This window comes from Methylobacterium oxalidis (assembly GCF_007992195.1).
Lineage (GTDB): Bacteria > Pseudomonadota > Alphaproteobacteria > Rhizobiales > Beijerinckiaceae > Methylobacterium > Methylobacterium oxalidis.
In genome coordinates, this window is record NZ_BJZU01000099.1 from 1 (window position 1) to 45180 (window position 45180).

Annotated in this window: 48 protein-coding genes and 1 tRNA gene; 31 read left to right on the forward strand and 18 right to left on the reverse strand. The window is 68.7% G+C overall.

Annotated features, from left to right (window positions below; translation table 11 throughout):
* Positions 1-34 precede the first annotated feature (34 nt).
* Both MOX02_RS21265 and MOX02_RS21270 read right to left on the reverse strand, forming a co-directional pair.
* Complete coding sequence (locus MOX02_RS21265; protein WP_147027802.1) at positions 35-1009, reverse strand: copper chaperone PCu(A)C domain-containing protein; 975 nt, start codon at positions 1007-1009, stop codon at positions 35-37.
* A gap of 44 nt (positions 1010-1053) precedes the next feature.
* Positions 1054-1428, reverse strand: a complete 375-nt coding sequence (locus tag MOX02_RS21270; RefSeq protein WP_147027803.1) for a hypothetical protein — start codon at positions 1426-1428, stop codon at positions 1054-1056.
* Positions 1429-1673: 245 nt separating this feature from the next.
* Between MOX02_RS21270 and MOX02_RS21275 the strand changes: the two genes are divergently transcribed.
* The 8 genes from MOX02_RS21275 (at position 1674) to thiL (ending at position 9050) form a co-directional block, all read left to right on the forward strand.
* Positions 1674-2975, forward strand: a complete 1302-nt coding sequence (locus tag MOX02_RS21275) for a L,D-transpeptidase family protein (RefSeq protein ID WP_147027804.1) — start codon at positions 1674-1676, stop codon at positions 2973-2975.
* Positions 2976-3229: 254 nt separating this feature from the next.
* Positions 3230-4534, forward strand: a complete 1305-nt coding sequence (glyA, locus tag MOX02_RS21280; protein ID WP_147027805.1) for a serine hydroxymethyltransferase — start codon at positions 3230-3232, stop codon at positions 4532-4534.
* Positions 4535-4651: 117 nt separating this feature from the next.
* A complete protein-coding gene (gene nrdR / locus MOX02_RS21285) occupies positions 4652-5164 on the forward strand; it encodes a transcriptional regulator NrdR (RefSeq protein WP_147027806.1) in 513 nt (170 codons plus the stop codon).
* A 20-nt stretch (positions 5165-5184) separates the two neighbouring features.
* Positions 5185-6315 (forward strand): bifunctional diaminohydroxyphosphoribosylaminopyrimidine deaminase/5-amino-6-(5-phosphoribosylamino)uracil reductase RibD, encoded by a 1131-nt coding sequence (gene ribD, locus MOX02_RS21290; protein ID WP_147027848.1) that lies wholly within the window; start codon positions 5185-5187, stop codon positions 6313-6315.
* Positions 6276-6917: a riboflavin synthase gene (locus MOX02_RS21295; protein ID WP_147027807.1), complete on the forward strand. Its 642-nt coding sequence runs from the start codon at positions 6276-6278 to the stop codon at positions 6915-6917. Before ribD ends, MOX02_RS21295 begins: the two co-directional genes overlap by 40 nt.
* Before the next feature lie 134 nt (positions 6918-7051).
* Complete coding sequence (ribH, locus tag MOX02_RS21300) at positions 7052-7570, forward strand: 6,7-dimethyl-8-ribityllumazine synthase (protein ID WP_147027808.1); 519 nt, start codon at positions 7052-7054, stop codon at positions 7568-7570.
* A gap of 14 nt (positions 7571-7584) precedes the next feature.
* On the forward strand, positions 7585-8052 hold the full coding sequence (gene nusB / locus MOX02_RS21305) for a transcription antitermination factor NusB (protein WP_147027849.1): 468 nt from the start codon (positions 7585-7587) through the stop codon (positions 8050-8052).
* Complete coding sequence (gene thiL / locus MOX02_RS21310; RefSeq protein WP_147027809.1) at positions 8049-9050, forward strand: thiamine-phosphate kinase; 1002 nt, start codon at positions 8049-8051, stop codon at positions 9048-9050. Before nusB ends, thiL begins: the two co-directional genes overlap by 4 nt.
* Before the next feature lie 16 nt (positions 9051-9066).
* Here thiL and MOX02_RS21315 read toward each other — a convergent pair whose 3' ends face one another.
* A complete protein-coding gene (locus MOX02_RS21315; protein ID WP_147027810.1) occupies positions 9067-9366 on the reverse strand; it encodes a hypothetical protein in 300 nt (99 codons plus the stop codon).
* Between the two features lie 339 nt (positions 9367-9705).
* On the opposite strand from MOX02_RS21315, the gene MOX02_RS21320 reads away from it, so the two are divergent.
* From MOX02_RS21320 to MOX02_RS21335, 4 genes are all read left to right on the forward strand, one after another.
* Entirely contained in the window at positions 9706-11853 is a 2148-nt protein-coding gene (locus tag MOX02_RS21320; RefSeq protein WP_147027811.1) for a sodium-translocating pyrophosphatase, read from the forward strand.
* A 208-nt stretch (positions 11854-12061) separates the two neighbouring features.
* Positions 12062-13153, forward strand: coding sequence for an alkene reductase (locus MOX02_RS21325; RefSeq protein WP_147027812.1), 1092 nt, complete (start codon positions 12062-12064; stop codon positions 13151-13153).
* Between the two features lie 171 nt (positions 13154-13324).
* Entirely contained in the window at positions 13325-15223 is a 1899-nt protein-coding gene (locus tag MOX02_RS21330) for a PAS domain S-box protein (protein ID WP_147027813.1), read from the forward strand.
* A gap of 34 nt (positions 15224-15257) precedes the next feature.
* Positions 15258-15923 (forward strand): HAD hydrolase-like protein, encoded by a 666-nt coding sequence (locus MOX02_RS21335; protein ID WP_147027850.1) that lies wholly within the window; start codon positions 15258-15260, stop codon positions 15921-15923.
* Positions 15924-15927: 4 nt separating this feature from the next.
* Here the strand turns inward: MOX02_RS21335 and MOX02_RS21340 are convergent, their stop codons facing one another.
* Both MOX02_RS21340 and MOX02_RS21345 read right to left on the reverse strand, forming a co-directional pair.
* Positions 15928-17232: a solute carrier family 23 protein gene (locus tag MOX02_RS21340; protein ID WP_147027814.1), complete on the reverse strand. Its 1305-nt coding sequence runs from the start codon at positions 17230-17232 to the stop codon at positions 15928-15930.
* A gap of 47 nt (positions 17233-17279) precedes the next feature.
* Positions 17280-17774 (reverse strand): outer membrane protein assembly factor BamE, encoded by a 495-nt coding sequence (locus MOX02_RS21345; protein WP_147027815.1) that lies wholly within the window; start codon positions 17772-17774, stop codon positions 17280-17282.
* Between the two features lie 171 nt (positions 17775-17945).
* Between MOX02_RS21345 and MOX02_RS21350 the strand changes: the two genes are divergently transcribed.
* The 6 genes from MOX02_RS21350 to MOX02_RS21375 all read left to right on the forward strand — a co-directional run bounded on the left by MOX02_RS21350 (position 17946) and on the right by MOX02_RS21375 (position 22232).
* The gene (locus MOX02_RS21350; RefSeq protein WP_147027816.1) at positions 17946-18494 is read left to right on the forward strand and encodes a ubiquinol-cytochrome C chaperone family protein; all 549 of its coding nucleotides are present in this window, start codon (positions 17946-17948) and stop codon (positions 18492-18494) included.
* Positions 18491-19021 (forward strand): YceD family protein, encoded by a 531-nt coding sequence (locus MOX02_RS21355; RefSeq protein ID WP_238178921.1) that lies wholly within the window; start codon positions 18491-18493, stop codon positions 19019-19021. Before MOX02_RS21350 ends, MOX02_RS21355 begins: the two co-directional genes overlap by 4 nt.
* Positions 19022-19162: 141 nt before the next feature.
* Positions 19163-20197, forward strand: coding sequence for a phosphate acyltransferase PlsX (gene plsX / locus MOX02_RS21360; protein ID WP_147027817.1), 1035 nt, complete (start codon positions 19163-19165; stop codon positions 20195-20197).
* Positions 20198-20219: 22 nt separating this feature from the next.
* The gene (locus MOX02_RS21365; RefSeq protein ID WP_147027818.1) at positions 20220-21197 is read left to right on the forward strand and encodes a beta-ketoacyl-ACP synthase III; all 978 of its coding nucleotides are present in this window, start codon (positions 20220-20222) and stop codon (positions 21195-21197) included.
* Positions 21198-21342: 145 nt separating this feature from the next.
* Entirely contained in the window at positions 21343-21663 is a 321-nt protein-coding gene (locus MOX02_RS21370; RefSeq protein ID WP_147027819.1) for an integration host factor subunit alpha, read from the forward strand.
* Between the two features lie 74 nt (positions 21664-21737).
* The gene (locus MOX02_RS21375; protein ID WP_147027820.1) at positions 21738-22232 is read left to right on the forward strand and encodes a MerR family transcriptional regulator; all 495 of its coding nucleotides are present in this window, start codon (positions 21738-21740) and stop codon (positions 22230-22232) included.
* 22 nt (positions 22233-22254) lie between these two features.
* Here MOX02_RS21375 and MOX02_RS21380 read toward each other — a convergent pair whose 3' ends face one another.
* The 6 genes from MOX02_RS21380 to MOX02_RS21405 form a co-directional block, all read right to left on the reverse strand.
* On the reverse strand, positions 22255-23121 hold the full coding sequence (locus MOX02_RS21380; RefSeq protein ID WP_147027821.1) for an MBL fold metallo-hydrolase: 867 nt from the start codon (positions 23119-23121) through the stop codon (positions 22255-22257).
* A 69-nt stretch (positions 23122-23190) separates the two neighbouring features.
* Entirely contained in the window at positions 23191-24201 is a 1011-nt protein-coding gene (locus tag MOX02_RS21385) for an SDR family oxidoreductase (protein WP_147027822.1), read from the reverse strand.
* Positions 24202-24328: 127 nt separating this feature from the next.
* Positions 24329-27541, reverse strand: a complete 3213-nt coding sequence (locus MOX02_RS21390; protein WP_147027823.1) for an efflux RND transporter permease subunit — start codon at positions 27539-27541, stop codon at positions 24329-24331.
* Positions 27542-27666: 125 nt separating this feature from the next.
* Positions 27667-28815 (reverse strand): efflux RND transporter periplasmic adaptor subunit, encoded by a 1149-nt coding sequence (locus MOX02_RS21395; RefSeq protein WP_147027852.1) that lies wholly within the window; start codon positions 28813-28815, stop codon positions 27667-27669.
* Positions 28816-28940: 125 nt separating this feature from the next.
* On the reverse strand, positions 28941-29261 hold the full coding sequence (locus MOX02_RS21400; protein ID WP_147027824.1) for a rhodanese-like domain-containing protein: 321 nt from the start codon (positions 29259-29261) through the stop codon (positions 28941-28943).
* 186 nt (positions 29262-29447) lie between these two features.
* Complete coding sequence (locus MOX02_RS21405) at positions 29448-30734, reverse strand: glycosyltransferase family 4 protein (protein ID WP_147027825.1); 1287 nt, start codon at positions 30732-30734, stop codon at positions 29448-29450.
* A gap of 146 nt (positions 30735-30880) precedes the next feature.
* On the opposite strand from MOX02_RS21405, the gene MOX02_RS21410 reads away from it, so the two are divergent.
* The 6 genes from MOX02_RS21410 (at position 30881) to MOX02_RS21435 (ending at position 36180) form a co-directional block, all read left to right on the forward strand.
* Positions 30881-30958: transfer RNA gene (locus tag MOX02_RS21410), tRNA-Pro, on the forward strand.
* A gap of 622 nt (positions 30959-31580) precedes the next feature.
* Positions 31581-31808 carry a chemotaxis protein CheB gene (locus MOX02_RS32280; RefSeq protein WP_238178919.1) on the forward strand — a complete coding sequence of 76 codons (228 nt, stop codon included), beginning with the start codon at positions 31581-31583 and terminating at the stop codon, positions 31806-31808.
* A 388-nt stretch (positions 31809-32196) separates the two neighbouring features.
* Positions 32197-32658, forward strand: coding sequence for a hypothetical protein (locus tag MOX02_RS21420; protein ID WP_147027827.1), 462 nt, complete (start codon positions 32197-32199; stop codon positions 32656-32658).
* Between the two features lie 54 nt (positions 32659-32712).
* Positions 32713-33801: an HlyD family secretion protein gene (locus tag MOX02_RS21425; RefSeq protein ID WP_147027828.1), complete on the forward strand. Its 1089-nt coding sequence runs from the start codon at positions 32713-32715 to the stop codon at positions 33799-33801.
* Complete coding sequence (locus MOX02_RS21430) at positions 33791-34855, forward strand: DUF2955 domain-containing protein (protein WP_147027829.1); 1065 nt, start codon at positions 33791-33793, stop codon at positions 34853-34855. Before MOX02_RS21425 ends, MOX02_RS21430 begins: the two co-directional genes overlap by 11 nt.
* Positions 34852-36180 carry a TAXI family TRAP transporter solute-binding subunit gene (locus MOX02_RS21435; protein WP_147027830.1) on the forward strand — a complete coding sequence of 443 codons (1329 nt, stop codon included), beginning with the start codon at positions 34852-34854 and terminating at the stop codon, positions 36178-36180. The genes MOX02_RS21430 and MOX02_RS21435 overlap by 4 nt, the downstream gene beginning before the upstream one ends.
* A gap of 414 nt (positions 36181-36594) precedes the next feature.
* Here MOX02_RS21435 and MOX02_RS21440 read toward each other — a convergent pair whose 3' ends face one another.
* The 4 genes from MOX02_RS21440 to MOX02_RS21475 all read right to left on the reverse strand — a co-directional run bounded on the left by MOX02_RS21440 (position 36595) and on the right by MOX02_RS21475 (position 40600).
* Positions 36595-36885 (reverse strand): hypothetical protein, encoded by a 291-nt coding sequence (locus MOX02_RS21440; RefSeq protein WP_147027831.1) that lies wholly within the window; start codon positions 36883-36885, stop codon positions 36595-36597.
* A gap of 326 nt (positions 36886-37211) precedes the next feature.
* Complete coding sequence (locus tag MOX02_RS21445) at positions 37212-37406, reverse strand: hypothetical protein (RefSeq protein ID WP_147027832.1); 195 nt, start codon at positions 37404-37406, stop codon at positions 37212-37214.
* Between the two features lie 515 nt (positions 37407-37921).
* A complete protein-coding gene (locus tag MOX02_RS21450; protein ID WP_147027833.1) occupies positions 37922-38491 on the reverse strand; it encodes a plasmid pRiA4b ORF-3 family protein in 570 nt (189 codons plus the stop codon).
* Positions 38492-40399: 1908 nt separating this feature from the next.
* Complete coding sequence (locus MOX02_RS21475; protein ID WP_147027837.1) at positions 40400-40600, reverse strand: hypothetical protein; 201 nt, start codon at positions 40598-40600, stop codon at positions 40400-40402.
* A gap of 29 nt (positions 40601-40629) precedes the next feature.
* Here MOX02_RS21475 and MOX02_RS21480 point away from each other — a divergent pair, with 29 nt between their 5' ends.
* Positions 40630-40827 carry a hypothetical protein gene (locus MOX02_RS21480; protein WP_147027838.1) on the forward strand — a complete coding sequence of 66 codons (198 nt, stop codon included), beginning with the start codon at positions 40630-40632 and terminating at the stop codon, positions 40825-40827.
* A gap of 118 nt (positions 40828-40945) precedes the next feature.
* Here the strand turns inward: MOX02_RS21480 and MOX02_RS31430 are convergent, their stop codons facing one another.
* Positions 40946-41455, reverse strand: coding sequence for a hypothetical protein (locus MOX02_RS31430; RefSeq protein ID WP_170267949.1), 510 nt, complete (start codon positions 41453-41455; stop codon positions 40946-40948).
* A gap of 348 nt (positions 41456-41803) precedes the next feature.
* Between MOX02_RS31430 and MOX02_RS21490 the strand changes: the two genes are divergently transcribed.
* Entirely contained in the window at positions 41804-42157 is a 354-nt protein-coding gene (locus MOX02_RS21490) for a hypothetical protein (RefSeq protein ID WP_147027840.1), read from the forward strand.
* Between the two features lie 109 nt (positions 42158-42266).
* On the opposite strand, the gene MOX02_RS21495 is transcribed toward MOX02_RS21490, so the two are convergent.
* Positions 42267-42494, reverse strand: coding sequence for a hypothetical protein (locus tag MOX02_RS21495; protein ID WP_147027841.1), 228 nt, complete (start codon positions 42492-42494; stop codon positions 42267-42269).
* A gap of 116 nt (positions 42495-42610) precedes the next feature.
* On the opposite strand from MOX02_RS21495, the gene MOX02_RS21500 reads away from it, so the two are divergent.
* Both MOX02_RS21500 and MOX02_RS21505 read left to right on the forward strand, forming a co-directional pair.
* Positions 42611-42826 carry a hypothetical protein gene (locus MOX02_RS21500; protein WP_147027842.1) on the forward strand — a complete coding sequence of 72 codons (216 nt, stop codon included), beginning with the start codon at positions 42611-42613 and terminating at the stop codon, positions 42824-42826.
* Positions 42827-42845: 19 nt separating this feature from the next.
* Complete coding sequence (locus MOX02_RS21505) at positions 42846-43052, forward strand: hypothetical protein (RefSeq protein WP_147027843.1); 207 nt, start codon at positions 42846-42848, stop codon at positions 43050-43052.
* Between the two features lie 104 nt (positions 43053-43156).
* Here MOX02_RS21505 and MOX02_RS21510 read toward each other — a convergent pair whose 3' ends face one another.
* Complete coding sequence (locus MOX02_RS21510) at positions 43157-43684, reverse strand: hypothetical protein (RefSeq protein ID WP_147027844.1); 528 nt, start codon at positions 43682-43684, stop codon at positions 43157-43159.
* Positions 43685-43849: 165 nt separating this feature from the next.
* Between MOX02_RS21510 and MOX02_RS21515 the strand changes: the two genes are divergently transcribed.
* Genes MOX02_RS21515 through MOX02_RS21525 form a run of 3 tightly spaced genes read left to right on the forward strand, consistent with a single transcriptional unit; the run spans position 43850 to position 44660 of the window.
* On the forward strand, positions 43850-44125 hold the full coding sequence (locus MOX02_RS21515) for a DUF6522 family protein (protein WP_147027845.1): 276 nt from the start codon (positions 43850-43852) through the stop codon (positions 44123-44125).
* A 24-nt stretch (positions 44126-44149) separates the two neighbouring features.
* Complete coding sequence (locus MOX02_RS21520; RefSeq protein ID WP_147027846.1) at positions 44150-44374, forward strand: hypothetical protein; 225 nt, start codon at positions 44150-44152, stop codon at positions 44372-44374.
* 43 nt (positions 44375-44417) lie between these two features.
* Positions 44418-44660, forward strand: a complete 243-nt coding sequence (locus MOX02_RS21525) for a DUF6522 family protein (RefSeq protein WP_147027847.1) — start codon at positions 44418-44420, stop codon at positions 44658-44660.
* Positions 44661-45180: the final 520 nt, after the last annotated feature.

Sequence of the window (45180 nt, forward strand, 5' to 3'; positions counted from 1 at the left end):
CGGGAGAGGTGTGGCGTGGTGCCTGTCAGGGCAATCAGTGGTGATGATGACCGCCCGAGGGCGCGGCAGGCGCCTGCGCGCCGATCGGGGAGACCGCGAAGGTCACCGGCACCGAACCCGCCCGCTCGAACGTGAGGGTGCCGGGCACCGTGTCCCCGACCTTCGGCGCGCCCGTCAGGTCGAGGAACATCAGGTGCAGCCCGCCCGGCTTCAGCTCCACCGTCTCACCCGGCTTGATCGTCAGCCCTCCCTCGACGGGCGCCATCTTCATGACGCCGCCTTCCATCGACATGGAGTGGATTTCGCCCCGCCCGGAGAGCGCCATCGCCGCGCCGGTGAGCCGGTCCGGCTGCGAGCCCGTGTTGGTGATGCGCACGTAGCCGCCCGCCACCTTGGCGCCACCCGGCGTCGCGCGCATCCAGGGCGTCTCGATGGACAGGTCGCCCGCGCGGATCGCGCCGGAGGGCGTCGATGCCCGCTCGGCCGCGGCGGCGACGACGCGCACGGCGGGGGCCGGCGACGTGAGATCCCGCGCGCTTCCGCCCGCGGCCGGGATCTCGCTCCAGCGGTAGCCGCCCTTGGCGCAGTCCTGCTCCACGGGGAAGTAGATCGTCGCGCCGGGGCTGAACGCGTCCGAGATCCGGGCAAGGAAGGTGAACTCGTCGATCTGGTCGTCGGGCAGTTCGCCCCCGCTCCAGGTGATCGTCTTCACGCCCTCGCTGACCGTGCCATGGAAGGACGGATAGGGCTTGTCGTAGGGGCCGCGGACGGTGGCGAGCTGCCAGCCGGCTTTGGGCATCGGCTTTGCGCCGGTCACGCCCTCGGGGATCGTCACGCTCACCCGCGTGGTCGGCCGGCCGTCGCAGCCGTGCATGATCTGGACGACGCCGCGATAGGCGGCGTTGGGGCTCGCCTCCTTCCGCTCCAGCATGGCGTGGGCGAAGGCGGCGGTGGCGGAGGCGGAGACCAGCAGGGCGGCGAGAAGCTCGGCCCGGGGAATGCGGTTCATGATACGGGGTCCATCGCTGAAGGGGCCTGGGGGGACGATATCCTTCAGGCGAGGGGCGGCCCGCGCGGATGCGCGATGCGCTCCGGCGGCGCCCGGGGCAGGGCCTCGGCGACGGGCCTCCAGGCGATGCGGGCGCCGGTGCCGGACGGCCACGCCGCGGTGCTGAGTTCCTGGCGGGGCAACGCCGCGCCCCCGGCGGGGTGGGCCGCAGTGCAGCACTCCGCGTGGGCGTGAGGCGCGGGCGCGCGCCTGTCGTCGGGGGAAGGGGCGTCGGCTTGGTGCAGGCAGAGGACGCCGTCCGCACCGGCAGCCGCGGCCGGCAACGCCCCACCCAGGACGGCCTGGAGCACGAGCGCGTAGAGCGCGACCACCATCGTCGCCGCGCGCCAAGTTCTCCGTCTCGTGCCTGCGGACCGCATGGCGTCACCTCTAGGGGAACGGGCCACGGTGCGCCATTCCTGCCACGGCCCGAGCGCCGGCGCTGTTGCCGCAGGGCCGCACGGCGGCGGCATGTGCGCTCCGGCACGGCCGTGCCACATTCTGGCCCGGAGAGCATGGGTTCTTAACCGTACCTCGACACCTTGAGGGCACGCAGTTTCCGGCGCGTCGGCGTCCTCAGAGCCGGAAACGCCGTGCTCCATCCATGGACCAGAGCTCCCGATCGATGCTGACCCAGGCACACACCACCCGCTCGCTCGGCTTCGCCCTTCTCGCGGCGGTCGCCCTGACGCTTCCGGCCGCGGCCCGCGACGCCGGCGGCTTCGCCCAGGCCGAGTGGGCGCAGGACTACGCCTCCCCGGCGGCCATGCAGGTGCAGCGTTCCCTGACGCCGATCCTGTCGCCGCAGACGGTGGCCGCGACCGAGCAGATGGTCGAGCGCTACCGGGACATCGTCGCCCGCGGCGGCTGGCGTCCCGTCTCGGGCGCCGACCGCCTGCGCATCGGCGGCCGCGGCCCGGCGGTCGGCGCCGTCCGCCAGCGCCTCATCGTGACGGGCGACCTCGACCCGGTGGCCGGCACCTCGGGCGTCTATGATTCCTACGTCGCCGCCGCCGTGAAGCGCTTCCAGGCCCGCCACGGCCTCAGCCAGACCGGCCAGATGAGCCTCGCGACCCAGCAGGCCATGAACGTGCCGGCCGACGTGCGGCTTCGTCAGCTCGAGACCAACGTCGTGCGCCTGCGCTCCTACGCCGGCAACCTCGGCAACCGCTTCGTGATCACCAACATCCCGGCGGCCCTCGTCCAGACCGTCGAGAACGGTCAGGTTGTGACCTTGCACGCGGCAGGCGTCGGCAAGATCGACCGCCAGTCGCCGATCATGAACACCAAGGCGACGGAGATCAATTTCAACCCGACCTGGACGGTCCCGGCTTCCATCGTGAAGAAGGACCTGATCCCGAAGATGCAGAAGGATCCGAACTACCTCACGGACAACAAGATCCGCATCCTCGGCAACGGCCAGGAGATCTCGCCGAAGTCGGTGAACTGGTTCTCGGACGAGGGCACGCGCTACACCTACCGGCAGGATTCGGGCGCCGACTTCAACTCGATGGGCATCGTGCGCATCAACATCCCGAACCCGCACGGCGTGTTCATGCACGACACGAACACCAAGGGCGTGTTCGGCGACGACTTCCGGTTCATCTCCTCGGGCTGCGTGCGCGTGCAGAACGTGCGCGAGTACATCACCTGGCTGCTCAAGGACACGCCCGGCTGGGGCCGCAACGAGGTCGAGCAGGCGATCGAGAGCGGCAAGCGCATCGACGCGCGCCTCTCGCAGCCGGTGCCGGTCTACTGGACCTACATCACGGCCTGGTCGACCCCGGACGGCCTCGTCCAGTTCCGCGACGACATCTACAAGCGCGACGGCGTGAACGTGCCCTCGACCATCTCGGCGCCGACGCCGGTGGCGAGCGCCGAGCAGACCATGCCCGAGACCTTCGAGCCGGGCGACGAGGAGAACTGAGCCGCCTCGGTACGACCGGCCTCCGGCGCTCTCAGCGGGCCCGCATCCCCACCGGATGCGGGCCCGCGGCGTTTGGTCCGGCACCGACGGATGCCCTTCCGCCTTCGCACGCTAATTTTTTTGAAGGGGGCGGCAAATTCGCCTGTGCTTGGCCTGGCATTCCAGCCCGTGTAGATATCCAAGCTCGAACGCCCGCCCGTGCACGCCGACGGGTCAACCGGGTCGTCACCCGAGCATAAGACAAGAGGCCATCCATGAGCGCCGGTACCGTCGCCGACAAGCACTTCTCGAACACGTTCTTCTCCGCGTCCCTCGCCGAGGCGGATCCCGAGATCGCCCGCGCCGTCGAGCAGGAGCTCGGCCGCCAGCAGGACGAGATCGAGCTGATCGCCTCCGAGAACATCGTCTCCCGCGCGGTGCTCGAGGCGCAGGGTTCCGTCCTGACGAACAAGTACGCGGAGGGCTATCCGGGCCGCCGCTACTATGGCGGCTGCCAGTTCGTCGACATCGCCGAGGACCTCGCGATCGACCGCGCCAAGCGCCTGTTCAACTGCGGCTTCGCCAACGTGCAGCCGAATTCCGGCTCCCAGGCGAACCAGGGCGTGTTCATGGCCCTGATGCAGCCCGGCGACACCTTCATGGGCCTCGACCTCGCCGCCGGCGGCCACCTGACCCACGGCGCCCCCCCGAACGTCTCGGGCAAGTGGTTCAAGCCCGTCTCCTACTCGGTGCGCGAGAGCGACATGCGCATCGACATGGAGCAGGTCGAGCGCCTCGCCCACGAGCACAAGCCCAAGGTCATCATCGCCGGCGGCTCGGGCTACCCGCGCCACTGGGACTTCGCCAAGTTCCGTGAGATCGCGGACGCGGTGGGCGCCTACTTCTTCGTCGACATGGCCCACTTCGCGGGTCTCGTCGCGGCCGGCGTGCACCCGTCGCCGTTCCCGCACGCGCACGTCGCCACCACCACGACGCACAAGACCCTGCGCGGCCCGCGCGGCGGCATGATCCTGACGAACGACGAGGCGCTCGCCAAGAAGTTCAACTCGGCCATCTTCCCCGGCCTGCAGGGCGGCCCGCTCATGCACGTCATCGCCGGCAAGGCCGTCGCCTTCGGCGAGGCCCTGAAGCCCGAGTTCAAGATCTACGCCAAGCAGGTGATCGAGAACGCCAAGGCGCTCGCCGACACCATCATCTCGGGCGGCTACGCCATCACCTCGGGCGGCACCGACAACCACCTGATGCTGGTGGACCTGCGGCCGAAGGGCCTCACCGGCAAGGCCGCCGAGGCCGCCCTGTCGCGGGCCCACATCACCTGCAACAAGAACGGCGTGCCGTTCGACCCGCAGAAGCCGACCATCACCTCGGGCATTCGCCTGGGCACCCCGGCCGGGACCTCCCGCGGCTTCGGCGTCGCCGAGTTCAAGCAGATCGGCGGCCTGATCGTCGAGGTGCTCGACGGGCTCGCCGCGAAGGGCGAGGGCGGCGACGCTGAGGTCGAGGCCCGCGTGAAGGACAAGGTGCACGAGCTGACCCGCCGCTTCCCGATCTACGGCTGAGGCGATCGGACCGGCCGGAAGACGCTTCCGGCCGGGGCCGCACCACGGTAAGGAACGGCCGCGGATCCACGGGTCCGCGGCCGTTTCTCGTTCCATCTCGCGAGGTTTGAGCGCCCGATGCGCTGTCCCTACTGCGGCGGCTCCGACACCCAGGTGAAGGATTCGCGCCCGAGCGAGGACGGCGCCGCGATCCGCCGCCGCCGGGTCTGCCCCGATTGCGCCGGCCGCTTCACCACCTTCGAGCGCGTGCAGCTTCGCGAGCTCGTGGTGCTCAAGCGCTCGGGCAAGCGCGTTCCCTTCGACCGGGACAAGCTGCAGCGCTCGATCGACGTGGCACTGCGCAAGCGGCCCGTGGAGCCGGAGCGGATCGAGCGCCTCGTCAGCGGCATCACCCGCCAGCTCGAGAGCGGCGGCGAGGCCGAGATCACCAGCGAGGCGATCGGCGAGCTGGTGATGGAGGGGCTGAAGGGGCTCGACGACGTCGCCTACGTCCGCTTCGCCTCCGTCTACAAGAACTTCCGCGAGGCCAAGGACTTCGAGGACTTGCTCGGCACGCTGGGCGACGCCGCCGGCCCCGCGGCCGAGGCCGCGCCCGCCCGATCGCGACGGGGAGCGCGAGCGCGCCCGTGAGCGAGGCCGACCGCCGTTTCATGCGCCTCGCGCTCGCCCTCGGGCAGCGCAACCTCGGCCGGACATGGCCGAACCCGTCCGTGGGAGCGGTCGTCGTGGCGGGGCCGCCCGGTGCCGAGCGCATCGTCGGGCAGGCGGCGACGGCGCCGGGCGGCCGGCCGCACGCCGAGCCCCTGGCGCTCGCGATGGCCGGCGAGGCGGCGCGCGGCGCCACCCTCTACGTCACCCTGGAGCCCTGCTCGCACCACGGCCGCACGCCTCCCTGCACGGAGGCGATCGTCGCCGCGGGCATCGCCCGGGTCGTGACGGCGTTCGAGGATCCGGACCCCCGCGTCGCGGGCCGCGGCCACGCGCTCATCGCGTCGGCGGGCATCGCGCTCACCACCGGGTGCCTGCGCGAGCAGGCGTTCCGCGACCATGTCGGCCACGTCACGCGGGTGACGGAGGGACGGCCCGCCGTGAGCCTGAAGCTCGCGCGCACCCGCGACGGGTTCGCCGCGGCCTCCGGCAAGGAGCGGCTGCGGATCACGGGGCCGATCGCCGACGGCGCGGTGCATCTCTGGCGTGCCCACGCGGACGCCATCATGGTCGGCATCGGCACGGCGCGGGCCGACGACCCCTCGCTCACCGTCCGCCTGCCGGGTTTCTCGGACCGGTCGCCGCTGCGCGTCATCATCGATTCGCAGCTCCGCCTGCAGCCGGCGAGCGCCCTGGTGCGCGGCGCCCACGACGTGCCGACCCTCGTCGTCTCGACCCGCAGCGCCCCGGCGCACGCGCGGCGCACCCTCCAGACCCTCGGCGTCGAGGTCGTCTGCCTGCCCGCGGACGCCACCGGTCGCGTCGACCTGCGCGCCGCCCTCTCCGCCCTGGCCGAGCGCGGCATCACCCGGATCTGCAGCGAGGGCGGGCCTCTCCTCGCCGACACGCTCGCTGCGGCGGGCTGCGTCGATGCCTGCACGCTGATCAGCGGGCCGGTGGAGCTCGGCCCGGCCGGCGGCCTGCGCGCGGTCGGTCCCCATCTTGGCGCGCTGATCGCGAGCGGCCACCTACGTGAAACCGGGCGGCGCGAGCTCGGTCCCGACAGCGCCGTCATCTACGAGCGGAGCGTACCATGTTCACCGGCCTCGTCTCCGACGTCGGAACCGTCCTGAAGGTCTCCGGCGACGAGCGGCTGCGCCGCCTGGAGATCCGCTCGTCCTACGACCCGGCGACCATCGCCATCGGCGCCTCCATCGCCTGCGCGGGGCCCTGCCTGACGGCGGTGACCGTTGAATCGGTGGCGGGCGGCGCCGTCTTCGCGGTCGACGCGGCCGCCGAGACCCTCGCGCGCACCACGGTGGGCCTGTGGCGGGAGGGGACCCGGATCAACCTCGAACGCTCCCTGAAGATCGGCGACGAGCTCGGCGGTCACCTCGTGACCGGGCACGTCGACGGCCTCGCCGAGATCGTCGCCCGCGACCCCGTCACCGGAGGGGAGGGGGATTGGGGCGCGAGCGAGCGCTTCACGCTGCGCGCCCCCCACCACCTCGCGCGCTTCATCGCAGCGAAAGGGTCGGTCTGCCTCGACGGCACCTCGCTGACGGTGAACACCGTCGAGGGCGACCTCTTCTCCGTGCTGCTGATCCCGCACACGCTCGCCGTCACCACCTGGGGCGAGCGCCGCGCTGGCGACCGCCTGAACCTCGAGGTCGACCTGATCGCCCGCTACGCGGCCCGCCTGACCGAGAGCCGCGCGGAGGCGTCCGGCGCCTGAGGCGCAGGCCGGAGGCGGCGTCCCGCCGCTTGTGGAGGGGCCGCCTTCGGTCTATCGCTCGCCACCCGTCGCGGGTCCCGCCGGCCCGGCCCGTCCCGCGGCGCGCACCGGATGCTCCATCGACGAAGGCCCTGATGGTTTCGACGAACACACAGCGCCGCGAGGCGGGCCCCGTGCCCGCGCTGCGGGATGCCCGCGTCCTCGTGGTCGAGGCCCGCTTCTACGACCACATCGCCGACGAACTCCTCGCCGGCGCGCTCGGCGCCGTCGATGCGGCCGGCGCACGCGCGGTGACCGTCACGGTCCCGGGAGCCCTGGAGGTTCCCGGCACGGTCGCGATCCTCGTCGAGGCCGCCGAGCGTGCGGGCGAGCCCTACGACGCCGTCGTCGCCCTCGGCTGCGTGATCCGCGGCGAGACGGGCCATTACGACATCGTGGCCGGCGAGAGCGCGCGCGCCCTCATGGAGCTGTCGGTGGCGCTGCGCCTGCCCCTCGGCAACGGCATCCTGACGGTGGAGACGGAGGCGCAGGCGCTCGCCCGCGCCCGCGTCGGCGAGATGAACAAGGGCGGCGGCGCGGCGGAGGCGGCGCTCGCCGTGCTCGCCTTGAAGCGCGCGGCCGAGGCCGGCTCCGTCGGAGGGGCCGAGCGATGACAAACGAGCGCGAGATGAAGATCAGCGAGCGCAGCGGCGCCCGGCTCGCCGTGGTGCAGGCCCTCTACGACATGGAGATCTCGGGCAAGGGCGTGCTGGAGGCGCTCGCCGAGTTCGAGGTCCACTGGATCGGCCAGGAGGTCGATGGCATCGCCCACCCGCCGGCCGAGACCGCCTTCTTCCGCGACCTGCTGCGGGGCGTCGTGGAGGAGCAGCGGGCGATCGACCCGCAGATCGACCGGGCGCTCACGCAGGGCTGGCCCCTCAAGCGCGTCGAGGCGGTGCTGCGCGCGATCCTGCGGGCGGGCGCCTACGAGCTGATGTTCCGCCCCGACGTACCGGCCCGCGCCGCGATCTCGGAATACGTCGACGTTGCGCACAGCTTCTATGCCGGCGACGAGCCCGGCCTCGTCAACGCGGTGCTCGACAAGGTGGCGCGCGGCGCGCGGAGCGACGAGCTCGCCGGCGCGAAGCGCGGGTGAGCGGCGAGCGTCCCGAACGGCCAGGCGAGGACGCGCTCATCGCGCGCTACTTCGCGCCGCTCGCGGGAGAGGGCGCCGACGGACTGCGCGACGACGCCGCGAGCCTGACCCCGCGGCCGGGCCACGACCTCGTCCTCACCGCCGACGCCATCGTGGCCGGCATCCACTACTTTCCCGACGACCCGGCCGGCTCGATCGCCCGCAAGGCCCTCGGCGTGAACCTGTCGGACATCGCCGCCAAGGGGGCGGCGCCGCGGGCCTACCTGCTGACCCTCGGCCTGGCCGCAGACTGGACCGAGACGTGGCTCTCGGCGTTCAGCGCCGGGCTCGCCGAGGCGGCCGCCGCCTTCGGCTGCCCGCTGCTGGGCGGCGACACGGTCCGGACGGCGGGGGCGGCGTTCATCAACGTGACGGCGATCGGCGAAGTGCCGGCTGGCAGCATGGTCCGGCGCCGGACGGCGCGGGTCGGCGACCGGATCTGCGTCTCGGGCACGATCGGGGACGCGGCCCTCGGCCTTGCCCTGCGCCTCGCGCCCGAGGCGCCGTGGGCCGCCGCGCTCGACACCGAAACCCGGCAGCACCTGCGCGACCGCTACCTGCACCCGCGCCCGCGCCTCGCGCTGGCCCCGCTCCTGCGCCGCCACGCCAGCGCCGCCATGGACGTCTCGGACGGGCTCGCGGGCGATCTCGCCAAGATGACGGGCGGCGTCGGCCGCGCCGAGGTCGCGATCGCCGACGTTCCCCTGTCGGCGGCAGCCCGGCAGGTGATCGCGGATGAGCCCGCGCTCCTCGACACCGCGCTCACCGGCGGGGACGATTACGAGATCCTCTGCACGGTGCCGCCGGCGGAGGTGGAGGCGTTCGCCGCGGCGGCCGCGGCGGCCGGCGTGCCCGTGACCGCGATCGGGACGGTGCTCGGCGGGGACGGGGCGCCGCTCTTCGTGACGGAGGCCGGCGCTTCCCGCAGCTTCGCCGCGGGCTCCTACGCGCATTTCTGATCGGCGCCGGCGCCCCTCAGCCGGACGACCTCTGCGGCGGCAGCCCCTGAGGCTTGAGCCCGAGTTGCGCCCGCACGTCGTCCATCAGCTCGGCGGAGACGACCGGCATCCACAGGGCGAGGTCGGTCGGTGAGACGCGCTCCGTGGTCGATGCGGAGCGCGGATCGGGCGTCGCGAACGAGCGCTGAAGCAAGGCGAGCAGATCCTCGCGGATATCTTCGGGCTGGTCGCTGATGCGTTCGGCGAGAAGAAACTGCACCGCCTTCGTCAGGGTCTCGATCGTGGCGGCCAGCCGCGCGACCTGATCGCTGCTCATCCCTTCCCCCGGCGCCTGTGCAACCGTTGATTACCATCGTGCGGTCGCGCCGCAATCGGTATTCCGGACGGTGCCGGACGGGCGCGACCCGGCGGCCCGCCGGATCGCGGTGATCTGTCCGCTGGGGAGCCGAGGCATACTGGATACTGTATAATTATTGCAGTGCAACAATATACGGTGTTCGAAACGGTACGCGGTGTTTGCGCTGGGGCGCGAAGTTTGGCAATCAGAGCACGCGCTTCCGGGGAGGAGTGCGACCCGAGCGCCACGTCCCATGGCCGTCACGGCCGAGCTCGGCGAATAAGCCAACGCCAAGCACCATAACCCAAGGACGGATGAATGACCGCATTGCTGCTGATCATCCTGGGCGGGCTCTGCGCCGTCGCCTACGGAATCGTCACGATCAACGACGTGATGAAGCGAGACGCCGGGACACAGCGCATGCAGGAGATCGCGGGGGCGATCGCCGAGGGTGCGCAGGCCTACCTCCGGCGCCAGTACACCACCATCGGGATCGTCGGCATCATCCTGTTCGCGGCGCTCGCCTACTTCCTCGGGATCAAGGTGGCGATCGGCTTCCTCATCGGCGCCGTGCTCTCCGGCATGGCCGGCTTCATCGGCATGAACGTGTCAGTGCGGGCCAACGTGCGGACCGCGCAGGCCGCCTCCACCTCCCTCGGCGGCGGCCTTGAGGTCGCCTTCAAGTCGGGTGCCGTCACCGGCATGCTGGTGGCCGGCCTCGCCCTGCTCGGGGTGGCGATCTACTACGCCTATCTCACCCGCTTCGCCGGGCTCCAGCCCGCGAGCCGCGAGGTCATCGACGCGATGGTGGCGCTCGGCTTCGGCGCCTCGCTCATCTCGATCTTCGCGCGCCTCGGCGGCGGCATCTTCACGAAGGGAGCGGATGTCGGCGGCGACCTCGTCGGCAAGGTCGAGGCCGGTATCCCGGAGGATGATCCGCGCAACCCCGCCACCATCGCCGACAACGTCGGCGACAACGTCGGCGACTGCGCCGGCATGGCCGCCGACCTGTTCGAGACCTACGCGGTCACCGTGGTCGCCACCATGGTGCTGTCCGCGATCTTCTTCGCGGGGCAGACCGACGTCGGCGGGCGGAACGTGCTCGAGGCGATGATGATCTACCCGCTGGCCATCGGCTCGGCCTGCATCCTCACCTCCATCGCCGGCACCTTCGCGGTGCGCCTCGGGGCGAACCAGTCGATCATGGGTGCCCTCTACAAGGGCCTGATCGCGGCCGGCGTCCTCTCGGTCGGGGCCATCGCCGCCGTCAACTACGCACTCTTCGGCGGCTTCGCCACGGAGTTCCGGACCAATGGCGGCCAGAGCTTCACCTCGGGCGGCCTCCTCGGCTGCGCGGTGATCGGTCTCGCCATCACGGCGCTCATCGTCGTCATCACCGAGTACTACACCGGCACCAACTATCGCCCGGTCAAGTCGATCGCCGATTCGTCGGTCACGGGCCACGGCACCAACGTGATCCAGGGCCTCGCGATCTCGCTGGAATCGACGGCGCTGCCGGCCATCGTGATCGTCGCCGGCATCATCGCCACCTACGCGCTGGCGGGTCTGTTCGGCATCGCCGTCGCGGTGACGGCCATGCTGGCGCTCGCCGGCTTCATCGTGGCCCTCGACGCCTTCGGGCCGGTCACCGACAATGCCGGCGGCATCGCCGAGATGGCGGGCCTGCCCTCCGAGGTCCGCAAGTCCACGGACGCGCTCGACGCGGTCGGCAATACCACGAAGGCGGTCACCAAGGGTTACGCCATCGGCTCGGCCGGCCTCGGCGCCCTGGTCCTGTTCGCGGCCTACACCTCGGACCTGAATTACTTCATCGCCAACGCGAGCCCGACACAGTACCGCTTCTTCCAGGGCGTCACCGTCGATTTCTCACTCTCGAACCCGTACGTGGTCGTGGGCCTCCTCCTCGGCGGCCTCATCCCGTACCTGTTCGGCGGCATCGCCATGACGGCGGTCGGGCGCGCCGCGAGCGCCGTCGTCGAGGAGGTCCGCCGTCAGTTCCGCGAGAAGCCCGGCATCATGGAGGGGCGCGACCGGCCCGATTACGGCCGTGCCGTCGACATGCTGACCCGCGCCGCCATCAAGGAGATGGTGGTTCCCTCGCTCCTCCCGGTACTCTCGCCGATCGTGCTGTTCTTCGTGATCCAGGCGATCGCCGGCAAGAGCCAAGCCTTCGCCACGGTGGGCGCGATGCTGCTCGGCGTGATCATCACCGGCCTCTACGTGGCGATCTCGATGACCTCGGGCGGCGGCGCCTGGGACAACGCCAAGAAGTTCATCGAGGACGGGCACCACGGCGGCAAGGGGTCCGAGGCCCACAAGGCGGCGGTGACGGGCGACACGGTCGGCGATCCCTACAAGGACACCGCGGGCCCCGCCGTGAACCCGGCGATCAAGATCACCAACATCATCGCCCTGCTGCTGCTCGCCGTCCTCGCTCACAGCTGAGCGATCGCAGAGGTTCGAAGTCCGCGCCCGCACCCCGTGCGGGCGCGGGCTTGTCTCGGGCTGCAGCGATCCGCGTGTGCGCCCGCGCACCGTGGCCGCCCTGGCGCGCGGCGCCGAGGCGCCCACGTAAGGGCCCGTCGGGCGGCCACCGCCCGCGGATGATCGGCCCGCAGCACGTCGCGGGCCCAGCCCTTCCACGAGAGACCTGATGCCCTCACTGTTCGATCCGATCCGCCTCGGCGCCATCGAGGCGCCGAACCGCATCCTCATGGCTCCGCTGACCCGCGGCCGCGCCACCCGCGCGCACGTGCCGACGCCGATCATGGCCGAGTACTACGCGCAGCGCGCCGGTGCCGGTCTCATCATCTCGGAGGCGACCGGCATCAGCCAGGAGGGCCTCGGCTGGCCCTACGCCCCCGGTCTGTGGTCGGACGAGCAGGTCGAGGCGTGGAAGCCCGTCGTGAAGGCGGCGCACGCCGCCGGCGGGCGCATCGTCGCGCAGCTCTGGCACATGGGCCGGATCGTCCATCCGGACTTCCTCGGCGACGAGCAGCCGGTCTCGGCCTCGGCCACGACGGCGCCGGACGCGGCCCACACCTACGAGGGCAAGAAGCCCTACGCCGAGGCGCGCCCGCTGCGGCTCGACGAGATCCCGCGCCTCCTCGCGGATTACGAGAACGCCACCCGCAACGCTCTCAAGGCGGGCTTCGACGGCGTGCAGATCCATGCCGCGAACGGCTACCTGATCGACCAGTTCCTGCGCGACGGGTCGAACTTCCGCGACGACGCCTATGGCGGTTCCGTCGAGAACCGCATCCGCCTGCTCACGGAGGTGACCCAGGCCGTGGCGGGGGTCGCCGGCACGGACCGCACGGGCGTGCGCCTCTCGCCGAACGGCGCGATCCAGGGCGTCGACGATTCGAACCCGGAGGCGCTGTTCGGCGCGGCCGCCGCGGCGCTGGGGCAGATCGGCATCGCCTTCCTGGAGCTGCGCGAGCCGGGTCCGAACGGCACCTTCGGGACGGCGAACCGCCCGCCCGTGGCGCCCACGATCAAGCGCGCCTTCGGCGGCCCGCTCGTGCTCAACTCCGATTACGACGGGCGCGCGGCCCAGGCCGCCCTCGACGCGGGCGTCGCCGACGCGGTCGCCTTCGGCCGCACCTTCCTGGCCAATCCCGACCTGCCGCGCCGGATCGCCGAGGACGCCCCGCTGAACAAGGACGTCGCGAAGACCTGGTACTCGCAGGGTCCCGAGGGCTACATCGACTACCCCACCCTTTCGGACGCGAAGGCCGCCTGAGGCCACAGGGGCCCCGCTGGGCGCGGCCTCCGTCCGCGGGCAAGCGAAGCCGTGGATATCTCGGGACAGGGCCGCTCGACGGTCCTGTCCGTCACGTCGCCGGCGCGGTGCGTCCTTCCTTGGGAGCGGCTTCCACCCTATGTCTCCCTGCGTGGGAAAGGATTCGCGCACGTGACGTCCGAGCGACCGGACGATTCCGCCGGCTCGGCCTCGGTCGAGGCCGCGCGCCTCGCGGAACTGCGCGCGCTGCACATCCTCGACAGCGGGCAGGAGGCCGCCTACGACGACCTCATCCAGATCGCGGCGCGGATCTGCGACGCGCCGATGGCGCTCGTCAGCTTCGTCGACGAGGCGCGGCAATGGTTCAAGGCCGAGCTCGGCCTCGGCTGCTGCGAGACCAGCCTCGACCGCTCGATCTGCGCCCACGCGATCCGGGAGAAGGAGCTGCTGGTGGTGCCGGACCTGACGGCGGACCGGCGCACGCGCGAGAACCCGCTGGTCGTCGACGATCCGCACATCCGCTTCTACGCAGGCGCGGTGATCCGCGGCCCCTCGGGCCTGCCGCTCGGCAGCCTGTGCGTCATCGACCACGAGCCTCGCCCGCAGGGTCTCACGTCGGCGCAGGCCGAGACGCTCTGCGCCCTCGCGCGCCAGATCTCCGCGCTCCTCGCCTTCCGGCAGACGCTCGACACGGTGTCGGCCCGCGAGACGGAGCTCGAGGCCAGCGAGCGGCGATTCCGGGTGATGACTTCGGCGATGCCGCAGATGGTCTGGACCACGCTTCCGGACGGGTTCCACGACTATTACAACGACCGCTGGTACGAGTTCACCGGCGTGCCCTACGGTTCGACGGACGGCGCGGGCTGGAACGGCGTGTTCCACCCGGACGACCAGGAGAAGGCGTGGTCGCGCTGGCGCCACTCGCTGGCGACGGGCGAGCCCTACGAGATCGAGTACCGGCTCCGCCACCATTCCGGCGCCTACCGCTGGACCCTCGGCCGCGCCATGCCGATCCGCGACGCCGAGGGGCGCATCGAGCGATGGTTCGGCACCTGCACGGACATCGACGACCTGAAGCGCGTCGAGAGCGAGGCGCGCAAGCTCGCCGCCGTGGTCGAGACCTCCAAGGACTTCATCGGCGTCACGGACCGCGAAGGCCGGATCGTCCATCTCAACGAGGCCGCGCTGCAACTCGTCGGCCTCCCCGACCTCGACGCAGCCCGCCGGACCGAGATCCCCGACTACTTCATGCCGGCGAGCGCGCGCATCCTCGACGATGTGGTGCTGCCGGCGGTGCGCCGCTCGGGCTGGTGGGAGGGCGAGCTCGCCTTCCGGCATTTCGGGACGGGCGAGGCGATCGCCGTCCTCTACAACATCTTCCCGGTCCGCGATGCGGACGGAAACGAGGTCGGCTACGCGACGGTGACCCGCGACCTGCGCGAGCGCAAGCGCGCCGAGGAGGCCCGGGACCTGCTGATCCGCGAGCTCTCCCACCGCATCAAGAATATCTTCGCGGTGGTCGGCGGCATCGCGGCGCTGACAGCACGAAGCGATCCGCAGGCCAAGCCCTTCGTCGAGGCCTTCCGGGAGCGCCTCGGGGCCCTGGCGCAGGCCCACGAGTACGTGCGCCCGCACTCGCCGGAGAGCGCGCCGACCGTCGAGGGCCAGACGCTCCTCGGCCTCATGCGGTTGATCATGGCGGCCTACGAGCAGGAGGGCCGCGAGCGCGTGGTCATCAGCGGAGACGACGTGCCGGTCGGCGAGCGGTCCGCGACCGCGCTCGCGCTGATCATGCACGAGCAGGCGACAAACGCGGTGAAGTACGGCGGCCTCTCCACCGAGGCCGGAATGGTCTCGCTCACCGGCCGCATCGAGGGCGACACCTACCACCTGACCTGGGCGGAGGCCGGCGGCCCGGCAATCGCCCACTCGCCGACCCGGCGCGGGTTCGGCACGGTGCTCGCCGAGCGCAGCGTCGCGGGCCAGCTCGACGGCAGCCTGGAGCACGAATGGGCTCCCGACGGCCTGGTCATGCGCCTGCGCGTCCCCGTCGCGAACCTGCGCCACTGAGGCGCGGCGCGATTCCTCCCGACCCGGCACCGTGATGACCTTCGAGCGCCCGCCCGCGCCCTACCGCCTCGTCGTCCTCGATTTCGACGGAACGCTCGCCGACAGCTTTCCGTGGTTCTGCTCCGTCATCAACGGCGTCGCGGACCGCTACGGCTTCCGCCGCATCGACGAAGAGGAGGTCGAGTCCCTGCGCGCGCTCGGGGCCCGCGAGATCGTTAAGCGCCTCGGCGTGCCGCTGTGGAAGCTGCCGGCGATCTCCCGGCACATGCACGATCTGGCGAGCCGCGACATCGGCGCGATGCGCCTGTTCCCAGGCGTGCCCGAGGCGATGACCGCCCTGGCGCGCCGCGGCACCGGCCTCGCGGTGCTGAGCTCGAACACCGAGGCGAATGTCCGCAGCGTCCTCGGGCCGGACCTCGCCGGCCTCGTGGGCGCCTACGCCTGCGGCGCCTCGCTGTTCGGGAAGGCGCGCCGGCTCTCGGCGCTGATCCGCCGCTGCGGCGCGGCGCCGGCGGAGGTTCTGAGCGTCGGCGACGAGATCCGCGATGCCGAGGCTGCCCGCGCCGCCGGTTGCGCCTTCGGCGCGGTCGGCTGGGGCTACACGCGGGCGGACGCGCTCGCGAGGCTAGGCCCGGACCACCACTTCGCGGAGCCCGCCGAGATCGCCGGGCTTTTCGCGGATCTCGCCGGGTCGGCCTGAGGCGTCAGGCCGACTCGTCCCGCAGGATGTGATAGAGCAGGATGGCGGCGGCGGTGGCCGTGCCGATGCCGCCGAGCCGGAAGTCGCCGAGGCTCACCGTGAAGTCGCCCGCGCCCAGAACCAGGGCGGTGCCCACCGTGAGCAGTACACGCGGCTTCGAGAAATCGACCCGGTTCTCCACGAAGATCCGTCCCGCCGCGGCCGTGATGAGCCCGAACACCACCACCGACAGGCCGCCGATCACGGGGCCCGGTATCGTCTGGATCAGGGCGCCGAACTTCGGCGACAGCCCGAACAGGATCGCCATGAGCCCCGCCGCGGCGAAGACCAGGGTCGAGTAGATCCGCGTAACCGCCATCACGCCCATGTTCTCGGCGTAGGTCGTGACACCGGTGCCGCCGAAGGCGCCCGACAGCATCGTGGCGAGGCCGTCGCCGAGGAAGGCCCGGCCGATATAGGGATCGAGGTTGCGCCCGGTCATCGCGCCGATGGCCTTCACGTGGCCGAGGTTCTCCGCGACGAGGACCACGGCGACCGGCGCGATCAGCCAGATCGCGGCCGCCTCGAAGACGGGCGTCTCGAAGCGGGGCAGGCCGAACCAGGGCGCGTCCGTGACCCGCGCGAGGTCGAGGGGCTTCGCGAGCCCGAGACCGTTCGCCAGCAGCGCGTAGAGGAGCTCGGCCGCCAACGCCGCGACAAGCAGGGGGATCCGCCGGGCGCTCCCCGGCAGGTACGAGGCCGCGAGGACGACCGCCGCGATGGTGAAGAGGCCGACGCCGACATCGAGGCCGCTGCCCGAGATGCCCTTCACGCCGATCGGCGCGAGGTTGAGGCCGATCGCGCCGACGATCGCGCCCGTCACCGCAGCCGGCATCAGGCGACCGATCCAGGCGTGCCCCGCGACCATCACCGCCACGCCGATGAGCGCGTAGAGGGCGCCCGCCGCGACGATCCCGCCGAGCGCCACCGCGAGATTGGGGTTCGGGCCGCAGCCGCCGTAGCCGGTCGCGGCAATCACGACCGCGATGAAGGCGAAGCTCGACCCGAGGTAGCTCGGCACCCGGCCGCCGACCACGACGAAGAACAGGAGCGTCGCCACGCCGGAGAACAGGGCGACGAGGGCGGGGTCGAACCCCATCAGCGTCGGCGCTGGCACCGTGGCGCCGAACATCGCCACCACGTGCTGGAGGGCGAGCGCGAGCAGCTGGCCGAGGGGCGGGCGCTCGTCGGGCCCGATCAGGCCGCCCTGGCTCAGACGCCAGCGCGGGAAACCGAGCCGGCCCTCCCGCACGGGCTCCTCGGGGATCATCGGGGGCGCGCGGGCGGAGGCGGCGCCCGGAGGCGCCGCGGGTTCCGTCAGAGGCCCCGGTTTGCGCCGGGCACCGGGCTGCCGCCGCTGCCGCCGAAGGGCTCGTAGCGGGTCAGGCCGCGGAAGAGCTGGCTGAGGAAGGCGCGATCCTGGCCGCTCGTCGGCGTCGTGCGATCGATGAAGTCGAAGATGCGCCCGTCCTGCAGACCGTAGAGGGCGACGCGCTCCACCTTGAAGCCGGGCGTGAAGTAGACCGCGACGACGCGCTGGTCCTCGACCTGCTCACCGAGGAACATCACCGTCCGGCGGGTGTTCTGGGAGATGTAGTACCAGGACTTGTTGCCGACCGTGGAGACGGTGGACGGGGTGCCGAGGATCTGCAGGACCTGCTCGGGGCTGGAGCCGGGCTTGACCTGCGCCACCGCGTTCTGGTCGATCTGGTAGCCGTGCCGCAGGTCCTCACCGATGCAGCCGGACACGCCGGCGCCCAGCACGCCGACTACGGCGAGACGAGCGAGCGCAGAGACGAGACGGCGCGACATCGGCCCCCCTTGATTCTGTTGGCAAACCAGACACGAACGCGGGCCCGAGGCGCTGGCGCCCGATGGACGCTTGCGCCTTGGCCGTGGGTTGCCGTACCGCGGGGTTATGGTTTTGACAAGGCAAGCTCGGCCACACCTCACGGCCATCCTGCAACCCGACGGGTGCGCCCGATGATCGCCCGCTTCTTCCGCCGCGGGGACGAGCGCCGGGCGGCCATCCGCCAGCTCCACGCCCGCACCAACGAAGCGTCCCGGCAGGTCGGGCTCTACACCCGCCTCGGCGTTCCGGACACGGTCGAGGGCCGCTTCGAGTGCCTGAGCCTGCACGTCATCCTCGTCCTGCGGCGCCTCAACCGGCTGCCGGCCCCGGCCGCGGACGTGGCGCAGGACCTCGTGAACTCGGTCTTCCTGCAGCTCGACGCTTCGCTGCGGGAACTCGGCGTGGGTGATTTCGGCGTGCCCAAGCGCATGAAGAAGCTCGGCGCCGCCTTCTATGGGCGCGCGGCCGGCTACGACGCGGCGCTCGACGCCGGCGACCAGGCTGCGCTGCGGGCGGCGCTCGCCCGCAACGTGCTCGGACGCGACGAGCCGGACGCCGCCGCCGCCCTCGCGGCCTACGTCACGGCCGCGAGCGCGGCGCTGTCCGGAACCGACCTCGACACGTTCCTGACGGCGGGCCCCCCCTTTCCCGACCCGGAGGCGTTCGGAGGCGCAGCATGAGCCGCAGCGAGATGAACCGGCACGACGGCGGCCCGCTCAGCCGCTCCGTCAACGTCGAGCGCATGCCGCAGGGGCGCGGCGCCGTGACCGTCGAGGCGAGCCAGGCCGAGTGCGACGCCCTCGCCAAGGATTTCGGGATCCCCGGCATCCGCGATCTCGTCGGCCGCTTCGACCTCGAGGGCTCGCTCAACCGGCTGCGCGTCACCGGCACCGTGGAGGCGCTGGTGACGCAGGTCTGCACGGTCAGCCTCGACCCCTTCGAGGCGAAGGTCAGCGAGCCGGTGGAGGTGGAGTTCACCGACACGGACCAGTTCGTCGGCACCGACGCCGAGGACGTCGACATCCCCGATCCGATCGTGAACGGGCGCATCGATTTCGGCGCGCTCACCGCGGAGTTCCTGGCGCTCGGTCTCGACCCCTACCCGCGCAAGCCCGGCATCGCGTTCGAGGAGCGGCAGGAGGACGCGGACGAGAAGCCGTTCGCGGCCCTGGCGCGGCTGCGGGGGAGCGAGCCGGTGCCGGAATAGGGCGACGCAGCAGCCGGATCTCAGATTTCGTTTGCCCGTCCGGCACGGTTCGCTATTTTCCGCCGCGCCGGGCGGTCCCCTCGATCCGAGCGTGGCCCCGCGACCCGGCAGCCCTCCGCACGAGGCCGCGACACAAGACCAATGTCACAACGCGTGTGCATCTCGCTCGACGCCATGGGCGGCGATCACGGGCCGTCGACCGTCGTGCCGGGTGCGGCCATCGCCCGCGAGCGCCATCCGGAGACAACGTTCCTGATGTTCGGAGACGAGGCGGTGATCCGCCCCCTCGTCGACGCCGAGCCGCGCCTGAAGGGCGCTGTCGAGATCCGCCACACCACGGTCTCGGTGGCGATGGACGACAAGCCGAGCCAGGCGGTCCGCCAGGGCCGCGGCAAGTCCTCGATGTGGCAGGCGATCCAGGCCGTGCGCGACGGGCAGGCCGACGCCTGCGTCTCGGCCGGCAACACCGGCGCGCTGATGGCGATGTCGAAGATCTGCCTGAAGACCATGTCCGGCATCGAGCGTCCGGCCATCGCCTGCCTGTGGCCCACCGTGCGCGGCGAGAGCGTGGTGCTCGACGTCGGCGCCACGATCGGCACCGATGCCGAGCACCTCGTCGAGATGGCGGTGATGGGCTCGGCCATGGCCCGCATCGTGTTCGACCTCGAGACGCCGAGCGTCGGCCTCCTCAACGTCGGCACCGAGGAGATGAAGGGCAACGAGGCCGTCAAGGAGGCCGCGCGCCTCCTGCGCGAGATGGAACTGCCGAACTTCGCCTACCACGGCTTCGTCGAGGGCACGGATCTCGGCCGCGGCACCGTCGACGTGGTGGTCACAGAGGGCTTCACCGGCAACATCGCCCTGAAGACCGCCGAGGGCACCGCCAAGCAGATCGGCTCCTACCTGCGCTCGGCCATGAGCCGTACGCTGTCGGCCAAGATCGGATACCTGTTCGCGCGCAGCGCGTTCCGGGCACTCCGCGAGAAGATGAACCCGAGCCGCGCCAATGGCGGCGTCTTCCTCGGGCTCGAGGGCATCGTCATCAAGAGCCACGGCTCGGAGAACGCGCAGGGCTTCGCCGCGGCGATCGACCTTGCCCACGACATGGCCCGTCACGACCTGATGCGCACCATCCGCGAGATGCTCGACCAGACGCCCGCCGTGGTCTCGGCATGAGGCTGGCGGGGGAAGGATCACCATGGTAGCCCTGCGTTCCGTCGTCGTCGGCTGCGGCTCGGCGTTGCCCGCCCGGGTCGTGACGAACGACGACCTCGCCCAGCGCGTCGACACCTCCGACGAGTGGATCGTCCAGCGCACGGGCATCCGCCAGCGCCACCTCGCCGACGAGAGCGAGACCACCTCGGTCCTCGGCGTCCGGGCGGCGCAGGCCGCCCTCGGCGAGGCGGGCCTCGGCCCGGAGGACATCGACCTCGTCATCTGCGCGACCTCGACGCCCGACCACACCTTCCCCTCCACCGCCACGCAGATCCAGGCCGGCCTCGGCATCCACCAGGGTGCGGCCTTCGACCTGCAGGCGGTCTGCGCCGGCTTCGTCTACGGTGTGGCGACGGCGGACAAGTTCCTGACGACGGGCGCCGCCCGCCGCGCCCTCGTTGTGGGGGCCGAGACCTTCTCGCGCATCCTCGACTGGGAGGACCGCACCACCTGCGTGCTGTTCGGCGACGGCGCGGGCGCCATCGTCCTGGAGGCGCGCGAGGGCGCGGGCACGAAGTCGGATCGGGGCGTGCTCACCGCGAGCCTGCGCTCGGACGGGCGCCACCGCTCGAAGCTCTACGTCGACGGCGGCCCGGGCTCCACCGGCACCACGGGCTTCCTCCGCATGGAGGGACGCGACGTGTTCCGCTTCGCGGTGGGCTCCGTCACCGACGTGATCGAGGACGCCTTCCGTGCCTCCGGTACGACGGCGGAGGAGCTGAACTGGTTCGTGCCCCACCAGGCCAACCGCCGGATCATCGAGGCGTCCGCCGACAAGCTCGGCATCGCCCGCGAGAAGGTGGTCCTCACCGTCGACCGGCACGGCAACACCTCGGCAGCCTCGATCCCGCTCGCCCTCGACGCCGCCCGCAAGGACGGGCGCATCCGCGAGGGCGACCTCGTGATGATCGAGGCGATCGGCGGCGGATTCACCTGGGGCGCCGCGGTGATCCGCTGGTGAGGCGCCGCAATCCGGGGCGATCGCCCGGGTCGGAATTTCGCAAGGTCCGCGTCCCGGCCCGCGGTTGACCCCGCGTCTGAGCCGGATTAGCGTGCCGGATCATAGAGATACGCCGCGAACGACGAATCGTTGAGGGGGTTAACGCATGACGGGAAAGACGGTCACACGCGCCGATCTGAGCGAGGCCGTCTATCAGCAGGTTGGTCTCTCGCGCACGGAATCGTCCGCGCTGGTCGAGACGGTCCTGTCGGAGATCTGCACCTGCCTCGCCCAGGGCGAGACGGTGAAGCTGTCCTCGTTCGGATCCTTCGTGGTGCGCAGCAAGGGCAAGCGCGTCGGCCGCAACCCCAAGACCGGCGTCGAGGTGGCGATCGAGCCGCGCCAGGTCATGGTGTTCAAGCCTTCGAACGTCCTGAAGGCGCGGATCAACGGGGCGAACGGCGTCCACGCCGACAGCGACGATTGAGGCCGGCCGGACCGTCCGGCCAACGGGCGGCGCTACGCCCGCGGCCGGCCGAGTCCTGAGGGAAGGGGGCGACGATGCCGCTCGCAGCCGTGACGGGAGCCGCCGACGAGGCCGCCCGCGCCGAGAAGGCGCCGGACGCCTTCCGGACGATCAAGGAGGTCTCGGACGATCTCGACGTGCCGCAGCACGTCCTGCGCTTCTGGGAGACCCGCTTCGCCCAGATCCGGCCCGTGAAGCGCGCCGGCGGGCGTCGCTACTACCGCCCCGGCGACGTGGACCTCCTGCGCGGCGTGCGCCAGCTTCTCCACGGGCAGGGCTACACGATCCGCGGCGCGCAGCGCGTGCTGCGGGAGAACGGGGTGCGCTTCGTGCAGGCGGTCGGCCGCGGCGAGGCCGCGGCTGCCGCGCCCTCTCCGCAGGAGACCGAGGCCGGCGCGATCCTGCTGCCCGCGGATCCCGCGCGCGCCGCCGTCGCGGTCGGCGGCCAAGCCGCCCTGAGGGAGGCGCTGGCCGAGCTCCGGGCCTGCCGGGACGCGCTGGCCGCCCTGAGGCTGCCGCCCGAGTCCTAGGGCGGAGGACCCTGCCCGTCGCTCAGGCCCGCAGGCTGTCGAGCGGCACCGGGGCCGCGTGCGGGCGCGTGCCCAGCATCCGGTCGATCAGCGCCAGCACCTCGGCCCGGCCGCAATTCGCCGCCGGCTCGAAGGGCGTCCAGGTCTGCGCGAAGTCGAGTTGCGAGAAGACGTCCCGGTAGCGCCGCAGCTCGTTGATCGTCAGCGGCACGCCGCGCACGAACGCCTTGTGGGCGGAGATGGTGAGCGCCTTCCGGAAGTCGCCCGGGTCGAGCTCGAACTTCAGCGCGTCGCCGCAGAACAGGATCTTGCGCGCCCGGTCGAACAGGACGGCGTGGCCGTCGAAATGGCCGGCGGTGCGGTGCAGCTCCAGTCCGGGCAGGGGCTCCAGGAAGTCGTCGTAGGGCCACGAGACCTGCAGCGCCGGGCTCCAGATGAAGTCGGCGGCCGGCAGGCAGAGTTCCGGGTCGAACCGGTCCTGCAACTGCACGAGGGCGCCGTAGGAATGGGGGTGGGAGGCCGAGAGGACCTGCATGCCGCCGAGGCTCTCGATGTGGTCGAGCGCCGCCTCGCTGAAGACGGGGCAACCCTCGAAGCCCATGTTGCCGGTGTCCGTCCGGATCAGGTAGGCGCTCGGCCCGATGCCGGAGACGGGCTCGTTCCAGAACCGCCACACCCCCGGCTCCAGCTCCTGCCAGTGGCAGGGGAAGCGCTCCTGCGCCTGCCGCTCGGTCCAGAAGCGCCAGCCGTCCTGCGGCACGACATGGCGGGCGTCGAGGCACATCGGGCAGTGCGGGGGCGCCTCGAAATGGCGCTGCCAGAACCCGCAATTGTCGCAGGTGTAGGCGGGCAGCTTGAGGGCGCCCGCGAAGGGCAGGTATCCGGGCACGGGTCTCTCGCGGCTGTTGGCTTGGGGCTCACCTAGCAGGCGGGCGGCGCGATTGCACGGGCTCGCCCGCTAGCGTCTCCCGAGCAGCCGGCGCGGCGCCCGCGCGGCGGCCGCGAGGCCCGCGAAGCCGAGGGTGGCGACGCCCGCGAGGCCGAGGACGAGGAGGTCCCGCTCGCGACTCGTCCAGAACTCGGAGCGGGTCCGTTTCATGCGGTCGCCGAATCGGCCCTCGCTTCCGACTGCGCCGGGCACGGGCTCGAACAGGTTGCCGGCGCGGTCCGGCACCGGCTCCTCCTCGAGCTGGCTCTCCCAGGCATCGGCCGCCTTGCGGTCGGCGAAGCCCGGCGCCACGGCCTGCGCCACCGCCATCATCAGCGAGGAGCGGCCGACCCAGATCTCGCGCCGCGGGTGCTCCACCGCGTAGACGATCGCCTCGGCGCAGAGCCGCGGGTCGAAGACCGGGTCCGGCGCGTTCTGGCCGTGGCCGGTGCGGGTGCGGGCCCAGTTGAACTGCGGCGTGTTGACGGCGGGCAGGTAGACGACGGTGAGCGAGACGTCGACCCGGTCGTGGATCAGCTCGGCGCGCAGCGCGTCGGTGAAGCCCGAGACCGCGAACTTTGCCGCGCAGTAGGGTGCCTGCAGGGGCGCGGCGCGGATCCCGAGGCCGGAGGAGACCTGCACGATGGCCCCGCGGTTGCGCCGCTTCATGTGGCGGAGCGCCGCCAGCGTGCCGAAGACCTGGCTCAGGTAGGTGGTCTCGGTGACGCGCCGGTACTCCTCGGGGGCGATCTTGTCGGCCGGGCTGACGATGGTCGACATCGCGTTGTTCACCCAGGCCTGGATCGGCCCGAGCTCGCGCTCGATCCGTTCCGCCGCCGCGTCGACGGCTTGTGCGTCAGCGACTTCGGCCGAGATCGCGAGGACGGGACGCCCGTAGCCTGCGAGTGCCTCCCGCGCCGCGTCGAGGCGGCCCCGGTCTCGAGCGATCACGGCGACCGACCAGCCCCGTGCGGCGAAGAGATGGGCCGTGGCGAGCCCGATCCCCGCCGTCCCACCGGTCACGACTGCCACACGCGCCATCCGCACACCTCGCGATCGTCCCTGCTCGGCCGATCAATGCGGGTCGCCCGAAACGGTTGCGGCCCCGCCCCAGTGCCGAATCGACACGGGAGCGGGGCCGCGGGACGCCTCCGATGTGGGCCGGCCCTCAGGGATGGGCCGGCGTCGCGTGCGGGTCGTGCTTGTCCGGCGTCGTGTTCTGCGGGTCCTTCCCGCGCTTGCGCGCGATCCAGATCAGCACGTTGCGGATCACCACGTAGAAGACCGGCGTCAGGAACAGGCCGAAGAAGGTGGCGCCGATCATGCCGAAGAACACGGCGGTGCCGAGCGCCTGACGCATCTCGGCGCCGGGGCCCGTCGCGATGACGAGGGGCAGCACGCCGAGGATGAAGGCGAAGGCCGTCATCAGGATCGGGCGCAGGCGCAGGCGGCAGGCCTCCACGGCGGCGGCCACCGGCCCCTTGTGCTCGGTCTCCTCGATCTGGTGAGCGAACTCCACGATCAGGATCGCGTTCTTCGCCGCCAGACCGATGAGCACGATGAGCCCGATCTGCGTGAGGATGTTGTTGTCCTGCCCTCGCAACTGCACTCCGAACAGCGCGGCGAGCACGCCTGTCGGAACCACCAGGATGATCGCCAGCGGCAGCGCCCAGGATTCGTACTGCGCGGCCAGCACCAGGAAGACGAGGAGCACGCCGAGGGCGAAGACGTAGATCGCCGTGCCGCCCGCCGCCTTCTGCTGGTAGGCGATCTCGGTCCAGTCGTAGGCGTAGCCCTCGGGCAGCGCCTTCTTGGCCATATCCTCCATCGCGTCGAGGGCCTGGCCCGTCGAGATGCCGGGCTTGGCCGTGCCCTGGATCGGCACCGAGTAGAACAGGTTGAACCGCTGCACGATCTGCGGGCCGGTGATCTCGCGGATCTGGGCCAGTGTCCCCATCGGCACGAGCGCGCCGGTGGAGGAGCGGACCTTGAGCTGCGTGATGTCCTCCTGGCTGACGCGGAAGGGCGCGTCGGCCTGCACGCGGACCTGATAGATGCGGCCGAGCGTGTTGAAGTCGTTCACGTAGGCGCCGCCGAGGTTCGACTGCAGCGTCGAGAAGACGTTGGCGAGCGGCACGTTGAGCATCCGCGCCACCGTGCGGTCGATGTCGATGAAGAGCTGCGGCGTGTCGTTGCCGAAGGTCGTGAAGACCCGCTGCACCTCGTTGCTCTGGTTCGCCTGGCCGATCAGCTCGCCGGCGGCCGCCAGGAGCGGCCCGATCGACGAGGATTGCCGGCTCTCGATCTGCATCTTGAAGCCGCCGCCCGTGCCGAGGCCGCGCACCGGCGGGGGCGGGATCACGATGATGCGCGCCTCCTGGATGCCGGCTGTGGCCTTGAGCACGTCGCCCGTGACCACGGCGGCGCTGCGCCCCTGCGCCGCCCGCTCCTTGGCGTTCTTCAGCGTCAGGAACATCACCGCCGCGTTGGTGGTGTTCGTGAAGGTGGCGCCGTCGAAGCCCGCGATGATGACGGTGTTCGTCACCCCGTCGACGCCGCGCGCGATCTCGGCGGCCTTCGTCACCACGGCGGTCGTGCGGTCGAGGGAGGCGCCCGAGGGGAGCTGCACGACGCCGATCAGGTAGCCCTGGTCCTGGTCCGGGATGAAGCCGGTCGGCGTCGTCTGCGCGAGGTGGATCGTCCCCGCGATCGAGGCGGCGTAGACGAGGAGCATCGCGATCAGGCCGACCGCGTTCGCCGTGAGGAAGCGGATGGTCGCGGCGTAGCCGTGCGAGAGCTTGTCGAACGCCTTGTTGAAGCCGTTGGCCAGCCAGTTCACGAAGCGCGTCAGGAAGAACTTCGGCTGCGCGTGCGCGTGGTGGGGCTTCAGGAGCAGCTTGCAGAGCGCGGGCGAGAGCGTCAGCGAGTTGAAGGCAGAGATGATCGTCGAGGCCGCGATGGTGAGCGCGAACTGCTTGTAGAACTGGCCCGAGATGCCGGGGATGAACGCGGTCGGGATGAACACCGCCGCGAGCACCAGCGCGATGGCGACGACCGCGCCGCCGACCTCGTCCATGGTCTTGTGCGCCGCTTCGCCGGGGGAGAGCCCCTCGGCCATGTTGCGCTCGACGTTCTCCACCACGACGATCGCGTCGTCGACCACGATGCCGATGGCGAGGACGAGGCCGAACAGCGTCAGGTTGTTGAGCGAGAAGCCAAGTGCCGCCATCACCGCGAAGGTGCCGACGAGCGAGACGGGAATCGCGATGACCGGGATCAGCGCGGTGCGCCAGCTCTGCAGGAAGACGAGCACCACGATGACCACGAGGGCGACCGCCTCGAACAGGGTCTTGTAGACCTCGTGGATCGACTCCTCGATGAACTCGGTCGGGTTGTAGGCGATGCGGTACTCGACGTCCGGCGGGAAGTTCGCCTTCAGCCGCTCCATCGTCGCCTTCACCGAGGCGGCCGCGGCGAGCGCGTTGGTGCCGGGGCGCTGGAAGGCGCCGATGCCGACCGCGGGGGTCGCGTTGAGGAAGGAGTTCGTCGTGTAGTCCTTCTGGCCCATCTCGACGCGAGCGATGTCCTTCAGGCGCACGAGGCGCCCGTCGCTCGCCTTCACGATCACGCTGGCGAACTCGTCGGGCGTCTGGAAGCGCCCCTGCGACTGCACCACGAGCTGGAAGGCCGAGGAGGAGGGGGCCGGCGGCGCGCCGAGGGCGCCGGCCGCCACCTGCACGTTCTGCTCCTGCAGGGCGCCGATGACGTCGGTGGTCGAGAGTCCGTAGGCGGCGAGCTTGTTCGGGTCGAGCCAGATGCGCTCCGCGTACTCGTTGCCGCCGAAGATCGTGATGTCTCCCACGCCGTCGAGGCGGAGCATCTCGTCGCGGATGTTCAGGTAGATGTAGTTCGCGAGGTAGTTCTGGTCGTAGGTCTTGTTCGGCGAGAGCAGGTGCACGACCAGCATCAGGTCGGGCGAGGCCTTGCGTACCGTGACGCCGAGGTTGCGCACGTCCGGCGGCAGGCGGGGCTGGGCCACCGAGAGCCGGTTCTGCACGAGGACGTTCGCGATATCGAGGTTGGTGCCGACCTTGAACGTCACGGTCAGCTGCATGTTGCCGTCGTTCGTGGAGAGCGACGTCATGTAGAGCATGTTGTCGACGCCGTTGATCTCCTGCTCGATCGGCGTCGCGATGGTGGCTGCCACCGTCTCGGCGTTGGCGCCCGGATAGGAGGCGCGCACCGTCACCGTCGGCGGCACGATCTCGGGGTACTGCGAGACCGGCAGCGACTCGTAGGCGACGTAGCCGAGGATCAGGAAGATGATCGACGTGACCGACGCGAAGATCGGGCGATCGACGAAGAAATGGGCAAAACGCATCGGTCAAACCTCTCGCCGCGCGGCGCCTCGCGGCGGCCTGCGGCCTGCGTCGTCAGCGGCGCGACGCCCGGGGTGACGGCCCCGGGCGGCGATCGTCGGTCGTCGTTCGGACGCCCCTCGGCGCCTCAGCTGCGGGTCGGCGGCAGCGTCTTCATCTCGGGCGTCACCTTGGCGCCGGGGCGCACGCGGGTGAGGCCGTTGATCACGATGGTCTCGTCGCCCTTGAGCCCGTCGCGGATCACCCGGTAGCCGTCGACCTTCGGCCCGAGCTTGACCTCCTGGGCCGAGGCGGTGCCGTCGTCGGCGATCACGTAGACGATGCGCTTGTCCTGGTTCGCCGAGACCGCCTCGTCGGGCAGCATGATGCCCCGGAAGGGCTTCGTCGCCGGCAGCGAGACGATGCCGAACAGGCCCGGCTTGATGAAATTGTCCGGGTTCTCGACGGTGGCGCGCAGCAGCACCGTGCCGGTCTGGTTGTCGACGCGGTTGTCCACGAAGTCGAGCGTGCCCTTGCGGGTCGGCTTGTCCTCGCCGGTGAGCGCGATCAGGATCGGCACGCCCTGGCCCCGCTGCGAGGCGCCCATGCCGATGCCGAGGCTGCCCTGGTACTTCAGGAAGGAGCGCTCATCGACCGTGAAGCCGAAATAGATCGGGTCGAGCGAGACGATCGTCGTCAGCAGCGTCTGGTCCGTGATGACGATGTTGCCCTCGGTGACGAGGCGGCGGCTGATGCGCCCGCTGATCGGCGAGCGGACCTCGGTGAAGTCGTAGTTGAGCTGCGCCTGCCGGAGCGCGGCCTCGGCGTTGTCGACGTCGGCCTGCGCGGTCTGCGAGGCTTGGCGCCGCTGGTCGGTGACCTGCTCGGAGATGTTGCCCGAGCGGCTCAGCGTCTGGGCGCGCTCCAGGTCCGTCTGCGTGAAGTTCAGCCGGGCCTTGGCCGAGGTCAGCGTCGCCGTCGCTTGGTCGAGCGCCGCCTTGTAGGGGCGACGGTCGATCACGAAGAGCAGGTCGCCCTTCTTCACGTTGGCGCCGTCCTGGAAGGCGATCTTGTCGAGGTAGCCGGTGACCCGGGCGCGCACCTCCACGATCTCGACCGGGTCGAAGCGGCCCGTGTAGGAATCGCGCTCGACGATCTCGCGGACCACGGGCTTCGCCACGGTGACGGTGGGCGGCGGGCCGCCGGGCGCTTGGGCGCGGGCCGGCGCGGCGAGACTCGCGGACAGGAGCGATGCCCCCAGCCCGGCCGCCAGGAGGAGCTTCGAGAACCGGCGCATGTGCATGATGGGTTTCCCTACGCTCCGCGCCCTACTCGGCCAAGCGGCGCCGCGTCGTGCGCCACCGCACACGCCCTGCGTGCGGGTGGGATGAGATCGGCCGACCATGCCGCCCGTCGGTCCCGTCACTCGACGGGTTCACCGGCGCCGAGCCAGTCCTTGAAGCCGCCGCGGTAATGGGCCTCGATCGGCAGCCCCGCCTGCTGGGCCGCCGCAAGGGCGTGCACCGAGCGGACGCCCGAGGCGCAGGAGAAGACGGGCCTGCGCGCGTCGTTGGCGATGAGTTCGGCGAGCGCGCCCGTGTCGAAGCTCGACAGCGGGTGCAGCACCGCGCCCGGGATGTGTCCGCTCTCGAACTCGTGGGGCTCGCGCACGTCGATCAGCAGGAGGGCGTCGTCGGCCAATCCCTGCTTGATCGTGTCCCGGTCCAGATCGACGATCTTCATCCCATCCATCCCTGTCAGTCTGCGCGCGGCCGGCGCCGCGGTCCGAGGCATCCATAGCCGACGGGGCGGGTGGGATGCGATGGGGGCGGGGACGCGTGTCCGGCGCTTCGGCCCGGACGGAAGTACGGCGGGTACTTGGCTGACGTCTTTCCATATTCGTCAGCCGTCACCGGCGCAACTCGGGCCTCACCGGCGAAGAGTGCCGAGCGCCGCCTCGACCCGCTGGAAATGGCCCGTCCATGTGGGCGGAGCGTATCCGATCAGGCCGGCGGAGAGCTCGCTCCGCCGGCGCGAGCCCGGCTCGCTCAGCTCCGCGACCGCCCGCCGCCAGCCCGGCCCGTCGAGCGGGTCGAGGAAGGCGGCGAAGGGGCCGCCGACCTCCCGGTGGACCGGGATGTCCGAGGCGACCACTGGCAGCCCGCTCGCGGCCGCCTCGACGACGGGAAGGCCGTAGCCTTCCGTGAAGGAGGGCATGAGCAGCGCCGTCGCCGAGCGCATCAGGGCGCCCAGGCCGTGGGTCGACAGTCCGGAGACCTCGACCACGCTGTCGCGGATCGCGGCGCAGCGGTCGAGCAGGTCGACGATGTTCTCCGCCTCCCAGCCGCGGCGCCCGACGAGGACGAGGCGGGGCGCGCCCACGCCGAGTTCCTGCGAGAGGCTGCGCCAGAGATGGAGCAGGAGCAGATGGTTCTTGCGCGGCTCGATCGTGCCGCAGACGAGAAAGGTCGGCCGGTCGAGGTCGATCCGCGGCCCCTCGGGGCGGAAGGCCGGCTCGATGCCGAGATGCCCCACCGTGATGCCGGGCACCGGCAGCCCGCCGTCCGCGATGTGCCGGGCCACCTGCGCGCCGACATCGGCGGAGTTCACGACGATGTGGGCGGCGTGGCGCGCCACCGTCTCCATCCGCAGGCGGTGGCGCTCCGACTCGCGCGGCCGCCCGTACTCGGGGTGGGTGATCGGGATGAGGTCGTGCAGGAAGAAGACCGGGCGGATGTCGGGGCGGTCGTAGAGCCAGTCGAAGCGTTCCGGCCGATCGAGGCGCAGGTGCGAGGTGTGCAGATAGAGCGTCCCGTGGGGGAGCGCCTCGGGCCCTTCCGCCCGCAGCGTGCTCAGCGCCGTCTCGATCTGGATCCGGCGCCGCCGCAATCCGTCGCCGCTCGCCGCTGCCCGGTGCGGCGCCGTCGCCGCCGTGCACGCGCCGAGCCGCGCCGCGAGGCGGCGGTACACGGGGTCGTCCTCCGCCTCGATATCCTCGACCCAGCCGGCGACGACGGCGTCGACGATCCGCGCCGCGCGCCCGCGGTCGACGACCCGGGGCCCGAGAGCGGTGGTGACGAGGCCGAAGCGCGGGCCCGCACCCGCGAGCGCCCAGCGCGCATAGGCGAGATCGACCCGGTCGATGCCGCTCGGGCTCGCGTGCCGCAGCCGCGTGATCAGGCGGGTGAGATCGAAGGCGACCGGTCTGTCCGTCATGAGCGTCCGGCGAGGGTGAAAGGGCGTTGCGGGCCGCCCGGGTTACCTCTCCGGGACCGCCGCCGCCAGCACCCTGTGCGGCCGTGCGGATGGGGGTTGCGCCCGCGGAACCGGAAAGCTAAGACGCGCAGGCCCTCTCGGGGCGTCGGAGCGTAGCGCAGCCCGGTTAGCGCACTAGTCTGGGGGACTAGGGGTCGGAGGTTCGAATCCTCTCGCTCCGACCATTTCACTCCAAGCACATAGCATCGAAACGCAGTGCTTGTGGCTTACTGGCTTTCACCGCCAGCAACCCCATAATAATCCACAGCGTCGATTTTGCCTCGGTCATGCCAACTCGCAGGGCACGGCGGTCCGCGCGAGCAATCGCAGTTTGCATGCAGCCCGGCAGCCGTGAGCTTCTATGCGAGGTGGGCCCGCCTTCATCGCGACGATTGAGTTCGTTCTATCCGCGCCGAGTGGGCTCGAGACGAGTCGCTCGCACTCGTAAAGCGTTCGCGATCACGCTGACCGAGGTCAGCGCTCGTGGGCGCCGTCAGGAAGGATGAGCCCGTTCTAGATGATTTGATCTTGCGATCGATGTTACTGCCACTCGTCATATGGCTTCGAGGATTTGGCCGATCGCGTGGGGCGGCTGCCTCGCGCGCTTCATTTCAGAGGCGATCAGCCAGATAGTGTACCCGGCCGACAAACAAGACACATGCAGCCCCTCTGCCCCACAGCCGAACCTTGGCTTCTGCCCGAGAAACACACCATCAGATCCAGGCCCTTCAGTCGTTTGAGACCGTTGTCTTCGATCCTCCGCAAGGCGGGCACGATCGCTTGGCTCTGGCAGGGAGCGCCACAGAAGTGCTGTCCGGCTCGCTCGATGACGGCTCGCGAGGGCTCGCGGCCATCAACGGCGTGGGCGGCCTCTCGATGGTTCTCACGCCCGACGCGCTACCCCTGCGCGGCATGCCGGAGAACGCGATTGCCTACGATGGTCCCATCAACCTGATCGGAAGCCCTGCTGAGATCGCGCAGGCCATCTGCGCAGCTGTCCAGCGGGTGCAGCCGATCCCTTCCGCATCAACCTGAGCACAGCCCGCGGATTCCGGTCGGCAGCGAAGCCGCTCAACCCTGTGCCTTTCAGCTGATGCAGCGATCACGAGCGAGCGGACGCTGGGCATCGTGGATGCCTTCTTGCTGCTCGAGGAAAGCAGATCGGGAGACAGGGCGCCAGCTGCCAGCGGCGTACCGAGTTCGTGCAGCCGAAGCAGTTGCAGTCGGAGGCCTCTTCACGCGCCGAGGAGCGCCCAGACTGAACCAGCGGCAGCACTCACCCTTCTTCGGCCAACAGGCAGACCAAGCAACCGATGTTGAGGATGCAGGTGATTGTCACTCCGGTTGGCTTCGACTTCGCTTAATTTTTATGTATGAATTCATTGCAAGTCGATTCGCAAACCATCGGCGGTCAGGCAGAGTCATGGCAACGCAGATTGACGATTTCTTGCCGCTATCGGCCGTTCCACCTTCTAACAATCAAAGACTTTTTGTAAGGTACTTTACCGCTATATTGATCGATCTAGTGGTGTTAAATTTATTTGCGGAGTACTCTGAAAACGTATTCGTTGAATCTTTCACGATATCGTTGCTTGCAGCTATTTTATTGCAAATCTTGCTGAAGTTGACCATTGTGGTTGAGCATTGGGTCGCCGAGTTCTTCAACGCAAGATCTGGAGCATTCATGCGATTCCTGCGCTTCTTCTGCGCTTGGCTAGTTATGTTCGGATCAAAGTTTGCTATATTGGAAGCTCTTGCTTTTGCATTCGGTGATAAAGTTCGATTTGAGGGCGCTTTTCACGGAATTGTCGCCTTGGTGATTGTAGTCGTCACGATGCTCATAGCTGAAGAGGCGATTGTGCGCTTCTACCGAAAGCTCAACTGAGAGGGCGCCTTACTCATGGACCGGATGTCAGGTGATCGAGAGAGCGACGGCTCCATGCCTGACCCACCAGCGCAAAGTCGAACCCGTACAAGAAACCCGGTACGCCGCATCACTCTGGTTGTCATCGCGATAGGCGCTGCTCTCTTCGCCTACGGCATCGCCGCTGATCGGGAGACACCTTACACATCACAGGGGCTGGTACAGGCCTACCTCGTGCGGATTGCTCCAGAAGTCGCCGGAAAGGTGACTGAAGTCGGCGTCCGCACCGACCAGCGCGTAGAGGCCGGCACGATCCTCTTCCGCATCGATCCGGATCAGTACGCCCTCGCCGTTCAGCGCGCCGAGGCGAACCTTGAAGCTGCTGGGCAGTCTATCGGTGCCTCGACGGCGGCCGTCGCATCGGCACAGGCCAATCTTGCCGCCGCGCTCTCGAAGCGAGAGAATGCGCGCGAGCAGACGGGGCGCATCTTCGAGCTGGTCAAGAAGGGCGTCTATGCCCAAGCACGTCAGCAGCAGGCGCAGACGGCGCTCGACTCGGCCGAAGCGGCAGTGTCCCAAGCCCAGGCTGAAGTTGAGAAGGCCCAGCAGACCCTTGGGCCGCAGGGCAAAGACAATCCCCAGATCCGAGAGGCCATGGGGGCGCTGGCGCAGGCCAATCTCGACCTCACGCGCACCACAGTCGTTGCTCCCTCTGACGGCGGCGTCACCAATCTCTCGCTTGCGGTCGGTCAGGTGCTCGGCAAGGGCGAGGCCGCCATGACCTACATCGACCTGCGCGAGGTTTGGATCGAGGCCGCGTTTCGCGAGAACAGCCTGGAGAGCATCAAAGTCGGCGACCCGGTCGAGATCGTTCTCGATATTCTCCCGGGCCGGGTGATCCCAGGACGGGTCGCAGCACTGGGCTACGGCGTCGGAAACCGCAGCGTCGATGCACGCACTGGCTTGCCGACCCCGCGCACCCAGAGCGGCTGGATCAGAACGCCTCAAACCATGCCGGTGCGGATTGAGTTCGATCGGGAAACCCGTCCCCTGCGGGTCGGCTCGCAGGCCAGCGTAATGGTCTTTCCCGACGACAACCCCGTGATGAACGCCATCGGTCGGTTCCGGATGCGGCTCATGGCCCTCCTGACCTATGTCCACTGACCTGACGAGCGGCTCAGAGCCTGTCGGTTTGCGTCGTGCCGCGCTCCGTCTCGCCGTTGGCGTAACCGCCTGCTTCGCGCTCGTCGAGGCACTCGGGTGGGACGCAACGTTCTTGGCTCCGATGCTGACGGCACAAATCCTCACGAAGATGCGGCAGCCGCCGAGCCTGCCCCAGGGCCTCGCTCTTATCCTCTTGGTCGGGTTGTCGACGGGGGCGGTCCTCGCAATCACAACGTCACTCCTCAGCCAGCCCGCCACCCTGATCCTTACCCTCGCTCTCCTGCTCTACCTGTCGTTCTATGCTCACTTGAGGGGCGCACCGAACCTCCTGACACTCCTCGTCCAGATCTCGGCAGTCTCCCTGCCAGTCCTCGCCGTCGCCTCACCCGACGCAGCCGTGAACTTTGCGGGTGCACTCACATCGGCGGGCATCGTAGCGGTGCTGACGACTTGGGCCGCGTTCGCAGCGTTCCCCGGAGACGCGACCGATTCTGGGCCTCAGGCGTCGGCAGGCGCCTCGGATGCTCCCGGCCCGCCTGAGGCAGCACGGGAGGCGCTCCTGAACACTCTCGTCCTGCTGCCAGTCCTGACAGAGTTCGTTCTCGTCGCGTCGGAACTCGCCGTCGTCGTGCTGATCGTCATCGTGAACCTGCTCCGTCAGCACGATCCCGAGCAGGGGCAGCGCGCGGCGTTGGGCCTCATCGTCGGCAACCTCATCGGCGGTTCGGCGGCGGCCGCCGTCTACAACTTGGTCCTGCTGAACGAGACCTTCCCGTTCTTCCTCGCGGTGTGCCTCGCGGCAACTCTGGCCTTTGCAGGCCGCATCGCGACCGCCGGCCAGCGTGCGCCGATCTACGTCATCGCCCTTTCAACCTTCATCCTTCTGTTGGGCCTTGGTTTGACACCGTTGCCGGGCGGTAGCGGCGAAGCCTTCGTCTCGCGGCTCACCAACGTCCTGTTGGCCTCCGCCTATGCTGTCGGGGCGGTTTCTGTCCTGGAGCTCTGGCGCATCCGACGCATCCACGACGGGCCCATCGGGCCCAGCGCGCAATGAGGCCCTTCCTCAAGATCGTCGCGGTCGTGGGAATGCTCTTCGCCGGGGTGGCGGCCGGTGCCTACACCCTGACGCGCTACCCCTCGCTCGTCTCGGCGAGATACACTTTGACCTTGGCGACCGGACCCGTCGGGAGCGACGGACAGAAGGTGCTCGCCGCCTTCATCCGCGATTTGTCCGCGGAGCATCCCCTTGTGCATTTGGTCCCCGTTCCGACGGACAGCCTGTCCCAGAGTGCGAAGTCCCTCACGGACGGCCGAGTCGATCTCGCCGTCGTGAGGAGCGACGACGAGGCGGCGGCGCACGGACGAACGATCTTCGTGCTGCGGCAGGACGGGGTCGCGGTTCTTCTGCCACCGGAAGCCAAGATCGAGAACGTGAGCGAGCTCGCGGGCAAGAAGCTTGCCCTGGCGAGGGGGTTCGATCCCGGCCTGCTCAAGGTCTTCACCGCCTTCTACGGCCTGCCTGCGTCAGACTTGATCGAGATGCCGCCGGCGGAATTCGGACCCGCGCTGAAGGCGAAGCGTGTTGCCGCCGCCCTTGTCACCGGGCCGATTGGTCCGGGGCCGATCCCGGACGCCTTCGCGAGCATTCGGAAGAGCTTCAAGTCCAGGCCGTCCTACCTGGACATCGCGGAAGCGGATGCCATCGTCGCCAGGTGGCCTGCCTATCAGTCGGTCGAGATCAAGCAAGGGACCTACGGGGGAACACCAACCGAACCCGCGGAAACGATCAACACCGTCGCCGTTCGCATCCTGCTCGTCTCTCGCGCCTCGTTGCCGGATCGCGTGGCAGGCGAACTCACACGGCTCTTGATGACGACGAAGGCGAAGCTCGCTGCGACCTTGCCGGCGGCAGCCCAGATGGAGGCTCCCGACACCGAGAGGTCCTCGCTGCTCCCCGTCCATCCCGGGACGCTGGCCTACCTGAACGGTGAACAGGAGAGCCTGCTGGACCAGACAGTCAACTTCTACTGGCTCGCCGTCATGGTCTTCGCCATCCTGGCACCGCTCGTGGGCTGGATCGCGTCCAGGAGCAGGCTGCGCCGCAGCAACGAGGCCCGGGCGAAACTTCGTCGAGTGGTTGAGCTTGTACGGCTGGCCCAGGTCGGCTCAGCCGAACAGCTGGCCGCTGCCGACGCAGAGCTCGAAGGCATGATGGACTGGCTCTTCGAGAGGCTCGCCGCGGGCGATATCCAGCGCGACGATTTCCAGCTCATGGAGCGGATCATCTCGCAATTGCGCGTGACCATCGAGAAGCGGCTCGGCGACCTTGCCGCCGCAGAAGCCACTCCGAAGTCTAGGCTCAAACAGGGTCTGACGTAAGCCGAGCACGCATGGCGGCCTCAGCCGTTAACACTGAGGGTGGAGCGGCGGAGATGGGCGTCACCAGCGTCGGTAGCGCCGGACACCGACTGCCCGCGGCCCGTAGTATCCGCGCCGGGCGACCCCCACCGCACGCGGGCCGTAGATCCCGCGCCGGACGCCCACCGCGCCACGGGGCCCGACACAGCCACCCGGTAGACACCACGGGTTGAGCCCTGACGCCACGATCCTCTCTCTGCATATTGCGACGGCCCCGACGCATGGCAGAGCAGGTTGCGCTGCATCATGCCCACTAGGCGAACGTCCGCTTCGGAGACACCGTCTGGATCGGCAGTACGGCGGGAATGGGCGCAAAGCGGACGATTTGCTTGCCGGCCGTGGGCAACGTTCTGTTCGTGGCACAGGCAGGTGCACTCATCCCTGGAGTTTCCCACGAGCAATGGCTTCCGCAAACTGAAGCGCTTCAAGAACGGCCTTCCCAGTGCGGTCGACCTCATCCTCGCCGGCGTTGTTCGCAAGCACGACCGCCACGGGGCGAGGGACTGATAGGGCCTCCGCGCAGACTGTTACCTGGAGTTCCTCTCCATATGGGGCTGCGACGCGGCGCAATCCGACGAGCAGGCCTGCGGCTTCTCCGAAGACCCGCTCCAGATCCGCCGCGTGTACTGGCTCACGCCTGAACGCGGGCTTGATGACATCGGCCATCTAATTTCTCCGAGGATGCCGAAGCAGGACGCGCCAGCATGCGCCTCGTTCCACCCGCCACACCGATTGCGCAGCCCGTCTTCCTGTGGCCGTTTGCGGCCCGTCCGCTTCGGAGCTTAGATCGTGAGAAAGCGGACGATTGGTGCGGTTCAGCTGAATGCCTCACATGACCCGATCTGCACCTTGGGTTTGCGCAACTCGAAGGTCCGTCTCCTGACAGCAAGCGGACCTCTTGCACGTAGGCAGCCACAACGCGCCGGCCTCAGGCTCCTATGTGCGCCGTTGCCGCCGGACTCACGCTAGTCGTTGGCGCCCTCGCTAACGGGTCAACGTCCTTCTCCCCCCAGCACCAGGCGCAGCGAGCGGGCGAGCTCGTCGCGGCGGTAGGGCTTGTTCAGGACCGGCATCTCGCCGTGGCCGATGACCTGACCTTCGTCGAGGTTCGCCACATAGCCTGACGTGAGCAGGACCTTGACGCCGGGCCGAAGCCGATTCAGCTTCAGGATCCGCTTGAGTGGCAATGCGCTTCAGGAACTCGGAGCATCCGGATCGCGCGGTCACGCAGCTGAGGAACGGCCTCGACTGCTGCAGCCACGTTGACCTTGTAGATATCCGCAAACACGCCGACCTTGTCCCAAGCATCAGAGCTTTTCTCTGCCAATCAACTATGCCGCGCCGATTACAGGGCCACTGGGTGGTGAGGCTTCAGCCCGATCACGTCCGCCTCTTCTTGGCTCAGCACCTCGCCGGCGGCGGTTATCTCACAAGCCGGTGCAACTCTCTCGTGAACCAATTCCGCAGCCACTTCAGCACTCTCCGAAAGGACTGCCCAACGCTTCGAAGCCGGCTCCGCGCCAGCGATCCTCGGCGACTGACAGGTGACCACGTGGGCTTGGAGGGTCTTGGTTTCGGTCGCGGTGTCCAAGGGCATGCTCACTCCGGAGGCACATTACGCCGAGCGCGGCCGATCCGTTCCCAAGCTAAACTGATCAGCCCACAGGAGTACCTGATTGGGTCGTCGCTGACTTTGCCTTGCCTAGCGCTTGGCGCGCACCAGCCTGCCCATTCGCGCCCGGATCATCTCGATATCCATCGTAGAAGGATCGAAGGAGCCGCCGCACCACTCTACCAGACTTGCGTGCTCGGGATGGTCCGGGTCCTCAAGGGCGTCCTGGAACTCCTCGTAGCCAAACGTGCCGCCGACATCCTCAGGTGGTGCTCGCCCCTCTCCCGCTAACAAGCGCGGGTACTCAGCCCCAGGGTCAGCCTCAAAGACCTCCTCGACTGTGATTGTGTGCTGCCAGTTGTCCCCGAAGTCGTAGGTGTAGGCGAATTGCCGGATGCCTTCCTCCCAGACTGCTCTGAGCGTCATCAACTCGGCACTGTAGGTCTCGGGTGTATCGAACTCCGCATCTGGTACGGTGTAGTGCTTGCCATCGATGCGGAAGCCGAACAGGTGCTCGTCCTCAAACGGCATCGCCGCCTGTATGACCTCATGCAGGCCCTTGAGGCTGATCGTGAGCGGCACCTCCACGGTGCGCCAGATCGCCGGCTCCGTGTCATCCAGCACGATGCGCAGGCGGGCGGTGCGATCCACGTGGCTCATAGCCCCAGGATAGCAGAAGGGCCGGCTACAGGATGCTCATCAGCCAGGATGGGCTCAGGATCAGTCCGCTCGCCGTAACAATCCAAGGCGCCGCAGTACCATCGTGCAGCGCTGCGCAGGCCCTGCGAAGGGCATCCCGCAGGGTCGCTACTTCCTCAGGCTCAGCAGCCTTGGACCCTTCACCCGTCTCCGGCCAGAGAGTCAGCGTAGCAGGTTGGTCCAAGTCGGACGCAAACGGCTCAGGTATGAGCACTTGTTCTGCTCCCTATTCCTGGCGCTGAGTAAACCCTCACCGGCTTCCTGAAACCGGCACCGCATCCGCCGGAGAGGGAACGTAGGCGCACCAGTTGCAGTAGCCCTTCTCGGCAGCCCTGGCGTCGTTCTTGTGCGAGCACTCCGGGCAGACATGCAGAGATAGGCGCCGCCCATCGGTGACCGCAAGCCCGCGTCCCCGGAACGTGATCGCGCCCTGAGGCAGGCCGTCAGTGGTCGTGTTGCTTGGCATGGGGCCCTCTGGGGGCCTGCCTGTAGCCGAAGGCATGAGCGTAGCGGAGTGCGCTTTTAGACGACCTGATGTGTGCCTGCGGCGGGCCTTTAGATGTTCAAGACGTGCGGCCGGAGCTTTGCCTGAGCCCAGCCGCACGCTTTCCTCGTGGCGTGCCAGCTCAGCGAGTTGGCGAAGGGCTGCCCTTGCCCGCCGCTCCCGGCGATGAGCCAGAGCCCGCGTCGTTTGCACCCGTGGTGTTTGAGGTGCCCGACCGGCTCTTGTCGCCTGTCGATTGGCCGCTGCCCGCTGCGCCTGGCGAAGAACCAGCGCCTGCATCATTCGGCCCCGTGCTGTTCACCGTACCAGATCGGCTGGTGCCCGAAGTGCCACCCTCAGCAGCAAGGGCTGCCGAGCCGAGGATGAGTGTGCCGGCGATGGCGAGTGTAATAGCCTTCATCAGCGTCTCCTGAAGTTCGCGCAGAGCATCTTGGTGCCAGGCGCGTTCACGAAAACGCGAGCTTGAGCTGTGCCGTTCCGGGCAGGTGCGTTCGGCTATGCTGCTGTCTTGCCTACTCCTGTAGGCTCAGGCTTTGCCGCCGGGACGGCGTACAGGCTCGGAGAGCGCCGCGCCGCGTAGTCTGCCCGGTGAGACCGTTCAAGATCCATCAGTGGCCGCATCTCAATCTCGGCTAGGTCAAGGAGCTTGGCATCCCGCCACCGGAGCTTGAAGGCGCTCTTGCGGAACCAACTCGGCTTCCTCTCCTCGATCAGGAGAACCAGCTTGCCTGTCCACGTCTTGCGGAACCAGAACCGGCCCGTCAGCGCCATAGCAGCACGCCTCCAGACACTCTGAGCCACGCTGGCCCGAGCCAATCTGATCATGCCCGAACGCTTCCGAGCACATAACAGCGCAGGTTAAGGCCGAGCTTCTTCAGCGTGGTGGTTAACTGTTCCAGGCCGGAGCCGACGCCCAGAATTCGAGCTGCGCTACTGACTGGCACCAACGAAGAGGGCGGCGGGAAAGCGTTGAAGGAGACAGGCGCCCTTCTGGACTGAGCTGGCAGTCAGCCTCAGATCAGCGCCACCAAAGGAGTGGGCTCTCCGAGCAAGCTCTTGGGTAATGCAATGCGCCGCTCAGGAGGCGGAGCGACCATCGGTTTGCAATCACCAGGACTCCGGGAGCGCGTGGTGACGGCGAGGGCGGCGAGCTAGCGCAGTCAGGCGGCCGCACATTTCAACATCACGACTGCCACGACCATTCCCTGGACGGCCGCCGTTGAGAAGCAATCCGCGCCGTCAACGCGAAGCCGCGGCTAACTGGGGAAAGTGACATGACCACTGGCCGGAATTCGACCGGACTGAGGTCGCACTAGGCACACTGAGATGAAGGTGGGCAGGCAGGGCGCTCGTCCCGCCGTTTGCTAAACATCAAGGGCTCGGATCAGTGCCCGTTGCGCCCGCGCAAGCCTGAGGGTCTGCTGAATTTCCAGTAGCACCTGCTCGGCGGCGGTGCGGGCCTCTGATTGGCCGGCGAGCGTAGCAATCAAGTCAATCTGACGATCCCAGCACCGCTCTGCCTCAGCAACATGCCTGGTTGCAGCGTCGAGTGGGCTTTCGCTCATGGGAGCCTCCGTGAGACCCGGAGGCGCTGATGGTGCTCGCGCATGGATCCGAGCGCGCGCTCGAAGCTGACGAGGGACGCATCGGCCGCAGCGGTATCGTGTCCGCCCGCTCGCAGGTAAGCGATGAATGCTCGCTGCAGGTCGCATCGTCGTGCGCCTTCAGCGAGATACAAGGTGGTGAGCGGAAGATTATCGATGGGCTGCCGGTCCATGACCCAGACTCCTGAGCACAGCCTCAGCTCACAACATTAGCATAGGTAAGCGTCTGCCTCCTAATCCGGCGGCTGTCCGCAAGACGGTTTTCAGCCCACCTCGCAATTCGCCTAATGCCACCCCATCTAGAAGCTACCCTCCGCGCAATCCCGTGCACTGGGTGACGACGGAGAGGCCATCATGGCTCATTCCACGAACAATGGCGCCGCTCAGGCGATCTCGGCGGTAGATTTCAACGAGCGCGTGAAGCGCATGCTGGTCGACAAGCCCGACCCGAAGAAGGGGAGGCAGTATCAGCGGACGCAGTTCCAGTCCAAGCGGCCAGCCCCGCAGAAGTAGTCCCACATCGCCATGGAATTTGATCCGGCCGAACTGGCGCATCTTCGCGAGATGCGCTGTCTCTCCGAAGATGAGCGCGGTCACACCATCTATGCTGGCCTCACTCGCCTCGAGTCCGAGGAGTATTTCGCGCTGACGCGACCCGGCGGCGCCGATCGCCATGAGGGTGAGGCGTCCAATGCTCATAATGCGCGACGCGCCCGTTTTCTGGCGCTGCATCACAGAACGAGAAACGCTCAACTCCGAGCCATGGCGCGCGCTCGATCGGCAGGCAACAACTTCAACGAACCGCTTGTTGTCCACGAGACGCCCACAGGTCCAGATGCGGAGGAAACATAAAGAAGCTCGCAATTCTGATGACTCTGGCGCTCGTGTGCGCCGGTCCCGTCCTCGCTCAGGGTCGACCAGCCGAGAACTCGTCGTCGTTTTCCGGAAACGTCGAGGAGAACAACAAGCCGCGCTCCAATTCAGCGGGCGGCGGCGGCGACCCGGGTAGCGGTCAGTGAGATTGCGGCATGAACTGGTGCTTAATCAAAGCCCGCCCGGGTCGCCGCGGCGGGCTTAGTTTTGCTGAGCGCCCTCCCGGGATGAACAAGGGCACCGCGACGAGGTTGGTCCGACAGTAGCGTATTGAGAAGGGTTCACGAGGCGATGCAAGACCTGCCGGACATCAAGGAGACAGGGGATCTGCGGGCTCTCCTCGACCGGCAGGACCGCCAGGTGCAGCAGGTGTACAGGGATTACCGCGCGAACCCGCCGCACCGGAGCCACAAGGCTCAGCTGGCGCGACAGGTACTCGGAGCTCGGCTGGCGCCAATGGTCTGGCAGGTCCGCAAGGCTCTGCTGGAAATCGGGGAGATCAAGGATCGCCCGGCCCCCAAGAGGCTGCCGGCGCTGCTCATCCAGCAAGTCCGACTCGTCCTGCTGGCCCACAGAGTTCAAAGGGGAATCCGGGTGCTGAGGGAGCGTCAGATCCTGTTGGACCAGTTGGCTCCGCAACTCTAACCGATCCTGCCGACACACCGAAGCGCGACGTGAGAGTACCACCCAGCCTCATGGCTGGCGGGACTGTTCGTTGTGGCTTTTGGAGATCGGATCTAACGCGCCGATGTGCTCAGGCTGTAGGCGGCATGACCTGGATCAGGATGAGGTTACCCTTCTTCACTGGAGCCGAGCCACCTGCGTAGGAGATCACGCCGACCACATCGCGGACAGCGCCATTAACAATGGCGGGCCCGTGGAGACGCATCAGCTCATTCTTCTCCAGATCGACAGGAAATCGCACCCAGAACTGATCCTGATGGTGCTCAACGCGGTCGACGATCTCGGCAGTCCACATCATCGCTCTAACGTGTCGATAGGCGCCGCTACGATCAAGCCTCGGCGGAGGAGCGGCGCGGCGAGCTACTCCTGGGCTGGGATGGGCGTGGTATAACCCTGGCCAGACAGGAGGCAGCCGTGCCCTGGTCTGTGACTGACGAGCTCGCCGTTACGAGGCGCCACCTCGCCGAGGAGGAGGCGCGCCGGTGCGCGCAAATCGCGCTCATCAAGACGCTGACCGAACGTGGACAGAGTGTCGTCGAGACCGAGCACGCGCTGCGCGAGACCGAGGCCAGCCTCATGACCTTGCGGGCGCGCCGCTCCTACCTTGAGGTCCTGCAGAGGCATCCGTGATGACGCATAGGGGTTGGCCATGGTCGATCTGCCGGAGGACACCCCGCTCGATGTTGTCGATCACCTCATCGCTGAGGCGGAGGAGCACCGCATCGAACAGGTCGCGCTCATCGAGCATCTGAGCCGACTGGCCCAGAGCACCGTCGATGCCGAGAGCCAGCTGAGCCAGATCGAAGAAATCCTCGCTACTCTGCTCCGCCGCCGCGCCTATCTTCAAGCCTCATAAGAGAACCCATGACTGTGGCCCAGTGCCTTCAGCACCGGAAGAGTGGCGCGGACAAGCATCCGCCCGCTCGCAGCTTGGGTTGAAGGCGCCGGCTTCGGTGAGGGTCATGCGGCACCTTGCTGTGGATCGAATTCGATGGCCCCCTCACCGAGATTGATGAAGGCATAGGGAGTTCCCGGGGCCTGCCGGACGCGAAAACCAAGAGCGTAGGCTGCCGCGAGGAACATGCCGTTCGGCACGTTGCCGCCCGTGATACGCTCAGCCGCGGACATCCAAGAGTGACTGGTCCGCTCGCGGTTGATCGCAGTCTGCACAAAGGGACTCGCGTAGCTGAGAAAGCGCGCGGCGCGTTCGAATGCCGCCACCAGCCCACGTCCCGTCATGCCGTCGCGCTCGCGCTCAAGCTGATGCGGCTCCCAGTTCCAGCCGTACGATGGATCGTGCCCGATGCCGGCCGGGTGCAGATCCGGATAGTCGCTTCGAACCGCGGCAATGGCCCCCACGGCATTGTCGCGGCCCGCTCCCCAGATCGCTGCGGTGTGAAGGGCCCTGATCGGCTGGCGCAGAACCTGGGCGCGCAGCTCGGTCAGGTTCTCGGTGGGTGCAGGCGGCGTCTGCTTGGCGCGTGTCAATGATGGATCTCTCAGGCTTGCCGATGAAGGGCTGTGAAGTTCGCTAGCACGTGTCAGTGAGGGTGGGGCCCGAGTCCTCGAGGTGAGCAAATCGCTGAAGCTCTCTGTCTGTGCTATCCTCAGTCTCAGCCCGCTCCTCCTGCCGAGCTGACGGAGGGCGCTCCGATGCGCTTCGATCGTGATGCGCGCGGCGAGTGGATTGTTGATCCGAATGAGCTTGCGGCCAAGCTCGGCATCACGCTCCGGCTGCTGCAAGACGAGAGCAACCTTGGCCTGGTTCACACACGGGTCGACGCTGGGCACGGCGGGAACGAAGGGCGGTCTCGCGTGACGGTGCGTTGCCGTGAGGCCACCTGGCGCGGTGTGTTCGACGAACAAGGGCGCTTGATCAACGAGTATCGATTTCGGGCGGATCAACCGCCAGATGGCGTGATTTGGTAGGCCGAACTTCCGAGGAGCCTGCTCATGACGGAAGAAGTCAGCCGCACGGAGCCCGCGCAGACCGCTCTCGACGCTTACACCTTTGCTGAGGGCGCAGGGCGGCGGTTGGAAGAGGGTGTGCCCTCCTGCGCGGTCATCGACCTGATCACCGACTTGCTCCTGCTCGCGCATCAGAGAGGACGCGACCCCCTCTTCATTGTTCGCAAGGCTGAGAGGCACCTGCTGGCCGAGATCGCAGCGTACGAGTGAACACAGCTCCGCGTCTGCCTCCGGTCGCATGGAGGACCATGGCATGCACTTTGAGCGAGATGCACGCGGCGACTGGGTGGTCGATCCGGAGCAGCTTGCTTCCAGGCTGGAGATCAAGCCCGAGCGCCTCCGGCACGAGTTGCGCCTTGGGCTGATCACCAGCCGCGTCGAGGCTGGGAAGGACGCTGACGAGGGGTGTTGGCGCGTGACGGTTCGGAGCCGCAAGGCAGCTTGGCAGGGCATCTTCAATGATGCTGGTCTTCTCGTCAGTGAGCGTCGGCTTTGATGCTGCGAGGCCTAGGCTTGCAGGTGGTCGCAGTTCTCATGAGGCGGATTACCCAAACCGTGCGATGATGATTCAGCGACAAGAGGAGATTGATCATGGCCTCGGAGAAAAAGCACGGAAACCGCGAAGCTAAGAAGCCCAAGAAGCCAGTGCCGAAGACGATTGCGGCAGCGCCATCCACGAAGGACATGGTCAGTGCGGCCGTCAAATCGGCTAGCAGGAAGTAGGTTTTGCAACTTCGGGCATGGTCAACGAAACCACCCCAGTGGCGGGGACGAACTTGGTGGCATTCCGCGCCTGCGGATGGTCATCTGCGCAGGTCGCCAACCGCCGCAGCGAGTGGCGGTTGAGGACGCGTGATCACGCAACTTGCTTGAGGCAATCGGCTCAAGCTAGCCCCATGCGTCTCAGAACGCGTGTCATCGGAGCAGACACCTCCCTCATGATGCTCACCGCAACGCCGGTGGTGCCACTCCAGTGGCCGGCCCCTTCGTCGTCGCCGGCACTTGCTCGCACAAGG

Coding starts and splice junctions, on each gene's coding strand:
- MOX02_RS21265 (WP_147027802.1), bottom strand. CDS start 1,009: ATGAACCGCATTCCCCGGGCCGAGCTTCTCGCCGCCCTGCTGGTCTCC.
- MOX02_RS21270 (WP_147027803.1), bottom strand. CDS start 1,428: ATGCGGTCCGCAGGCACGAGACGGAGAACTTGGCGCGCGGCGACGATG.
- MOX02_RS21275 (WP_147027804.1), top strand. CDS start 1,674: ATGCTGACCCAGGCACACACCACCCGCTCGCTCGGCTTCGCCCTTCTC.
- glyA (WP_147027805.1), top strand. CDS start 3,230: ATGAGCGCCGGTACCGTCGCCGACAAGCACTTCTCGAACACGTTCTTC.
- nrdR (WP_147027806.1), top strand. CDS start 4,652: ATGCGCTGTCCCTACTGCGGCGGCTCCGACACCCAGGTGAAGGATTCG.
- ribD (WP_147027848.1), top strand. CDS start 5,185: ATGCGCCTCGCGCTCGCCCTCGGGCAGCGCAACCTCGGCCGGACATGG.
- MOX02_RS21295 (WP_147027807.1), top strand. CDS start 6,276: ATGTTCACCGGCCTCGTCTCCGACGTCGGAACCGTCCTGAAGGTCTCC.
- ribH (WP_147027808.1), top strand. CDS start 7,052: ATGGTTTCGACGAACACACAGCGCCGCGAGGCGGGCCCCGTGCCCGCG.
- nusB (WP_147027849.1), top strand. CDS start 7,585: ATGAAGATCAGCGAGCGCAGCGGCGCCCGGCTCGCCGTGGTGCAGGCC.
- MOX02_RS21315 (WP_147027810.1), bottom strand. CDS start 9,366: ATGAGCAGCGATCAGGTCGCGCGGCTGGCCGCCACGATCGAGACCCTG.
- MOX02_RS21320 (WP_147027811.1), top strand. CDS start 9,706: ATGACCGCATTGCTGCTGATCATCCTGGGCGGGCTCTGCGCCGTCGCC.
- MOX02_RS21325 (WP_147027812.1), top strand. CDS start 12,062: ATGCCCTCACTGTTCGATCCGATCCGCCTCGGCGCCATCGAGGCGCCG.
- MOX02_RS21335 (WP_147027850.1), top strand. CDS start 15,258: ATGACCTTCGAGCGCCCGCCCGCGCCCTACCGCCTCGTCGTCCTCGAT.
- MOX02_RS21340 (WP_147027814.1), bottom strand. CDS start 17,232: ATGATCCCCGAGGAGCCCGTGCGGGAGGGCCGGCTCGGTTTCCCGCGC.
- MOX02_RS21345 (WP_147027815.1), bottom strand. CDS start 17,774: ATGTCGCGCCGTCTCGTCTCTGCGCTCGCTCGTCTCGCCGTAGTCGGC.
- MOX02_RS21350 (WP_147027816.1), top strand. CDS start 17,946: ATGATCGCCCGCTTCTTCCGCCGCGGGGACGAGCGCCGGGCGGCCATC.
- MOX02_RS21355 (WP_238178921.1), top strand. CDS start 18,491: ATGAGCCGCAGCGAGATGAACCGGCACGACGGCGGCCCGCTCAGCCGC.
- plsX (WP_147027817.1), top strand. CDS start 19,163: ATGTCACAACGCGTGTGCATCTCGCTCGACGCCATGGGCGGCGATCAC.
- MOX02_RS21365 (WP_147027818.1), top strand. CDS start 20,220: ATGGTAGCCCTGCGTTCCGTCGTCGTCGGCTGCGGCTCGGCGTTGCCC.
- MOX02_RS21370 (WP_147027819.1), top strand. CDS start 21,343: ATGACGGGAAAGACGGTCACACGCGCCGATCTGAGCGAGGCCGTCTAT.
- MOX02_RS21375 (WP_147027820.1), top strand. CDS start 21,738: ATGCCGCTCGCAGCCGTGACGGGAGCCGCCGACGAGGCCGCCCGCGCC.
- MOX02_RS21385 (WP_147027822.1), bottom strand. CDS start 24,201: ATGGCGCGTGTGGCAGTCGTGACCGGTGGGACGGCGGGGATCGGGCTC.
- MOX02_RS21390 (WP_147027823.1), bottom strand. CDS start 27,541: ATGCGTTTTGCCCATTTCTTCGTCGATCGCCCGATCTTCGCGTCGGTC.
- MOX02_RS21395 (WP_147027852.1), bottom strand. CDS start 28,815: ATGCGCCGGTTCTCGAAGCTCCTCCTGGCGGCCGGGCTGGGGGCATCG.
- MOX02_RS21400 (WP_147027824.1), bottom strand. CDS start 29,261: ATGAAGATCGTCGATCTGGACCGGGACACGATCAAGCAGGGATTGGCC.
- MOX02_RS21405 (WP_147027825.1), bottom strand. CDS start 30,734: ATGACGGACAGACCGGTCGCCTTCGATCTCACCCGCCTGATCACGCGG.
- MOX02_RS21420 (WP_147027827.1), top strand. CDS start 32,197: ATGGCAACGCAGATTGACGATTTCTTGCCGCTATCGGCCGTTCCACCT.
- MOX02_RS21425 (WP_147027828.1), top strand. CDS start 32,713: ATGCCTGACCCACCAGCGCAAAGTCGAACCCGTACAAGAAACCCGGTA.
- MOX02_RS21430 (WP_147027829.1), top strand. CDS start 33,791: ATGTCCACTGACCTGACGAGCGGCTCAGAGCCTGTCGGTTTGCGTCGT.
- MOX02_RS21435 (WP_147027830.1), top strand. CDS start 34,852: ATGAGGCCCTTCCTCAAGATCGTCGCGGTCGTGGGAATGCTCTTCGCC.
- MOX02_RS21440 (WP_147027831.1), bottom strand. CDS start 36,885: ATGGCCGATGTCATCAAGCCCGCGTTCAGGCGTGAGCCAGTACACGCG.
- MOX02_RS21450 (WP_147027833.1), bottom strand. CDS start 38,491: ATGAGCCACGTGGATCGCACCGCCCGCCTGCGCATCGTGCTGGATGAC.
- MOX02_RS21475 (WP_147027837.1), bottom strand. CDS start 40,600: ATGAGCGAAAGCCCACTCGACGCTGCAACCAGGCATGTTGCTGAGGCA.
- MOX02_RS21480 (WP_147027838.1), top strand. CDS start 40,630: ATGGTGCTCGCGCATGGATCCGAGCGCGCGCTCGAAGCTGACGAGGGA.
- MOX02_RS21490 (WP_147027840.1), top strand. CDS start 41,804: ATGCAAGACCTGCCGGACATCAAGGAGACAGGGGATCTGCGGGCTCTC.
- MOX02_RS21495 (WP_147027841.1), bottom strand. CDS start 42,494: ATGATGTGGACTGCCGAGATCGTCGACCGCGTTGAGCACCATCAGGAT.
- MOX02_RS21505 (WP_147027843.1), top strand. CDS start 42,846: ATGGTCGATCTGCCGGAGGACACCCCGCTCGATGTTGTCGATCACCTC.
- MOX02_RS21515 (WP_147027845.1), top strand. CDS start 43,850: ATGCGCTTCGATCGTGATGCGCGCGGCGAGTGGATTGTTGATCCGAAT.
- MOX02_RS21520 (WP_147027846.1), top strand. CDS start 44,150: ATGACGGAAGAAGTCAGCCGCACGGAGCCCGCGCAGACCGCTCTCGAC.
- MOX02_RS21525 (WP_147027847.1), top strand. CDS start 44,418: ATGCACTTTGAGCGAGATGCACGCGGCGACTGGGTGGTCGATCCGGAG.